Annotated in this window: 48 protein-coding genes and 3 pseudogenes (2 of these 51 only partly in view); 27 read left to right on the plus strand and 24 right to left on the minus strand. The window is 71.7% G+C overall.

The window, feature by feature from the left end:
* Nucleotides 1-683, plus strand: partial view of a class I SAM-dependent methyltransferase gene (locus tag K7862_RS06725; protein ID WP_222961482.1) — the 3' portion only. It extends 364 nt beyond the left edge of the window; 683 of the gene's 1,047 nt are visible here — the last part of the coding sequence; its start codon lies off the left edge, out of view; the stop codon is at nt 681-683.
* A gap of 149 nt (nt 684-832) precedes the next feature.
* Here K7862_RS06725 and K7862_RS06730 read toward each other — a convergent pair whose 3' ends face one another.
* The 3 genes from K7862_RS06730 to K7862_RS06740 form a co-directional block, all read right to left on the minus strand.
* On the minus strand, nt 833-1,711 hold the full coding sequence (locus K7862_RS06730) for a TIGR03619 family F420-dependent LLM class oxidoreductase (RefSeq protein WP_222961483.1): 879 nt from the start codon (nt 1,709-1,711) through the stop codon (nt 833-835).
* On the minus strand, nt 1,708-2,112 hold the full coding sequence (locus tag K7862_RS06735) for a MerR family transcriptional regulator (RefSeq protein WP_222961484.1): 405 nt from the start codon (nt 2,110-2,112) through the stop codon (nt 1,708-1,710). The genes K7862_RS06730 and K7862_RS06735 overlap by 4 nt, the downstream gene beginning before the upstream one ends.
* Before the next feature lie 107 nt (nt 2,113-2,219).
* Nucleotides 2,220-2,645, minus strand: coding sequence for a winged helix-turn-helix transcriptional regulator (locus tag K7862_RS06740; RefSeq protein WP_222961568.1), 426 nt, complete (start codon nt 2,643-2,645; stop codon nt 2,220-2,222).
* Nucleotides 2,646-2,789: 144 nt separating this feature from the next.
* On the opposite strand from K7862_RS06740, the pseudogene K7862_RS06745 reads away from it, so the two are divergent.
* The 3 genes and pseudogenes from K7862_RS06745 to K7862_RS06755 all read left to right on the plus strand — a co-directional run bounded on the left by K7862_RS06745 (nt 2,790) and on the right by K7862_RS06755 (nt 6,586).
* Nucleotides 2,790-3,669, plus strand: a pseudogene (locus tag K7862_RS06745) (aldo/keto reductase family oxidoreductase).
* Nucleotides 3,670-3,835: 166 nt separating this feature from the next.
* The gene (locus K7862_RS06750; protein WP_222961485.1) at nt 3,836-4,411 is read left to right on the plus strand and encodes a dihydrofolate reductase family protein; all 576 of its coding nucleotides are present in this window, start codon (nt 3,836-3,838) and stop codon (nt 4,409-4,411) included.
* Nucleotides 4,412-4,576: 165 nt separating this feature from the next.
* The gene (locus K7862_RS06755) at nt 4,577-6,586 is read left to right on the plus strand and encodes a serine/threonine-protein kinase (protein WP_222961486.1); all 2,010 of its coding nucleotides are present in this window, start codon (nt 4,577-4,579) and stop codon (nt 6,584-6,586) included.
* 24 nt (nt 6,587-6,610) lie between these two features.
* On the opposite strand, the gene K7862_RS06760 is transcribed toward K7862_RS06755, so the two are convergent.
* Nucleotides 6,611-7,522 carry a helix-turn-helix domain-containing protein gene (locus K7862_RS06760; protein WP_222961487.1) on the minus strand — a complete coding sequence of 304 codons (912 nt, stop codon included), beginning with the start codon at nt 7,520-7,522 and terminating at the stop codon, nt 6,611-6,613.
* Nucleotides 7,523-7,641: 119 nt separating this feature from the next.
* Between K7862_RS06760 and K7862_RS06765 the strand changes: the two genes are divergently transcribed.
* The 3 genes from K7862_RS06765 (at nt 7,642) to K7862_RS06775 (ending at nt 10,693) form a co-directional block, all read left to right on the plus strand.
* Nucleotides 7,642-8,838 carry a Gfo/Idh/MocA family protein gene (locus K7862_RS06765; RefSeq protein WP_308011883.1) on the plus strand — a complete coding sequence of 399 codons (1,197 nt, stop codon included), beginning with the start codon at nt 7,642-7,644 and terminating at the stop codon, nt 8,836-8,838.
* A 148-nt stretch (nt 8,839-8,986) separates the two neighbouring features.
* Nucleotides 8,987-9,631 carry a dihydrofolate reductase family protein gene (locus tag K7862_RS06770; protein ID WP_222961489.1) on the plus strand — a complete coding sequence of 215 codons (645 nt, stop codon included), beginning with the start codon at nt 8,987-8,989 and terminating at the stop codon, nt 9,629-9,631.
* Nucleotides 9,632-9,814: 183 nt separating this feature from the next.
* A complete protein-coding gene (locus K7862_RS06775) occupies nt 9,815-10,693 on the plus strand; it encodes a GNAT family N-acetyltransferase (protein WP_222961490.1) in 879 nt (292 codons plus the stop codon).
* On the opposite strand, the gene K7862_RS06780 is transcribed toward K7862_RS06775, so the two are convergent.
* Entirely contained in the window at nt 10,690-11,601 is a 912-nt protein-coding gene (locus tag K7862_RS06780; RefSeq protein WP_262412760.1) for a dienelactone hydrolase family protein, read from the minus strand. The genes K7862_RS06775 and K7862_RS06780 overlap by 4 nt on opposite strands.
* Nucleotides 11,602-11,747: 146 nt before the next feature.
* Here K7862_RS06780 and K7862_RS06785 point away from each other — a divergent pair, with 146 nt between their 5' ends.
* A complete protein-coding gene (locus K7862_RS06785) occupies nt 11,748-12,443 on the plus strand; it encodes a DJ-1/PfpI family protein (protein WP_262412761.1) in 696 nt (231 codons plus the stop codon).
* 87 nt (nt 12,444-12,530) lie between these two features.
* Here the strand turns inward: K7862_RS06785 and K7862_RS06790 are convergent, their stop codons facing one another.
* A complete protein-coding gene (locus tag K7862_RS06790) occupies nt 12,531-13,220 on the minus strand; it encodes a hypothetical protein (RefSeq protein WP_222961491.1) in 690 nt (229 codons plus the stop codon).
* A 258-nt stretch (nt 13,221-13,478) separates the two neighbouring features.
* Here K7862_RS06790 and K7862_RS06795 point away from each other — a divergent pair, with 258 nt between their 5' ends.
* Both K7862_RS06795 and K7862_RS06800 read left to right on the plus strand, forming a co-directional pair.
* Nucleotides 13,479-14,126 (plus strand): RNA polymerase sigma factor, encoded by a 648-nt coding sequence (locus K7862_RS06795; protein WP_222961492.1) that lies wholly within the window; start codon nt 13,479-13,481, stop codon nt 14,124-14,126.
* A gap of 77 nt (nt 14,127-14,203) precedes the next feature.
* Nucleotides 14,204-15,031: a RodZ family helix-turn-helix domain-containing protein gene (locus tag K7862_RS06800; RefSeq protein ID WP_222961493.1), complete on the plus strand. Its 828-nt coding sequence runs from the start codon at nt 14,204-14,206 to the stop codon at nt 15,029-15,031.
* A 97-nt stretch (nt 15,032-15,128) separates the two neighbouring features.
* Here the strand turns inward: K7862_RS06800 and K7862_RS06805 are convergent, their stop codons facing one another.
* The gene (locus K7862_RS06805; protein WP_222961494.1) at nt 15,129-15,755 is read right to left on the minus strand and encodes an O-methyltransferase; all 627 of its coding nucleotides are present in this window, start codon (nt 15,753-15,755) and stop codon (nt 15,129-15,131) included.
* A gap of 89 nt (nt 15,756-15,844) precedes the next feature.
* Between K7862_RS06805 and K7862_RS06810 the strand changes: the two genes are divergently transcribed.
* Nucleotides 15,845-17,233 (plus strand): serine hydrolase domain-containing protein, encoded by a 1,389-nt coding sequence (locus K7862_RS06810; RefSeq protein ID WP_222961495.1) that lies wholly within the window; start codon nt 15,845-15,847, stop codon nt 17,231-17,233.
* A 19-nt stretch (nt 17,234-17,252) separates the two neighbouring features.
* Here the strand turns inward: K7862_RS06810 and K7862_RS06815 are convergent, their stop codons facing one another.
* From K7862_RS06815 to K7862_RS06835, 5 genes are all read right to left on the minus strand, one after another.
* On the minus strand, nt 17,253-18,926 hold the full coding sequence (locus tag K7862_RS06815) for a hypothetical protein (protein ID WP_222961496.1): 1,674 nt from the start codon (nt 18,924-18,926) through the stop codon (nt 17,253-17,255).
* A gap of 85 nt (nt 18,927-19,011) precedes the next feature.
* Nucleotides 19,012-23,703, minus strand: a complete 4,692-nt coding sequence (locus K7862_RS06820) for a hypothetical protein (protein ID WP_222961497.1) — start codon at nt 23,701-23,703, stop codon at nt 19,012-19,014.
* Nucleotides 23,700-26,396, minus strand: a complete 2,697-nt coding sequence (locus K7862_RS06825; protein ID WP_222961498.1) for a hypothetical protein — start codon at nt 26,394-26,396, stop codon at nt 23,700-23,702. The genes K7862_RS06820 and K7862_RS06825 overlap by 4 nt, the downstream gene beginning before the upstream one ends.
* Nucleotides 26,397-26,418: 22 nt before the next feature.
* Entirely contained in the window at nt 26,419-29,775 is a 3,357-nt protein-coding gene (locus K7862_RS06830) for a DUF6603 domain-containing protein (protein ID WP_222961499.1), read from the minus strand.
* Nucleotides 29,772-31,172: a hypothetical protein gene (locus tag K7862_RS06835; RefSeq protein WP_222961500.1), complete on the minus strand. Its 1,401-nt coding sequence runs from the start codon at nt 31,170-31,172 to the stop codon at nt 29,772-29,774. Before K7862_RS06835 ends, K7862_RS06830 begins: the two co-directional genes overlap by 4 nt.
* A 487-nt stretch (nt 31,173-31,659) precedes the next feature.
* On the opposite strand from K7862_RS06835, the gene K7862_RS06840 reads away from it, so the two are divergent.
* Together K7862_RS06840 and K7862_RS37325 are read left to right on the plus strand one after the other, a co-directional pair.
* Nucleotides 31,660-32,445, plus strand: a complete 786-nt coding sequence (locus K7862_RS06840; RefSeq protein WP_262412762.1) for a transglycosylase SLT domain-containing protein — start codon at nt 31,660-31,662, stop codon at nt 32,443-32,445.
* A gap of 107 nt (nt 32,446-32,552) precedes the next feature.
* Nucleotides 32,553-32,774, plus strand: a pseudogene (locus tag K7862_RS37325) (PIN domain-containing protein); the annotation flags it as partial.
* Between the two features lie 35 nt (nt 32,775-32,809).
* On the opposite strand, the gene K7862_RS06845 reads toward K7862_RS37325, so the two are convergent.
* The gene (locus K7862_RS06845) at nt 32,810-33,460 is read right to left on the minus strand and encodes a winged helix-turn-helix transcriptional regulator (protein WP_222961501.1); all 651 of its coding nucleotides are present in this window, start codon (nt 33,458-33,460) and stop codon (nt 32,810-32,812) included.
* A 164-nt stretch (nt 33,461-33,624) separates the two neighbouring features.
* Between K7862_RS06845 and K7862_RS06850 the strand changes: the two genes are divergently transcribed.
* The gene (locus K7862_RS06850) at nt 33,625-34,407 is read left to right on the plus strand and encodes an SAM-dependent methyltransferase (protein ID WP_222961502.1); all 783 of its coding nucleotides are present in this window, start codon (nt 33,625-33,627) and stop codon (nt 34,405-34,407) included.
* A 258-nt stretch (nt 34,408-34,665) separates the two neighbouring features.
* Here K7862_RS06850 and K7862_RS06855 read toward each other — a convergent pair whose 3' ends face one another.
* Complete coding sequence (locus K7862_RS06855; protein ID WP_222961503.1) at nt 34,666-35,406, minus strand: dienelactone hydrolase family protein; 741 nt, start codon at nt 35,404-35,406, stop codon at nt 34,666-34,668.
* A gap of 309 nt (nt 35,407-35,715) precedes the next feature.
* On the opposite strand from K7862_RS06855, the gene K7862_RS06860 reads away from it, so the two are divergent.
* A complete protein-coding gene (locus K7862_RS06860; protein ID WP_222961504.1) occupies nt 35,716-36,867 on the plus strand; it encodes a site-2 protease family protein in 1,152 nt (383 codons plus the stop codon).
* Nucleotides 36,868-37,221: 354 nt separating this feature from the next.
* Here K7862_RS06860 and K7862_RS06865 read toward each other — a convergent pair whose 3' ends face one another.
* The 3 genes from K7862_RS06865 to K7862_RS06875 are packed head-to-tail and all read right to left on the minus strand — an operon-like array spanning nt 37,222 to nt 39,072.
* Complete coding sequence (locus K7862_RS06865) at nt 37,222-37,689, minus strand: GNAT family N-acetyltransferase (protein ID WP_222961505.1); 468 nt, start codon at nt 37,687-37,689, stop codon at nt 37,222-37,224.
* 33 nt (nt 37,690-37,722) lie between these two features.
* Nucleotides 37,723-38,115: a GNAT family N-acetyltransferase gene (locus K7862_RS06870; RefSeq protein WP_222961506.1), complete on the minus strand. Its 393-nt coding sequence runs from the start codon at nt 38,113-38,115 to the stop codon at nt 37,723-37,725.
* A 45-nt stretch (nt 38,116-38,160) separates the two neighbouring features.
* Nucleotides 38,161-39,072 (minus strand): NADP-dependent oxidoreductase, encoded by a 912-nt coding sequence (locus tag K7862_RS06875; RefSeq protein WP_222961507.1) that lies wholly within the window; start codon nt 39,070-39,072, stop codon nt 38,161-38,163.
* A 509-nt stretch (nt 39,073-39,581) separates the two neighbouring features.
* On the opposite strand from K7862_RS06875, the gene K7862_RS06880 reads away from it, so the two are divergent.
* The 5 genes and pseudogenes from K7862_RS06880 to K7862_RS06895 all read left to right on the plus strand — a co-directional run bounded on the left by K7862_RS06880 (nt 39,582) and on the right by K7862_RS06895 (nt 42,657).
* A complete protein-coding gene (locus K7862_RS06880) occupies nt 39,582-39,842 on the plus strand; it encodes a hypothetical protein (protein WP_222961508.1) in 261 nt (86 codons plus the stop codon).
* 104 nt (nt 39,843-39,946) lie between these two features.
* Nucleotides 39,947-40,582 (plus strand): annotated as a pseudogene (locus tag K7862_RS38170) (MFS transporter); the annotation flags it as partial.
* Between the two features lie 104 nt (nt 40,583-40,686).
* A complete protein-coding gene (locus K7862_RS38175) occupies nt 40,687-41,181 on the plus strand; it encodes a hypothetical protein (RefSeq protein ID WP_308011888.1) in 495 nt (164 codons plus the stop codon).
* A gap of 83 nt (nt 41,182-41,264) precedes the next feature.
* Complete coding sequence (locus tag K7862_RS06890) at nt 41,265-42,188, plus strand: NADP-dependent oxidoreductase (RefSeq protein WP_222961509.1); 924 nt, start codon at nt 41,265-41,267, stop codon at nt 42,186-42,188.
* Between the two features lie 85 nt (nt 42,189-42,273).
* Complete coding sequence (locus K7862_RS06895; protein ID WP_222961510.1) at nt 42,274-42,657, plus strand: MmcQ/YjbR family DNA-binding protein; 384 nt, start codon at nt 42,274-42,276, stop codon at nt 42,655-42,657.
* A 3-nt stretch (nt 42,658-42,660) separates the two neighbouring features.
* On the opposite strand, the gene K7862_RS06900 is transcribed toward K7862_RS06895, so the two are convergent.
* Complete coding sequence (locus K7862_RS06900; protein ID WP_222961511.1) at nt 42,661-43,287, minus strand: TetR/AcrR family transcriptional regulator; 627 nt, start codon at nt 43,285-43,287, stop codon at nt 42,661-42,663.
* Nucleotides 43,288-43,695: 408 nt separating this feature from the next.
* Nucleotides 43,696-44,721, minus strand: coding sequence for an alpha/beta fold hydrolase (locus tag K7862_RS06905; protein WP_222961512.1), 1,026 nt, complete (start codon nt 44,719-44,721; stop codon nt 43,696-43,698).
* Nucleotides 44,722-45,152: 431 nt separating this feature from the next.
* Here K7862_RS06905 and K7862_RS06910 point away from each other — a divergent pair, with 431 nt between their 5' ends.
* Together K7862_RS06910 and K7862_RS06915 are read left to right on the plus strand one after the other, a co-directional pair.
* Nucleotides 45,153-46,097 carry an NADP-dependent oxidoreductase gene (locus K7862_RS06910; protein WP_222961513.1) on the plus strand — a complete coding sequence of 315 codons (945 nt, stop codon included), beginning with the start codon at nt 45,153-45,155 and terminating at the stop codon, nt 46,095-46,097.
* Nucleotides 46,098-46,210: 113 nt separating this feature from the next.
* A complete protein-coding gene (locus K7862_RS06915) occupies nt 46,211-47,032 on the plus strand; it encodes a class I SAM-dependent methyltransferase (protein WP_222961514.1) in 822 nt (273 codons plus the stop codon).
* A gap of 48 nt (nt 47,033-47,080) precedes the next feature.
* Here the strand turns inward: K7862_RS06915 and K7862_RS06920 are convergent, their stop codons facing one another.
* Nucleotides 47,081-47,995 carry a DNA-3-methyladenine glycosylase family protein gene (locus K7862_RS06920; RefSeq protein ID WP_222961515.1) on the minus strand — a complete coding sequence of 305 codons (915 nt, stop codon included), beginning with the start codon at nt 47,993-47,995 and terminating at the stop codon, nt 47,081-47,083.
* 503 nt (nt 47,996-48,498) lie between these two features.
* Here K7862_RS06920 and K7862_RS06925 point away from each other — a divergent pair.
* From K7862_RS06925 to K7862_RS06935, 3 genes are all read left to right on the plus strand, one after another.
* Entirely contained in the window at nt 48,499-49,047 is a 549-nt protein-coding gene (locus tag K7862_RS06925) for a carboxymuconolactone decarboxylase family protein (protein ID WP_222961516.1), read from the plus strand.
* Nucleotides 49,048-49,159: 112 nt separating this feature from the next.
* Nucleotides 49,160-49,954, plus strand: a complete 795-nt coding sequence (locus tag K7862_RS06930) for an isocitrate lyase/PEP mutase family protein (RefSeq protein WP_262412763.1) — start codon at nt 49,160-49,162, stop codon at nt 49,952-49,954.
* A 55-nt stretch (nt 49,955-50,009) separates the two neighbouring features.
* Complete coding sequence (locus tag K7862_RS06935) at nt 50,010-50,657, plus strand: nitroreductase family protein (protein ID WP_222961518.1); 648 nt, start codon at nt 50,010-50,012, stop codon at nt 50,655-50,657.
* 613 nt (nt 50,658-51,270) lie between these two features.
* Here the strand turns inward: K7862_RS06935 and K7862_RS06940 are convergent.
* Nucleotides 51,271-52,578 carry an MFS transporter gene (locus K7862_RS06940; protein WP_222961519.1) on the minus strand — a complete coding sequence of 436 codons (1,308 nt, stop codon included), beginning with the start codon at nt 52,576-52,578 and terminating at the stop codon, nt 51,271-51,273.
* The gene (locus K7862_RS06945) at nt 52,575-53,180 is read right to left on the minus strand and encodes an ArsR/SmtB family transcription factor (protein WP_222961520.1); all 606 of its coding nucleotides are present in this window, start codon (nt 53,178-53,180) and stop codon (nt 52,575-52,577) included. The genes K7862_RS06940 and K7862_RS06945 overlap by 4 nt, the downstream gene beginning before the upstream one ends.
* Before the next feature lie 380 nt (nt 53,181-53,560).
* On the opposite strand from K7862_RS06945, the gene K7862_RS06950 reads away from it, so the two are divergent.
* On the plus strand, nt 53,561-53,920 hold the full coding sequence (locus K7862_RS06950) for a hypothetical protein (RefSeq protein ID WP_222961521.1): 360 nt from the start codon (nt 53,561-53,563) through the stop codon (nt 53,918-53,920).
* A 392-nt stretch (nt 53,921-54,312) separates the two neighbouring features.
* Nucleotides 54,313-55,062, plus strand: a complete 750-nt coding sequence (locus tag K7862_RS06955) for a D-Ala-D-Ala carboxypeptidase family metallohydrolase (RefSeq protein WP_222961522.1) — start codon at nt 54,313-54,315, stop codon at nt 55,060-55,062.
* A gap of 451 nt (nt 55,063-55,513) precedes the next feature.
* Here K7862_RS06955 and K7862_RS06960 read toward each other — a convergent pair whose 3' ends face one another.
* Together K7862_RS06960 and K7862_RS06965 are read right to left on the minus strand one after the other, a co-directional pair.
* Entirely contained in the window at nt 55,514-56,395 is an 882-nt protein-coding gene (locus K7862_RS06960; protein ID WP_308011884.1) for an FRG domain-containing protein, read from the minus strand.
* Nucleotides 56,392-56,687: the 3' portion of a glycosyltransferase family 2 protein gene (locus K7862_RS06965; RefSeq protein ID WP_308011885.1), read on the minus strand. It continues 838 nt past the right edge of the window; 296 of the gene's 1,134 nt are visible here — the last part of the coding sequence; its start codon lies off the right edge, out of view — the gene reads right to left on this strand; its stop codon occupies nt 56,392-56,394. The genes K7862_RS06960 and K7862_RS06965 overlap by 4 nt, the downstream gene beginning before the upstream one ends.

Consider the following 56,687-nt stretch of genomic DNA (forward strand, 5'->3'; position numbering starts at 1 on the left):
CGGAGGTCCTCGCACCGCGGCTGACCGATCCGGTGGAGCGGGCGGCGGTGCCGGACGCCGCCCGGTCACGGCGGGCGCAGACCGACGCGTCGTACTTCGCGGACAGCGTCCGGCAGATCGAGCTGACGTATCTGCGCGCGGGCAACCCGCCGGAGATGGGCTCGGGCTTCGGCGCCGGTCCCGAACAGTGGCGGGCACAGCGGCGGATGGTGGTCGCGGGGCTGCACCGCGACGGCACCTTTCTGGACGTGGGGTGCGCCAACGGGCTGCTGATGGAGTCGGTTGCGGCGTGGGCCGCCGAGGACGGCATCGCCGTCGAGCCGTACGGGGTGGATCTGGCGCCGGGCCTGGTGGCGGAGGCGCGGCGGCGCCTGCCGCGGTGGGCCGAGCGGATCGCCGTGGGCAACGCGCTGGACTGGACACCGGCCGACGGCCGCCGCTTCACCTTCGTGCACGTCCTGGCGGACTGCGTGCCTGCCCAGCGCTTTCCCGAGGTCGTACGGCACGCGCTGGACCGGCTGGTGGCGCCGGGCGGCCGGCTGCTGGTGAGCGTGTACCAGCCGGTGGGCGGCACCGCGCCGCGTGCCGCCGACCGGCTGGCGGCGGCGGGGGTCCGGGTCGGCGGAAGCAGTGCGGGTGACGGGGCCCCGGGGACGGCGACGACGGCCTGGTGCGACGCCTAGGCTCGATCACCGGGGCAGGTGTTCATGGCCGAGCCGGCCGGGCCCGGGACTGCCGCATCCGGAGCCGGAGCGTCCTCGGGATGGCGTCCGTGCGTCCCCCCGTCCACGCCGACGCATCGTGACAGGAAGGGGTGGACCCTGCGCGGGTCCTACCCGACGGAGGTGGCGACGCCGTCGCGCAACCCGAACCGCTGGGCGAACGCACTCAGTTCCGCCCGCTGCCCGGCCGGCTCCGCGGTCGTTGCCGCCACCACGATGCGGGTGACGCCCTGCGCGGCGAACGCCTCGACCCGCTCGGCAGGCATGTCGATCGAGCCCCACCGCGTGTACTCCAGTGCGCCGGGATCGCGTCCCGCCGCGCGGGCCTCCGCCCTGACGGCGTCCCACTGTGCCGCGCGCTCCGCGGGGACCAGCGCACCACCGGGAAAGTAGCCGTCCCCGTACCGGCCGGCGCGGCGGGCGGCCGCCCGGCTCGAACCGCCGACGTGGATCGGGAGGCCGCCCGGGGCCAGCGGCTTGGGGAAGCTGCACACCTCGGCGAAGGAGTAGAACTCCCCGTCGAGACCGACGCCTTCCTCACCTCCGGCCCACAGCAGGCGCAGCACCTGCAGAGCCTCGTCGGCGCGCCGCCCCCGGGACCGGAAGTCGACGCCCATCGCCTGCGCCTCCCCCGGCAACGCGCCGATCCCCACCGTCAGCAGCCGCATCCGCCCCCGTGACAGCACGTCCAGGGTCGCCAGGTGCTTCGCCAGGGTGACGGGGTGGTGATACGGAAGCAGCAGCACGCCCGTTCCCAGGAGGATCCGCTCCGTGTGCGCGGCGACGAACGCCAGGCAGCCCAGCGGATCGGCGAACGGCAGCGACGGCGGCAACTCCATGGTGCCCACGGTCGCGCCAGGGTGGAGGGCGACGTGCTCGGGCAGGTACAGGGCCTCGAACCCGCACTCCTCGGCGTGCCGGGCGTAGCCGGTCAGGCGGTCCGGATCGACGCCGTGGAAGGGCGTGCTGTAGCTGACGGCGAATCTCACCGCGGTACTCCTCCGGAGTGCGGCGGCCGCTCGACGGACAGGGGTGCGCATCCGCCGCACGACCGCGCCAGCTGACCGGTGATCTCGGCACGCCGGGCGAGCAGGGTACGGATCTCCGCGTCCACCTCGCCGAGTCGGCGCCGGGCGACCGTCACCGACTCGGGGCACACGGCACCGCTGTCGTGGCCCGACCGCAGGCACGCCACGAAGGGTCGGGTGTCCTCCAGCGTGAAGCCCGCCGCCAGCAGGGTGCGGATCTCGACGGCCAGGCGCAGGTCCGACTCGTCGTACGCCCGGTAGCCGTTGGCCTCCCGCCGGGCCGGCAGCAGCCCCTGCTGCTCGTAGTAGCGCAGCGCGCGGGGGCTCACACCCGCGCGCAGCGCGAACTCGCCGATCCGCATCCGCCCCTCCAGGTCCGTGATGTCGTCACGCTAACCCCTGACACCGGCGTCAAGGTCAAGTCGCGACGCCCGGCGGGACGGGAGGCGGGGCGCGCCGGCGCCCATGCTCAAGCCGAGTTCTCGCGGTTGGCGAGCACCTCGGCCATGTGTGTCTGCGCCCAGTTCCTGAGCCCGCGCGTCATGTGGTGCAGCGAGCGGCCGAGATCGGTCAGCTCGTAGGAGACGGTGACGGGGACGGTCGGCGTCACGGTGCGGGTGAGCAGCCCATCGTGTTCCAGCGATCGCAGTGTCTGGGTCAGCATCTTCTGGCTGGCACCGGCCAGAACACGAGCGATCTCGGAGTAGCGCATCGCCTTCGGAGCATGCGCGGGTGCCGCACCGAGGGGGCCGGGCCCGTTGTCGCCGCTGAGCGCGCACAGGATCAGGACGACCCACTTGTCCGAGATCCGGTCGAGCAGTTGCCGGCTCGGGCATTCGGCGAGGAAGGCGTTGTACTCCACCTTGGCCTGAGCCCTCTTCTGAGCCGCCTTCATCGTCGTCACTGATCGCACCTCTCACCGATGGGTGGCTTAGGCACTCCGAAGTGCCTACTTCCCGACAGGAAGTGTCCCTCCGATGCTGATGCGGGGAGGCAGCAGGCGGCCTCCCCGCACAAGGGCGCTACGAAAGGCGACATGATGAGCACGACCTCCCCCTCCCTCCCCGGCGGCACCTGGACTCTGGGTGACCTGATCGTCACCCGGTTCGGCTACGGCGCCATGCAACTGGCCGGCCCGTGGGTGATGGGGCCTCCGGCCGATCGCGAGGGTGCCCTGGCGGTTCTGCGCGCGGCGGTCGATCTCGGTGTCACCCACATCGACACCAGCGAGGCCTATGGGCCGCGCATCACCAACGAGTTGATCCGCGCGGCACTGCACCCCTACCCCGAGTCGCTGCACATCGTGACCAAGGTGGGCGCGACCCGCGACCCGCGACGCGCAGGGCGGCTGGCCCACGGCCCGGCGCCCCGAAGACCTGCGCCGCCAGGTCCACGAGAATCTGGAATCCCTCGGGCTCGACGTACTCGACCTGGTCAACCTGCGGCTGGGCAACGCCGAAGGCCCGCAGCCCGGCTCGCTCGCCGAGGCCTTCGAGACGCTCGCCGAACTCCGGCAGCAGGGCCTGATCCGCCATCTCGGGGTCAGCAACGCCACCGAGGAGCAGGTCACCGAGGCGCGGAGCATCGCGCCGATCGTGTGCGTGCAGAACATGTACAACCTCGCCCACCGCCACGACGACAAGCTCATCGACCGGCTTGCCGCCGATGGAGTCGCCTACGTGCCCTTCTTCCCTCTCGGCGGCTTCACCCCCCTCCAGTCCTCGGCACTTTCGGCGGTCGCCGCTCGGCTGGGGACGGCCCCCATGTCTGTCGCACTGGCCTGGCTGCTGCAGCGGTCACCGAACATCCTGCCCATTCCCGGCACGTCGTCGGTGGCGCACCTGCGCGAGAACATCACCGGGGCCGGACTCGCCCTGTCCCACGAGGACGTGACCGAGCTGGACGCCATCGGCCGCTGAATCTCCCCTTGTTCTCGCCCCACGGACCTCTCCCAACCACGCAGGGCGGTGCCGGGTCGCACCGGAGGCATGGACTACCGCGCCGCAGCGATGAGTTCGGCGGGCGCGCCGAGTCGTACCCAGCACACGCCGTGAATCCGTAGCACCGACCGAGGGAGAGCCCCCCATGGCACGAGTGATCTGCGACATGTCCATCTCGCTCGATGGATACGTCACCGGGCCGAACGACAGCCGCGAGAACCCGTTCGGCGACGGTGCCGGGATGCTGCACCAGTGGATGTCCGACCAGGCGACCGACGAGGACCGGGCCATCCTGGAGCAGGTGGTCGAGGACTGGGCCGCGGTGGTGATGGGCCGCACGTCCTTTGAGAAGAACGAGGGAGAGGGCGGTTGGGGTCAGGGCGGCCCGATGGGCGACGTCCCGTGTTTCGTGGTCACCCACCAGGCGCCGGCCAGGCCGTACCCACCTGTGTTCGCCTTCGTCACCGACGGGGTGGTCGGCGCGATCGAGCAGGCGAAGAAGGCGGCGGGCGACAAGGTCGTCGGGCTGCACGGCGCCACCGTCATGCAGCAGGCGCTGCCGCTCGGCCTGGTCGACGAGATCCGCGTGCACGTGATCCCGGTCCTGATCGGCGGCGGTACGCCGTTGTTCGGCGTGCTCGACTCCTCGGTCACCCTCGAACGCACCCAGGTGACAGCGACCCCGGCGGCGACCCACCTCTCCTACCGCGTCGTTCGGTGACCGCGACGGGCGATGTGATGTGGGGGTGCGATAGACCACGAAGGCGGAGGAAAAGGGCGCTGCCGGCTCGTGCTCCGGCGGACTGTGTGCGAGTGTCGTAACAAGTCCGGTGGGGCGGCAGGTACGCGATGGATGGCCCCGGGCCGACTCGGATAGCGTGCACGCATGGTTGTGCACGGGGGGCAGGACGGGAACCACGACGTCGACCTGGACGGGAGCGGAGCGACGCCGCTGACCGTGGAGGACCCGCGGCAGATCGGACCGTACCCCCTCGTCGGGCTGCTCGGCGCGGGCGGAATGGGCCGGGTCTACCTCGGGGTCGCGGAGGGCCGCTACGCCGCGGTCAAGCGGGTCCTTCCGGTGCTCGCCCAAGACCCCGACTTCCTGCGGCACTTCAACCACGAGCTCGACAACCTGGCCCGGCTTCCGGCGGGTGTGAGCGTCCCGCTGCTGGAGACCGGCCGCACCGAGAACCCGCCGTGGTTCGCCACCGAGTACATCCCCGGCCTCACCCTGACCGAGGCCGTCCGTCTGCAGGACAGGCCGTTGCCCACAGCGGCGTTGTGGTACCTGCTGCGCGAACTGGCCGGTCGGCTGCGGGCCTTGCACGCCCTGGACATGCTGCACCGGGACGTCAAGCCGTCCAACGTGATGATCACGCTGGACGGGCTCGCCCTCATCGACTTCGGCATCGCGCGGGCCGCCGACCAGAGCCGGCTCACCAGGACCGGCATGGTGCTGGGCACGCCCGAGTACATGGCGCCGGAACAGGCCCAGGGGCAGAAGGAGTTGAGTGCCGCTGCGGACGTGTTCGCGCTCGGCAGCCTGCTCTTCTTCGCGGCGACCGGCGCATCGCCCTTCGGCTCGGGCTCCGGCCTCGACGTGCTCTACCGGATCGTGCACAGCGAGCCCGACTTCGACGGACTGCGCGAGTTCGACCCGGACCTGGCCGCCATCGTCGCCGCCTGCCTCGACAAGTCCCCCTCCGCCCGGCCCACCGCGGCGGAACTGCTCGAACGCTGCGCCGAAGGCCCCGAGGCCGCCGGTGCGGTCTGGCCGACGACGGTCGCCGAACAACTGGGGCGGCGGGCCGCGTTCGCCGCAGAGGTGCCCGCGCTCGACGAACTCCGTCCTTCCACCGTCGCGTTGCGGTCTCCCGCCCCTGTCGCGGCGGGCCTTGCGGCGGGCGAAGGCGCGGCGGCCGGGCAGTCCGGCGGCGCGGTGGCCGGGGAGGCGGGCGGGGCCAAGGAGCCGCCTGGCGCCGAAGCCGCGGCAGGCGGGGGCGAGTCCGCGAAGAGCGGGCGCCGCCCTGAGGAGCGCAGGCGGCGCGTCCTCAGGTTCCCCGTCATCGTGCCGATCGTCCTGGCGGCGGGCGGGATGACCGTCGTCGCCCTCCTGCCGGACACGTCCTCGTCCACCGACGGGAAAGCGTCCGACACCCCCTCGGTCGTGCTGTCGACCTCGCCGTCCTCCGGCAAATCGGCGTCGCCGGCGCGGTCGAGCCACCCGGTGTCCGCGTCCGCCTCGGCGCACTCCGCCGGGAAAGGGGCGAAGCCGGATTCGGGCGCGAAGCAGCCGGTTGCGGGGCCGGCGGGCGGCGGCGGTTCAGCGTCCGGGGGGTCCGGCGGCTCCGGCGGTTCGAGCCGCACGAGCGGGGGGACCTCCGGAGGCGGGACGTCGTCCACCGGGGGGTCGTCCTCGTCCTCGGGCGGCTCGTCCTCGGGCGGGTCGAGCGGTGGGAGCGGCAGCACGACAAGGATCGGTTCCGCGGGGACGTACCGGATCAGGGACGCGTCCGACGGCAGCTGTCTCGAACAGGACACCAGCAGTGGCAGTCCCGGCTCGTACGCCGTGAACAGGTCGTGTTCCGCGACGAACGGCTCCTACGCGCAGTGGACCTTCTCGCCCGGGCCGAACGGCACGTTCAGGGTGATCAACAAGGGCAGCGGCAGCTGCCTCACCGCGTTCATGGCGAGCGGCTGGATCAACATGGACGCGTGCGGATCGAACTCCGGCCAGTACTGGCGGATCGGCAGCACGAAGTCCTCGGGCAGCACGCTGGAGAGCACCACGTACTCCCAGTGCATGGAGGTGGTCCCGACGAGCTCCGCGAAGGTGACCGCCTGCGACCCCGCCGACTCCGCACAGCTGTGGGGCTACGCGGGCAAGGGGTGACAGCCGGGTGCGGGACGACGGACGTCAACGTCCGTCCGGCTCCCGCCCTCGGTCGAGGTCCGGGCGTGCCTGTCCCCGGTACTCACGGCGGAAGGTGGCCGGGGGCATGCCACAGACCGGAGTGAAGGCCGTGTAGAACCGGCTGACCGAGCCGAAACCGGCCGCCGCGGCGACATCGTTGACGGGGAGGTCGGTGGTGACCAGCAGCCGGCGTGCCTCGGCGAGGCGGAACTGCGTCAGGTAGTCGACGACCGTCGTGCACACGACCTTGCGGAACTGGGCCATCGCGTAGTTCGGGTGCAGTTGTACGGCGTCGGCGATGTCGGCGACGGTGAGGGGCTCGCGGAAGTGCTCGGCGATGTGCCGCACCATGCCAAGGACCCGACGCAGAGCGGGGTCGTCCCCGGTGTACCGGTGGGCCGGTTCGCCCAGCTGCGTCAGGGCGAGCCGGCGGATTCTGGCTTCGACTTCCAGCATCGCGATCTGATGACGTTCCGGCTGGTCGCTGGCGAAGTCGGCGGCCCACTGGACGAAGTTCCCGGGGTCGGTTGCCAGGGCGGCCGACGGGGCGGAGACCAGAGGTGTGCCGGACAGGAGACGGCTGACCAGCGAGTCCGGCAGCCCCCACCCCAGAAACGTCGCGAAGGGCACGTACACCCAGTGCACGCGGGTCGCGGAGTTGGCCGCGAGCTGATGCGGCACCGCGGCCCAGAACGCGGCCACGCTCCCCGGCCCGACTTCGAGGGGTTCGCCACCGAACAGGTAGAGCATGGTGCCGCCCTCGGCCACCAGGTTGATCTCCAGATCGTCGTGCTGATGCGGGGCACCCATGAGCTCGGGTCTCCCCGACCAGCCCACGAGGCTCGACGGTTCCAGCCGAGGAAGCTGAGGATCCACGAAGTTCTCGCTCTGTTCGATGAAGACTTGCCAGATCATAGGCTCCTATCGTCGGTGAGGTCCACGCACGCCGCCCGCAGCCGATGCCGGCCGCGGCGGCCACCTGTCCGCGGGGTGGGGCCGGTTCGTCCCTCCGCGCCCACGATGAGGAGTTCTCCGTGTTTTCTCTCGGCATAGTGGGGGCCGGTCAGTTCGCCGGTCAGTTCGCCAAGCTCTGGCGCCTGCACCCGGGGGTCGGTGACATCCTGGTCACCGACCTGCTGCCGGACCGCGCGGCGCGGCTCGCCACCGAGTACGACCTCGCCGGAACCCTGCCGTCCTACGAGGCCATGCTCGCATCGGACGTCGACGCGGTCGCCGTCTTCACGCAGCGCTGGACGCACGGCCCGCTCGTCGTCCGGGCCCTGCGGGCCGGGAAGCACGTCTACTCGGCGGTGCCGATGGCGGTCAGCCAGGAGGAGATCGACGCCATCATCACCGCCGTACGGGAAACCGGTCTGACGTACATGATGGGCGAGACCAGTCACTACAACCCGGCCACCGTCTACGCCCGCGACCGCATCGCCGAAGGGGCCTTCGGCCGCCTCTTCTACGCCGAGGGCGACTACGTGCACGACATGGACCTCGGCTTCTACGACGCGTACCGCTACAGCGGCGGAGAGAACTGGAAGGCCACCGCCAGCTACCCGCCGCTGCTCTACCCGACGCACTCCGTGGGCGGCGTTCTCGGCGCGTGGGACACCCACGCGGTGAGCGTCTCCGCGATCGGCGTCACCGACACCCGCGGAGACGGGGTGTTCGACAAGGAGATCAGCCAGTTCGGCAACGACTTCTCGAACGCCACCGCACTGTTCGAGGTGGCGGGCGGCGGATCGTTCCGCACGAACGAGTTCCGGCGGGTCGGATATCCCTCGCACATCCGCGAGTCCCGGTTCCGTTACTTCGGGACCGACGGGAGCCTGGAACAACTCGCGACCGTCAGTCTCTGGCAGGACAGGAAGGGGGTCGAGGACGTCAGCGAACTGCTGCGGCCGCGTCCCACGCTCTCCGCGGACGACCCGTCGCTCACCCATGTCGCCCCGGCCCTGCGGGACGCCTTCACCTCCGGGTCGGCGCCCGTGCACGACCGGACGCGCCTGCCGAGGGAGTTCGCGAACGTGTCCAACGGGCACGAGGGCAGCCACCACTTCCTGGCGGACGACTTCGTGACCGCGGTCGCCACTGGTTCCGTACCGCCGGTCAACGCCTGGGTCGCGGCGCGCTACACCCTGCCCGGGATCATCGCGCACGAGTCCGCACTGCACGGTGGGACGCGGCTCGCCATCCCCGACTTCGGCGACGCTCCGACGACGTGAACGCGAGGAGCAGGGCACCCGGGCGAACCACCTGACGCGCCGTGGAAGAAATCTGCGGGCCGCTGTCGATCCGGCCGTGTCCCGTTCGACGTCTTGCTGTGCGGCGCCTCGCCGCACGATGACGCGACAGGATTTGGCGAGGAAACACGTGGATCAGCTGCTGAGAGTCATGAATTTCAACGTCTCGAGTGACGGAATGGGCGCCGGCGAGCACCAGAGTCTCGAGAGGCCGTTCGGCTACGAGCATCCCGAGAGGCTGTTCGCCTGGGCCGGGGCCACGGCGAGTTGGCCCATGCGCACGGATCCCGGCGGGAGCCGGGGCCTCGACGACTACTTCACACGGGACTTCGCGCGCGACATCGGTGCCGAGATCATGGGCCGCAACAAGTTCGGGCCCCAGCGCGGGCCCTGGCAGGACCACGAGTGGCGCGGCTGGTGGGGCCAGGAGCCCCCCTTCCGCACCCCGGTGTTCGTCATCACCCACCACCCGCGTCCGTCGTTCACGCTCGCCGACACCACGTTCCACTTCGTCGACGGGGACCCGGCCACGGTCCTCCGACAGGCGCGGGAAGCGGCGCAGGGCAAGGACGTCCGGCTCGGCGGCGGGGTCACCACCATCCGGCAGTTCCTCGACGCCGACCTCGTCGACACCCTGCATGTGGCGGTCTCGCCGGTGAAGCTCGGGGCAGGACGACGGCTGTGGGACTCCCCCGACGAGCTGCTCGACCGGTTCCACCTGGAGGTCGTGCCCAGCCCGAGCGGCGTGACCCACCACCTGTTATGGCGAAGGTGACGCTGGACCACACGGCGATGGCATTAACCCGTTGCCCGGGAGCCGATCGGCCCACTAGGTTCACCGGGCCGCCTGCAGTGCAGGCCGGCGCCGTCGACGAGGAGGTGTGGAGCACATGCGCAGGAGTGCCCAGGAGTTGAGCTCGCGTACTGACCCATGCCACCTCCTCACGACGGAGACACCTTGTCCCTTCGCATCACCCCACTGACCGACCCCGCTCACGGGCCGCGCGGCCGACGTCTCGCCTGGTTGGCGTCGGACGCGGATTCCATCCCTGTCGGGACGGCCTTTCTGCGCCTGTTCGACGGCGGACAGGAGCACCTGGCCGAGCTCGACCTCCGTGTTCATCCCGCGGAGCGCCGCAAGGGCGTCGGCTCCCGGCTCCTCGACAGCGCCGTGGCCACCGCCCGGGACAACGCGAGACGCTGCGTCGTCGCGCAGGCAGAAGCCGGATCGCCGGGCGACCACTTCCTGGCGGCGCGCGGTTTCCGGAAGGTCCTCACCTTGAGGTTCACCCGCTTGCCACTGGCTGAGGTGGACACCGCCGGCCTCGCCGAGATCATCGAGCGTCCGCATCCCGGCTACCGGCTGATGTCCTGGCGCGGAACCGCCCCCGACGACCTCGCCGAGACGTTCGCCGCCTCGCGCCGCGCCATGGACGACATGCCCATGGACGACACGGACTACGGCACCGTGACCTGGGACGTGGACCGCATGCGGGCCGCGGCGAAGGCCGTCGAACAGCGCGGCGACCACCTGCACACCGTCGTCGCCGTCGACGCCTCCGACGGCTCGATCGCCGGGTTCACCGAACTCGTCGTCCCCGGCAACGGCGAAGGTGACGGCCAGCACTACGGCACCGGTGTACTGCCCGAGCACCGTGGACACGGCCTCGGCCGATGGATGAAGGCCGAGTCGATCCGGCAGGCCCATCGGGACTATCCGGATCTCGGCGGCCTCCTGACCGACACCGCCGACAGCAACACACACATGAGACAGATCAACGACGGTCTCGGCTACGCACCCACGCACACGGCCCACGAGCATCAGCTCGACCTTTAGCGGAGCGCGGACGGGCCGGACCGGGGCATCACGCCGCCCGGCCCGTCCGTGCTTTCAGCACACGTCCTGGTCGCCGGTCGGTTCCGGTGCGGCTGCAGGCGGTCGGTGAGGAAGGCGAGGATCTCGTCGCGGGCGCGGACCGTGGGGTGGCCGGCCTCGTCGACGAAGTGGGCGGTGACGACGCTGTGCGGGGTGCCGACCACGTCGGCGAAGAAGGGTGGCGGGGCCGCATTTGCGGCGCTGTCGGGGAGGACCCGCCCGTCGAAGGCGTCGCCGAGCAGCGCACGGTAGGCGGCGAAGCGCTGCCCGGTGCACCAGCGGTCGCCCTCGAATCGGTAGGCCAGGACGGTGAGTCCGTCGCGGTCGAGCCGGTCGCGCACGGCTCGGGCGTCCGCCGGGTCGAGTTCCAGTCCGCCGGGATCGTCGAGCGGCAGTGACGGGTGGTTGACCACCGGGGCGATCACCGCCGGCTCCAGGGCCATGGTGAGGGCGAAGTTCCCGGTGAAGCACAGGCCGATCACGCCCACTCCGGGACCGCCGCACGCGGCGTGGGCCTGTCGCGCCAGGCCGCGCAGCCACACTGTCACCGGGCTGGTCCCGCCCCCGGCGAAGGCGCGGAACTCCGCGCTGACGCAGGCGCGGCGGACGACCTCACGGCCGCCCTCCGCCGTGGGGAAGAGGCCGTCGGTGCCGAACAGTGACGGCACATGCACCGTGAAGCCCGCGTCCCGCACCCAGCGCGCGAGCCGCAGCACGTCGGGACTGATGCCCGGCATCTCGGGCAGCACCACGACCGCGGGCCCGGTCCCGGCCACATGCACCGTCTTCTCCACGCCGCCCACGTCTACGCCGCGGCGGGCGAAGTCGGAGATCGGATCGTCGGCGGAGATCGGATCGTCGTTCCTCATGGGCCCAGCCTCGTCGCGTGGCAGGCCGCCGGGCGAGGGGCGGGAGCGCCAGGGAGAGGGGTAATCTCGCCACACGTACGCGATCCAGGTGAGCGCTACGCGGACCGACGACCCGGGGGGCCGAGGACGCCAGGGGGTGCGGAGTGATGACGGCGGCGCGGCAGGCGGAGCACGCGGCGGCCGAGCCGGACGCGCTGCGGGTGGGGGTCCTGGCGTACCCGGGCTGTTTCGCGTCCGAAGTGTTCGGTGTCCCCGATCTGTTGACGATGGCCGGGCATGTCGCCGGACCGGACGCGCCGACGGGGTACCAGGTGTCGATCGTCTCGCCCCGCCGACGGGTCACCGCCTCGGGCGGCACGCGTCTGGACGTGCGTCCGGTGCGCGAGGTGGACGTCCTCGTCGTGCCCGGCTTCGAACTCGCCCCCGACACCGACCTCGACGCTCAACTCGCCCGGCTCGCGCCCGAGATCGCGGCGATCCGGGCACAGGCGGCCACCGGCACCGCTGTCGTCTCCCTCTGCGTCGGCTCCTTCCTGCTCGCCCAGGCGGGTCTCCTCGACCGGCGCCGGGCCACCACCTCCTGGCTGCACGCCGCGGAACTGGCCAGACGATGCCCGAACACCGACGTGCGGCCCGAGCATCTCGTCGTCACCGACACGGGGGTGACGACGACCGCCGCGTTCAGCGCCATGTACGACTTCGCCCTGGACCTGATCCGCCGGCACAACGGGGCCGGGGTCGCCCGCGCCACCGCACGGCTGGCGCTCGTCGACGACGCGCGGACCTCCCATACCGGAAGCCGCCCGAGCGCCTATCGGGGCGCGTTCCGCCGCACGACCTGAGGGTCCGGGCCGCCCCGGCCGGAGCTGGGGCGGGGCGGTGTCGCCGCTTCCGGTAGCAGACCACCTGGGAGTCCGGTGAGGGTTCCCCTACCCGTGGGGCGGAAGGAGCTGACGGGTCAGGGTGAAGGCGGTCGTGGCCGTGGAGAGCAGGGCGTTGATCCTTCCGAGGATGCGGGATGTCCTGTCGGCGTTCTGCTCCTCGACGGCCGAGCTCAGATCGTCGGCGTAGTCCTGGGCCCGTGCCGCCTCATGAGGCGTTGCGGTGGCCGCGTCCGTGCGCAGGGCATCGATCAGCCGCTGGTGGGAGACGTCCGCGCGATTGCCGTATCCGCCATGAGCGCTCCCGTGGTCACTGTTCACGACGGCCACGACGAAGCCGCCTCTGTCCGCGGAGATACGCACTGCTCCGTCTCCCTTCATCCAGATGAACCTGCTTCGGTATTCGTCCCAGCCCCGGGGAGTCACGCTGTAGCTGCCGAACCGCCAGCCTCTGACCTTGATCAGTTCGTGCTTGAGCGGTTCTCTCATGATGTGCATGACGTCCGCCCTGTTCCATCCCTGCTGAGCGAAGTACTCCGTCATGACCACGCGCGTTCCCTGGACCGCGGACCGTCGGCAGATCTCCCGGAACGCCTGCCCTTGAAACATCTCCAGCTGTTCCGCCGTGACCGAGAGCTCCGGTAGCCGTCGCCGGTGCACAACTCGGCGGACGTTCACGAAGAGGCCCCAGGCCAACCAACAGAACAAGGCAACGAGCACGACCCAGTTCGCGACCATCCGCCCCCCTCGTCGAACTCACAGAATTTTAGGCTGAGTTGGGGACTGCGAACAGTGTGTGCCGCCGTCGCGCAGAGCGAACCGCTGGACGAACGGGCTCAGTTCCCCGCGCTGCCAGGCCGGACAAGGGGCCGCATCGGCCGGCGGCTTGGAGGCCGGCGAGCGCGAGCAACGGCCACCGCAGGGCCCACCGGACCAGCCATGAAAGAGCGCGTGCCGAGCGGGAACCTTCGGCCGGGTGCCGGACACATACTGGGCATGGAAGTGAACGACGTTGGTTCCGCGGCGGCCGTGGGAGCGATATCCGACCGGGTGTTGTGGACGCGGGCGGTGAATGGCGATCGGGAGGCGTTCGGCCGGATCTTCGACCGTCATGCGAGGACCGTCTACAACCACCTGTTCCGGCGGACGGCCGACTGGTCGGAGGCCGAGGATCTCACGTCGGCGGTGTTCCTTCACGCGTGGCGTCGGCGGTCGGAGATCGTGCTGGACCGCGACTCGGCCCTGCCATGGCTGCTGGGGATCGCCCAGGGCCTGTTGTCGAACACCAGACGGCGGCTGCGACGGGCCGAGGCGCTGCTGTACCGGCTGATCTCGCATGACGAGCCGGTGGGCGACCACGCCGACCGGGTCGCGGCCCTGGTCGACGACGAGCGCCGCATGTCGCAGATCCACCTGGCACTGGCCCGTCTGCCGCGCCACGAACGCGAGGTCGTCGAGTTGTGCATGTGGTCGGGCCTGGATCAGCAGGCGGCCGCGACGGCGCTGGGGGTGGCGGTGGGAACCGTGAAGTCCCGGCTGCACCGGGCACGACGCAGGCTCGGGGCCGACCTCGCCCGCGGAACAGCGGTCGCAACGTCGTCCAGTTCGAACCATCCCGTCACCACGGAGGAGGTCGCACGATGAAGGACCCGCAAGGTACTCCCGCGCCTCCTCTCGACCGGGATCTGCCGCATCACCGGCGGATCCGAGAGGACCTACTGATGAAGATCGATCCAGCGGACAAGCAGCCCTCTCTCGTGCGCACGTGGGGGCTGCCGTTGAGCATCGCCGCCGGCGTCGCGGCGGCCAGCGTCGCGGCTGTGACCGTCTTCGGCGGGCAGGGGGCCGCCGAGTCCGCCCAGGCCGGCAACGGCGGAGGTGTGACCAACGCCGCCGCGTCCCCGAGCCCGAGCCGGGTCGCTCCCTCGGCCGGGGCGGGGCCGACGCCGTCCTCAGCCCCTAGGGCCTCCGCTCCCGGCGCGTTCACCGTCACCAGCGCGACCACCAGCCCGATCGGGCCCGGGGCCGTCGCCAGGATCCTGGCCTCCTGCCTGGGATCGGACGCCTCGGGATTCCACGCGGTGATCGCCGTTCGTACACCGGTCGCCTCCCAGGACTGGGACGGCGCGGTCATCGCCGTCGACCCGGCCGGCCAGTACGTGCAATGCCAGACCAAGGGCGAGCGGGGCAGCAGCCAGGACCACCCGCCGACATTCATCAACGACCGCCTGTGGGGCACCGGTCACGTCGTGGAGTACTTCGACTCCGTCGGCCAGCCGGCCGGCCAGGGGCACTACCTCTCGCTCGGCGCCGGGCACTATACCTCGCAGGTCGCCAAGATCACCGTCAGCTACGGCGAGGACCCGAAGCAGTACCCGGCGGTCATGGCCGGGGGCGCGTTCTTCGCAACGGCGGCCTTCTCCACCGGGTCGCCCACCCCGCAGTTCTTCTCCGCGATGTCGACCCCGTACGTCCACGCCTACAACGCAGCCGGCAAGGAGATCTACAACCAGAAGAAGGACCCGCAGTTCACCGGCGACTCCCGGTAGAGCGGCCCGGAGCGCGCCGTCGCTGCCGACCCGGCCCGGTCGGCAGCGACAGCGACCTGTTTGGAGATCGCGGGTTGGGATGCGGTTCGCTCGGCGATCAAGGGGCACTTAACTCCCCCGGCCGATCCGTGCGGCGGACGGCGACGAGCGTGCTCAGGTCTCCGGCGAGGGGGAGATCCACCGTCCGCAGGGCGGGATGGTTCAGCCAGTGCAGGCGGGCGGTGTCGGGGCGGCCCTCATAGGCGGGCGGCCACGTCCGCGAGGGAGTGAAGTCGTCGATGACCAGCACCCCGCCCGGAATCAGGAGCCGTTCGGGATCGGCTGCGCCGCCTCCTTTCGCCTGGCCGCCGCCGTCGAGCACGAGCAGGTCGTACGGTCCGTGGGCGGAGATCTCCGTCCAGTCCGCGCACATCACGTGTACCCGGGGCACGTCGCGGAAGACGTGGGCGGCTGCGCCGGCCCGCGCCGGGTCCCGCTCCACGCTGAACAACTCCACTTCCGGTGCCGCCCCACTGGCCAGCCAGGCAAGGCCCACCCCGCATCCGGTGCCGGTCTCACCGATGCGTCGCCGGGCGCCACCGGCGAGGGCCTGAAGCAACCTGCCCTGCTCGGGGCGGCAGGAATGACCGAATGCGTGACGCTGAGCCGACGCCAGGGCCCGCTCGACAAGCGGAGGCATGAACCCACCGTGCAGGCCGTGGGCAGCGGTGCCGTTCATCGACATGACCGCAAGTATGGAGGTACGCCGACCCCGTCTCACAGCTCCGAGCAAGGGGAAGCGATATGTCACAGACGCCCACTAGGGTGCCCGCCATGGTTTCCGACACCGTGTTGCGCGACACCGTGGAGTGGCTCTTGTCGGCACTTGGCGGGCAGGTGAGCGACAGTGACCTGCGCGCTGCGTTCGCTCCCCGGCTCACCGCGCGCGGTGACCTGGCCACGATGATCGCCGCCGACCCGCGGCTGGCCGGCTTCGGCGAACACCCACGGCGTGTCGTCGAGTGCCGGCGCCACGGCCGGTTCGCGGCCCGGGCCGTGGTGCGGGCCGGCGAGCACCTGTGGGAGCTGGATGTTGCGGTGGAGGAGGAGCCCCCGCACCGTATCCGGAGCTTCACACCCCGCCGGGCCGCGTCCGGCGCTGTCCCCTGGGACCAACTCGCCGACCGGCTGCGCGGCCTCGACCGACGGGAATCCGACCTGCCCGGCACGCTGGCCGAGCGGGTGCACCACCGGCTGCGGGAGGCCGTGGACAGCGGCCGGATCGTCGGCTTGGCCTGTGCGATCAACGTGCGCGGCGCCACCGCGCACCGTGAGTTCTTCGGCACCGGCGACCTGGGCACGTTCCAGCCCCTGGACCCCACCTCGGTGTTCCGCGTGGGGTCGGTCGCCAAAACGGTCACCGGCCTGGCCGTCCTTCAGCTCGCCGAGGCCGGGGTGATCGACCTGCGGGCGCCGCTGACGGACTACCTGACGGTCCCCGAGCTGGTCCCCGCCGACCCGGGCGACCGTCCGCCGACCGTCGCCGAGCTCCTGCTGCACCGCGCCGGCCTGAGCAAGGACCTTGCCGTGCGCCGCAGCGTGCTGCAGCAGGCCGGGTCGCTGGCCGAGGCCGCCCCGCGTATCACCCTCGCCTGGGCGCCCGGTTCCCGCCCGGCGTACTCCAACGTCGGCTACGAACTGCTCGGGCTGCTGGTCGAACAGTGCACCGGTGAGCCGTTCGCCGACCATGCCGCCCGCGAGGTCCTCGCCCGCCATCACATCCACGGCGCCGTGCTGTCCAGACCGACACCGACGGCGACGGCGACGGCGACGGCGACGCTCAACGGACACGAGCTGGTGGCCGACCGGCTCGCCCCCGTCACACAGACGGTGGATCCGTACCGCGCGGCCGGCGGCATGACCGCCGACCTGGCGAGCGCCGTGGCCTTGGCCGACCTGCTCGGGCAGGGAGTCGGTCCGCTCGGCGCGCTGTCGGCCCATGCGGCCCCGGCGGGGCCGGGACGCCGCTTCGTCCCGGGAGCTGTGCTGCTGGACCGGCCCGAGGGCGCCCTCGTCTGGCGTGGCGGCAGCACCCGGGGATTCACGGCCGAACTGCTGGCGGCCGCCGGCGGCGCGGTCTCGGTCGCCCTGCTCGCCACCACCAGCCCGGCGGAGGGCCTGCGCGAGGCGGCCGCGGATGTCCTACGGGACGTCAGCGGGTAGAGACGATGGCTGAACGGCTTCACCTCCAGGCGCGGCCACCCTGGAACGTGGCCGGGGGCGTCGGTGCCGGGACGCGGCCCTCGGCCAGGACGTCGAAGCGCATTGTGGTGCCAGGCGGGTTGAGGGAGGGGGTGCGGCGGCGGGAGCGCCACAGCAGCGGGCGGCCGAGGGCGTCGCGGGCGAAGTGGTAGCGGCGTTCCAGGACGACGCCGATGGACGGCAGGGTGGCCGGCTCGATCTGGTGGACGACCTCGGTGGCGCCCTGGCGCACCCGCAGCAGTTCGGCGGTGGGCGCGGGCAGCAACTCCGGCCGGGTGCGCGACAGATCGGCCATCCTGCGCTGGACGAAACGACGCCGCGGAACGCCGTCGGTCCCCGGCACGTCGTCGATCTCGTACGGATGCCAGTACGCGGTCTGCCCGCGGCCCGGCACATACGTGAACCACTGGCGCTCACCGGGTTCGCCGCCCCGGTCGGCCAGCGCGAACGTCGGGTTGGCGGCCTCCTCGGCCGGGGTGCGGTCGGGGCTCGCGAGGGTGTGCCCGGCGACCTGCTGTTCAACGGCCCACAGAACGTCGCTGTACTCGTCCAGGCCGAGCAGGACGTGCTCGATGACCGGTCCTTCCAAGGGCGTGAGGGTGCGTAGCCAGACCACCAGCGAGTCGTCGTCGAGACCGGTGCTGCGGAACAGCGACCAGTCGTCGGGAGGGGCCAGCGGGTACGTGCGCCCGAACCCGTCAGTGACGGTGGGCTGGTGGACGGTGAGCAGGTGCCCGGCCTTGGCGGGGACGGGGAGGACGAACCAGTCGTCGCTGTGCGAGGCGATCAGGTCGATCAGCAGGGCGGTGGCGAAGTGGCTGGTGTCGGGCGGGTATCCGCCGATGTCGACGGCCGCGTCCTCGATCTCCCACCAGCGGGGCAACGGCGCACCCGGGTACTGGAGCTGGGTCGGGTAGCAGGTGATCGCCTGGGACACCGTGTCGGCCGCGTCCGCGGCCGTGACGGAAGCCCCAGCGCCACCCGCGGGCGGGGCGGTCTCGGCGTCGGCGGCGAACCAGTCGACCTGGCCGCCCCGGTGGCGGTGCAGCCGCAACTGCCGGCCGACGGTCGGGTCGCCGACCGGAAATCCGGCTTCGTGGACCAGTTCGTCGCTCTGCCAGTGGTCCGCGGGCCGGGCGGCGGGGATGCCGAGCCCGGAGAAGTCGGCGTCGGTGAGGCCGAGTTGCGCACGGTCGCGCCAGAGGGCCCAGCCGTCGAAGCCGCCCGCGAGACGGCCGTACGGCGGGGGGAGCCTGCGGCCGTAGTCGGCGTACGGGGGCGGCGGACCGGCCAGCCGGTACTCGGTGCCGACGCCGGCGAGGATCGCCGCGGCCCGCGCGGCGAGCACCGCGCCCACGCGGATGCGGCGGCCGACCGTCCACCACTCGTCGGGTTCGGCCTCCACGATGGCCTCGGCCGGGACCACCGTCGGGTCGCGGTCGGGGCTGCCGGGGTCGGGCCGGATCGGCGTGTGGACGGCCGTCAGGTCCACCGCCACGGGGGTACTGGCGTTCTCCCCCTGGTGCTCGCCGAGTTGCCACTGCCGGGCGAGGAACCAGAGCGGGTCGTGCAGCGTCGCGGCGAAGCCGGCGGCGAACGTCCGCGCTCGCGGGTCCGGTTCCAGGCGCCGGTAGGCGTCGAAGCGCTGGGTCATGGGCCGTTCCTCTCGGTCGGCGGAGTGCGGCGGGAAGGGGACAGGGAGGGGACAGGAAGGGACAGGAAAGGAGCGGTGCGCGGGTCTAGGCGGGGAACGAGATGCCGGTGTCGAGCGGGACGGCGGTACCGCCGGTGGCCGAGAGGGTGATCGTGGGGACGACCGCCAGGTGGGCGCCGAGCGTGTCGGGTTCGACGGCCCGGGCGTGCGCCGCCTCCCGTGTCCCGGCGAGTGCGTCGACGAGCTCCGGGGTGTCCAGGGCGGCGCCGTACCCGCTGCCGAGATCGGCCGGGACGGCCAGCAGGATGGCCTGCGGAGCACGGGCGGCGGGCCCGTTGAAGCCGAAGGCCGCGGTGGTGACCTGGTCCGGGTCGGGCGCGGTGTCGCTCCAGGCGTCGATCAGCGCGGCGGCGACCCGTTGGCCGGCCTGCCAGCCGGGCGTCGCGGCGGTGTAGGCGGCGACGAAGCGCGGCATGGGCAGGCGTTGCCGGCCCGGCTGCCGGCGAAGGTCCCGGAGGCCGGCCAGCGCGGCGGTCTGCCAGGGGTCGGCCGGCGCGCTGCTCCAGGCGGTGAACCCGGGGAACCCGGGTGACTCGGGTGGCTCGGCTGACTCGGGGAGCGCGGCCTCGGGACTGCCGGTTTCGGGTCCGCGGACCGCGGCGGCCAGTTGGAGGGCTTCGACGGCGGCCAGCCGCGGGCGCACCGAGGCGACCACGGTGAGCCACTCGGTGTCCAGGCCAGGTTCGGGAGCCGCGGTGTTCAGGCCCGCGATCCGTGCGAGGACCGCCGCGTCGATCCCGGTGAGGACGGCCAACCGTCCGCCGGGGGCGGCGAGTTCGGCGATCGCCTGGCCCAGGGGCTGGCCCGTGTCCGGCGGCGGGACGGCCGCGAGGCGGGCGCGCAGCGCCTCCTCGGCCCGCTGGGCCAGGGCGGCGGCCTGCGGCTCGGGCCCGACGGCACCTGGTGTACTGGCCAGCAACCTGAGCAGGGCCCGCGGATCGTCGTCGGCGGCGACCGGGATGACGCCCCAGCGCAGTGCCCGGAACAGTGCCTGGCGCAGCTGCTGGGGGTCGGCGGCCGTCCTGGCCGCGGCGAGTTCGTCGATCATCCGCTGTGCGCTGCCGCGCAGGGTGGCGTAGCGGGTGCGGAGTTCGGCGAGGATCTGCTCGTCCAGGGTGCGGACCTCGTCGGCCTGTGCCGGCGTCAGCGTGGTGGGTGCCACGTCGCGCAGGAACAGCGGCGTGCCGCCGAGCGCCTGCACGATGTCGCGGGCCAGGTCGTGGCGCCGGCTGCCGGTGCCGGTCAGCGGTGTGCCCGGGGATGCGCCGAGCGCGGCGCGGGCCAGGTCCGCCAGCAGGTCGGTGGAGAGCGACAGGGTGTCCGCGGGTTCCAGGCCGAGGCGGTCGAGCGTGACGGCCGTGCCGTCGGGCGCCTGCCAGGTCCAGTCCGCGGCCGCGCCGGCCAGCGCGGGCAGGGCTTCGGCCACCGAGGTGTCGGCGATGCGGGCCGGCGGGACGGCCGGATCGGGTCCGGTCGGGGCCGGGCGGTAGGGGATCACCGTCACGGCGGCCGTGGTGAACGCCTCGCCGGACAACGGGGTTTCGGTGAAGGCGAGCGTGGGCGGCGTGGCCAGTCCGGCGGCAGCGTCCATGGCGGCGCCGGCCCGGTCGGCCTGGCCGCTGACGACCTGGTGCACGGCCTCGGCGACGAGCAGGTCGCCGTAGGCGTCCAGCACCGGCTGCAGTTCTCCGAGCCGGTCCCGCTGGGCGGGTGTCACGATGACCGGCGGCGCGGACCCGAGCAGCCCGGCCAGCGCGTCGGGCCCGTGGCAGACCCGGCCCCGGTCGTATCGTCCGCTGGTCATCGGGTAGGTGCGCCGCAGGGTGTCGATCCGGCTGCCGGCCTCCTGCGCCACCGCCCCCTGCACGGTGCGGACGCCGATGATCTGCTCGACGCGCCGGCCGAGAGCCTCGAAGACGTGGCTGCCCAGCCGCACTTCCTCAGCCAGTTCCGCCGCGAGGCGGACGCGCTGGGACTCCAGCCGGATCGACCACCGGTCGGAGGTGCCGGCGGTCTCGGCGCTCTCGGTGACGTACTTGTCCCGCAGGATCGCGGCGGTCAGCGCCTGCGGATGCGACGGCGCGTGCAGCAGCCCGCCCTCGGTGGGGCCGGGCCGGCCGAGCAGCGGACCGTCGAGCCAGCCGTAGACGCCGAGGCGGAAGCGGCTCTCGGGCTGCCCGCGCAGGTACTCCAGGCGCCGGGCGGCGATGCCGGTCAGCCAGGGGTCGAGCCGGTGGGCGGCGGTGTCCAGCGTTGCCCGGAGCGCCCGTTCGACGTCGGTGAGGATCCGCGGTCCGGGCGGTGTGCCGGTGCCGGACGGTGCTCCGGACCCGGCTGCGGGCTGAGCCTCGGCCGCCGCCTCGGCGATCGTCTTCCAGAGGTGGTTCACCCCTTCGAGAACCGACGCGCGGACGACGCCGGCCGGGTGGTCGTGCGAGGAGTTCGGGTCGTACTGGCTGCTCAGGGACTCCAGCACGGTCGGCTGGGTGTCGTCGCCGACCAGGGGCTCGCGGATCGGTTCCGCCGATCCCGCGTCGACCTGTGCGACGGCGGCCGCGCTCAGCGTCGCCGAGTGCAGCGCCAGGCGGACCAGCAGGCTGTCGGGCAGCACCTCGCGCCACTCCTCGTGGAGCCGGCGAGGCCATTGACCGTACTGCTCCACGTCGGTGAGCAGCCTGACGAGTCCGGCCTCGGGGGTCATCACCGGAACGGGGTTGCCGCTCGGGTCGGTGGTCACGCTGCCATCGGGGTTCTCGTAGTACCAGATGGGCCACGTGGTGGGGACGACCAGCGGGATCGCGAGACGCTCGACGCCGCCTCCGGTGACGAGCTGCCGGATGCCGGGCGGGTCGTCGGGGCCGCGCCCCAGCAGGTCGTACAGCGGGGTGAAGGTCGCGTGCACCCAGTCGTCGACGCGTTGCTGGTCCAGCGGCTGCATGCTGCCGTACAGCGCCGCCCACACCTCGACGGCCAGGAACGGGCGATGCGCGTAGCCGGCGGAAACGCCGTCGCGGGCGACGAGTTCGACGAGGCGCTCGGTGCTCGCGCCGACCGAGGTGCCGGAGTTGCGGGCGGCCGCCGCCCACAGCGCGCGCATCGGCAGCAGGGCCGAGCACAGCCGCCCCTCCTGGCCGGCGTCCGGGCCCTCGTCGGGGGCGGTCCCCCACTGGTCCAGCGCGGCCGTCGGCAGCAGTCCGTACGGCTGCGCGGCGATCCGCAGCGGCGGCAGCGGGCCTTCGGGGCGCAGATGACGGGTGGCCCACGCGCCGAGCACGTCCGCGTCCTCGACACAGCCCCACAGGTCGCGCATCGTGTGCCCCCACAGCGCGGGCCACAGGGCCCGGACCAGCGTCTGGTCGAGGTCCTCGGGCCCGGCGGCACGGGGCAGGGGCGGCAGGTCGGCGCCGTCCCCGGCGAGCGACCGGGTGAGGGCGTCCTCCTCGGGGAGCGGGTTGCCCAGGGCGCGCAGTCTGGCCTGGGCGATGGGCAGCCAGGTTCCGGGGTCGTCGCCGAGCGGGGCGGCCTGCCGGCCGTCCACGGCGTTGGTGGGGGTGCCGAGCGCCAGGGTGGCGACCTCGCCGGCGTCGATCTGGGCCCGGAAGAGCGCCTCGGGGGCCTCGTCGCTGATTCCAATGAGGTAGAGCGTGCGCAGGTCGTCCGGGGAGCGGCCGGCGGGGAACGGGATCTCGACTCCGAGGCCGGCGTTCTTGGCGGCGGCCCAGTCGGCCCACCAGCGGGTGCGCTCGTCACCGCCGGCCGTGGCCTCGTGGCCGGCGGTCGGGCCGGCGCCGATCACGTCGAAGACCAGTGCGCCCGCGTCGGGCCGGGTGGACGTGGCGAGTTCGGGGGCGTCGTCGCCGAAGGCCCACCACACGTCGAGCCGGGCGGGCAGTCCGCCCACGCGGTTGGCGGCCGGCGGCGTGTCGGCGACGCGACTGGTGTCGATGGTGACCGTGCCGGTGGCAGCGGCGGTGGGTGGGCAGGCGGTGGTGAGCCAGGCCGCCCGGGCGGCGCCGACGTGCGAGCAGAGCGTCGCGAAGGCCTGGCGGCCGGCCGGCTTGTCGAGCCACTCGTCGAAGCCGAGGGCCTGTTCGGCCGGGGTGAGGGCGGCGGCGGTCTCCTGCCACATCGCGGCGAGCCGCGACGCTTCCGCCGGCTTGGGGACGGGGTCGTCGCGCAGGATCGACGCTTCGTCCGGGACGATCCGCAGCCACAGCGTCCGGTCGTCCTCCGGCGGGATCATGGTCTCCAGCCGAACGGGGAGCAGGACCGCCACATCGCGTTCCAGGGAGGGGCGTCGGGGTGCGGGGACGGCGAGCCACAGGCCGTGCACGACGCCGGCGAGCTCGTCGAAGGCGTCGCCGCCCGCCACGGCCCGCAGGGTGGTGACGTCCGCCAGCCCGATCCGGCCGCCGGCTGCCGCTCTCTCACGTGCGGTGGTGACCAGTGCGGTGGCCGCCTGCGGGGTGAGCTGGGGTGCGCGGCCCAGGGCGGTCAGTGCCGGGTCGGCGGCGAGCAGGTCGAGGAGCTGGGAGCCGGAGACGACGTCGGGGCGCGCGAGGTGCGCGAGCAGCGCGAGGCAGCACGCGCGGTCGGTGACGTCGCGCGGGGCGGCCTCGGCCAGCCGCTCGGCCTCCGCGAGGGCCTGCTGCGCGGCGGGTCCGTTCGTGTGGATGGCCTGGTCCAGCAGTGCCTTGCGGCGCTCCGCGATCGTCATGGCCGCAGCCCCAGCTCCTGGAGGTAGGGACCCGAGATGGCCACCCGGGTCTTCTGGTCGATGGTGGCGATGGCGTACTGGGCGGCGCTGGCGGCGTTGCCGCCGAGCGGCAGGCCGGTCTGTCCGTCGCGGGCCCGGAAACGCAGTTCGGAGGGCGGCTCGTCCAGCACCAGCCAGAACTGGGCGAGCTCGGCGGGGTCGAGGTCGAACGCGAAGAAGACCACGTCGCGGCCGATGGCGCCCTGGAAGGTGGGGCCGATGAACACCCGGGCGTCGCGGCCCCCGGCGGGGAGGGCGAAGTCCGGGGTGGCGGAGAGCGTCGCGTCGTCGGCCGGGTCGGTGGCCTGGGCGCGGACCAGGTAGACCTGGGTCGCGGGGTAGCGCCAGAACAGGTCGGACCGGAAGACGATGACGAGGTCGTCCTGGCCGGTGGTGTCGCCCGGGTGGAGCACCTGGTGCTGCACGTCGCCGAGCTGCGTGGCCGCGTCCCACGCGGCGACGGGCTGGATCTCGGCGGTGCGGCTGCCCGTGGCGAAGTCGACGTGGCCCCAGAACATCAGCAGCGGCGTACCGGTGCGGTCCACGGGGACGTCGCGCCAGTGGAGTTCGCCGAGGAGCTGCTGGTTGAGGCCGGTGAGGTAGGCGTCGACGAAGCGGGGGTTGGTGCGCAGCGCGACGACGCTGTCGCGGGGCAGCCTCTCGGCTCCGGGCAGCAGCCACTCCTGGGCCCGGTCGCGCAGCAGGGTCCAGGTGGGGAAGTCCAGCCCCAGCGGCACCTCGGGCGGCCGCAGGTCGCCGATGGCGATCCCGCTGATCCGGGACCCGACGCGGCGTCGCGCCGGTGTGCCGGTCCCGTGCGGGTCCACGGCTTGGGTGACCACCCCCGCCACCCCGTCGATGCCGACCGGCCGGCACGGGTCGGGCGGGGGCGACGGCAGCATGCCGCCGACGGCCCCGCGCAGTCCGCCGATGTCCACCGGGTTCCCGTCGACGGGCGGCGGGTCGGTGTGCGGCTCCCAGCCGGTGGCGTAGAGGCAGGCGCGGGTGGCGGCGACCAGGAGCTCGCGGGTCGCCGTCTCGCCCATGTGGTCGCGGAGCAGCTGGGCGTGCAGCCCGCAGCGGCCGTGCTCGTCCTCGATGGCGGCGGTGAGTTCGGCGAGGTCGATGAAGAAGTCCTCGTCGATGGTGCGGCCGGTCAGGTCCTCGACGGCGCGTTCGGTTTCCCGGCCGAGTCGGGGCAGGTCGAGCACGGACGGGTCCTCGACGGGACCCTGGCCGAGTGCGTGGCCGAGCAGGTCGGCGTGCGGGAGTCCGTGCGGGGTCCGGCGCGGCGGTGGCGGGCAGCGGTTGGCGGCGGCGAGCAGTTCGTCGCGGCCGACGACACCGGACGCGCTGTGCCGGGCGGCGGCGCGGCCGCGGTGCAGGGCGCGACGGGCCGCGGAGGAGAAGAGGGCGGGGTCGAGGGGGCTGTCCGGGCCGGTGACGGCGCCCATCGCGGTGCCGCCGGCGGTCCGCATCCGGCGCATCAGCGGGGCGAGCAGGTGCACCTGGCGGGCGGGGTCGGCCGGCAGCCGGCGGGTCCACAGCGACTGCGCGGCCAGCAGTCCGCAGGCCAGTCCCTCGATCAGGTGCGCGGCCGCGCGGACGGCGCCGAGCTGCGCGGTGGCCGCTTCGAGCAGGTCCTGCTGTCCTTCGATGCCCATCCAGGTGCCGACGCCGGCCGTGCCGCGCAGGCGGGGGTCGGCGTTGAGTTCGCCGCCCCAGCCGGTGGCTTCGGGGTCGGCGGTCCAGGGCCTGCCGTACCGGGGCGGCAGGACGACTGCGCGGTGCAGCGGATCGGTGGCCGCGAGTGCCTGCACTGCCGCCTCGTAGGCGATCAGGTCGGCGCGGGCGGCTGCCTCGGCGGGACCGTCGGGGGCGCCGCCGAGTCCGGTGAGGGCGCCGGGGACCTCCAGGTCCACGGCGAGCGCGCCACGGCGGTAGGCGAGCGGCGCCCGGCCCAGACCGGGCACGGCGGCGGGGGTGAGGGCGAAGGCGAGCGTCTCGAAGTCCCCGGCCGGTCCGGTCCAGAACCGCCAGGTGCGGAAGGCGGGGAGGGCGGCCGGGATCCGGCTCGCCGCGGGATCCCAGGCGAACTGGCCGTTCTCGTCGAAGGCGGGCACCAGGGCGGCCACGTACGCCGTGTCCGGTTGGAGTTCGCGCGGCGAGACGAGACGGGACAGCGGCTCGGGCCGCTTCCCGTCGTCGTGCACGTGGGCCCACCGGTAGGCGTCGCGCGGCGGGTAGGCGTCGAACACGCCGGGGGTGCCGACGCGCAGGAGGGGCCCGTCGACGCGCACCTCGTCGATGGTGCCGACGAGGAGCGCCAGCCAGGGCGCCAGCCGGTCGCCGGCGGCCAGTTGCGGCGTGTAGCGCCAGGGCAGGTCCGGTTCGGCGAAGTCGACGTGCACCAGCTTGGTGGCCTCGACCTCGTGCGCCAGATCGCCGGGGACGGTGCGCAGCACGGCATCGCGCACCAGGCCGCCCACGTCGTGCGGCGCCATCAGGTGGAAGTCGACGCCGCCGGTGGCGGTCTCGCCCGTGACGTCGTCGGCCAGCGTCAGCGGGAGGTGGCCCACCAGCCGACCGTCGGTGAGCGCCGGGCCCGGTACCAGGTCGAACACCGACGAGCGCTGCCAGCTCAGGAACCGCATGGCCGCACCCTCCCGTCCCGGCTCACAGCGCGACCTCCGGGTCGGCGGAGGGAAAGGCGGTGCCGCCTCCCGACCGGGCCAGCTGGAAGGCCTGGAAGGGCGTTCGGCCCAGCCCGCTCGGCGATCCGTCCGCGGCGTACACGTCGGCGGTCTCGGCCGCCACCGTGACCTTCGGCGGGCCGGGGTCCATCCACGGCGTCACGGTGCGGTCCTCCAGCGCGGAGTGCAGTGCCCCGGTGAGATAGGGCTCGGCGAAGAACAGCGGCAGCCGCACGAGGGCCGGGCGCTTCACGAGGTCGATCGCCTCGGTGTAGCTCTCGGCGGTGGACGTCCGGTCGGCCGCCCCGCCGAGCCGCAGTCCGGACGGCAGCTCCTCGAAGGCGGCGTTGTTGAGGGTCTGCGAGGACCGCAGGTCCAGCTCCGCGAAGGAGCCGGGGCTGAACCAGTCCGTCGCGTCGCTCGCCTGCCAGCCGGCCGGCGGCAGGAGCCGCACCTGATGGGTGCCGTCCAGCGGCACGCCGCCGAGCCGCTGGATCAGGGTGTTCAGCGGGGCGCGCTTCTGCTCCCAGACGAGGCGGCCCTTGGGCGCGAGCAGGACCCCGGCCACCGCCGGCCGGTCCGGCGCCGGCAGCGCCGACGGATCGCCGCCCTCGGCACGCAGGTTCCGCACCTCCCCCAGTTCGGGCGCCAGCTCCTGGACAGGGCTGGCGATCGGGGGCGGGTGGTCGGCGTCGTGGCCGCCGAGTTCGAAGGTGGCGCTGCCGGAGACCTTGATGCCGAGCCGCCGGACGCTGCCCTGGGCGTGCACCACCACCGGACCCGGCCCGCTGATGGTGCCCTTGACGCTGACACTGGCGAAGGAGACGCCGAAGGCCTCGACGGAGAACCCCGCGCTGAAGTCCGCCTGGAAGTGGAACGGCCGGAACTGCAGCAGCGCGTCGAAGACGAAGTGGCCGCTCGCGCTGAGCGGTCCCAGTTCCAGCCCGGCCTCCACCCGGGCGCCGGTCTGCAGGGTGTTGGAGGTGAACGCGAGGTAGAACTCCAGCCGCACGTAGGCGTGGACGACGACGTGGACGTCGAGTGCGGCGCCGACCCGGTCCAGCCGCGGCAGGTCCAGCGGCCCGGGGTCGAAGCGCGGGTGGAAGCCGCCGACGGTGAACAGCACGTACGGGTTGTCGCCGTAGGCGAGCCGGAAGGCCATGGAGCCCGACAGGCGGAAGACGCCGAGGGCGTGCGAGCCGACGAGTGCGGCGTCCAGGGAGATCCGCCGGCCCGGCAGGTCGACGATGCCGAGGACGTCCATCCGCAGGTAGAGCAGCGCCGCGGTCTCGTCGGTGCCGATGAGCGCCCGGATCGAGCCGAGGATCACCACTCTGGACGGTCCGGGCAGCTCGATGATCAGGCCGAGGTCGATCCGGACGATCGGGGCCAGCCAGCCGATCTGCACAGTGGGGCCCACCAGCAAGCCGCCGTCGGCCGCCGGGAAGAGCGCGCCCAAGTCGCCGAGCAGGGCGGGCGCGTTGCGCACCGGGTCCTCGCAGAACAGCACGTTGCCCGCGGTGCCGCCGGCCAGCCGCTCGCGCAGCAGGTCCACCTGCGCGCGGCGGTTCATGCCGATCAGTCCGCCGACACCGGTGAGTGCGAAGCCGAACCCGAGCTGGATGCCCGGGGTGAACCGGATGCCCAGTACCGCGACGAACGACGGCTGGTCGCCGGCCTGTTCGTAGATGCCGTAGCCGGTGGCCTCCAGGAACGCCAGGTGGAAACGCAGCGCGCCGCCGAAGCGGTCGGCGGCCGGGTCGAACAGCAGGTAGCCGCCACCGGTGACCGGGTCCGCGTCCAGGTCGGCGCCGATTCCGGTCGGAGCCTTGAAACCGTAGGCGACGTCGAGCGGGCCGGCGTTGCCGCCGCCTGCCGGGAAGGACAACGCGGCGGTGAGGCCGATGCGTTCGACGAGCAGGGCGAGGGGGCCGACCTTCGCCAGCAGGGTGGCGGACACTTCCACCGGCAGGTCGGCGCCCGCGCCCGGCGTGAGGGCGAGGGTGATCGTCTGGACGTCCACCGGGCCGAGCGAGAGGTGCACGGGCAGGTCGGCCTTCAGCCCGGCGCCGCCCCGGACGTAGAGGCGTCCGTCGGACCAGCCGACGGCGAGGTCCAGGCGGGCCTCGACGACGTCCTTCTGGATCAGCGTCTTCAGCAGGCCGCTCGCGCCGCCGAGCTGGAGCACGAACCGCCCTCCCTGGACGGCGAGTTCCATGGCCGGCTCGGCGTGGGCGGTGCCGCCGGCCTGGTCCGTCAGCAGGTCGGCGCGGGCGGACGCCGACAGGGACGCGGCTTCCAGCCGGGTCTGCCCGTCCTCTCCGAGCAGGACCACGGAGGTCTGCGGCGGTGCGGCGCCGATCACCGCCTCCGCGCTGACCGCGCCTGCCGCGATCGGCGGGGCGCCGGCCGGCGGTGTGAGCACCAGCCGCCCCGGGGCGACGAGTCGCACGTCCAGCCCCGCGGGCAGTTCCGGCCCGGCCACCAGCCGAACGCGGCCGCCCGGCAACTGAAGTGGCAGCTCGTAGGCCGTCCCCGCAGGCACGGCGAAGCGCAGGACGGCCTGGAGTCCCGGTGGGTTCGTCGTCGGGTCGACGGTGACCGTGCCGCCGAGGAGGTCGAGCAGCGGACCGGTCGGGCCGTCCGTGAGCACGGCGGGAAGCGCGGCCAGCCGGCCGGCCGCCGCGAGCGCCGTCAGAAGGGCGCGGCCGTCGAACGCGGCGGTGTTCCACCCGTAAAGGGTCGTCAGATAAGCCCCCGGCGAACCGAGCAGGGGGCCCAGCCGGTCGAGCCGCAGGCGCCGCACGACGAACGCCGGCCGGGCGGGGTTGCCGGGATCCCCCGGCTCGTCGTGCCGGTCGACCAGGCCGGAGAGCGCCAGCGCGTTGAGCACGGCCGGGTGCGCGCGTTCCAGCCGGCTGATCGCCATCAGCTCCAGGACGCGCGTGGGCAGTTGCGCGGCCAGGGCGGTCACCTCGCCGGGTGGCACGCCCGGGATCAGCGGGGCGAGCGCCGCGAGGCGGTCGCCGACGGCGGTCAGCCGGTCGCGGAGCACGGTCAACCGCTCGACCAGCGCCGCGACACCCAGGACAGTCCCGGCCGAGTCGCCGGTTTCGATCGCGGCGCTCAACCGGGCGACCAGGGCGGGCAGTTCGGCGGCCGTGTCCCGCGCGCCGCCGACCGCGGCCTGCCAGGCCGCGTCGTCGAGCACCTGCTGCGGAAGCCCCAGGCCGAGGTCGGCGAAGAGCACTCCGGCCTGCTCCGGATGGAGAGCGTTCCGCAGTGGCGCCAGCGCGCTGCCCAGACCCCGGCAGAGCAGCGCGAGCGCCGTCGCGCTCACGGCGCCGCCTCCAGGTCCGGTTCGAGCCCCGCGACGAGCTCCAGTGCCTGCTCGTACCCGCGGCCACCGAGCCCGGCCAGGATCGGCGTGACCCGGTCGAGGTCGTGGACGAGTGCCGGGCTGCCAAGTCCGCGCACCGCTCCCGAGAGCTCCGCGACCCGGTCGGCCCAGGACCGCCCCGCGATCTCGGCGGGCAGCGCCTCGGTCCGCCGCTCGGCCAGCGCGGTCAGGGCCGCGACGAGTTCCGGGCCGCGGCCGCGGTGCCAGGCCACGACGAACGGCCGGCTGTCCCGCAGCAGGGCCCGGACCTCGGGCTCGTGCCGCCCGTACATGTCGAGGATCGCCCGCCCGGACTCCGTGCCCGCCAGCGCGTGGTGCGGTCCGCCGGGCGGTGCCGGGGTGACGATCGCACCCCAGACGGCCGGTGAGGTGGCGGCGACGCGGATCTTCAGCCGCCGCTCGACTTCCTGGATGGGGACGGCGTAGGTGAGTCCGATGCCGTCCGCGGTGGACGAGCCTCCCCAGAGCAGGCCGATCACCCGCTGCCGCCCGTCGATGACCACGGAGCCCGAGTCGCCGTGCTGCGAGAACGCCGTCGCGTCCTTGCCCGTCGACGAGATGAGGATGGACGGCACCTGCACCTGGTTGTTCTCGGGGAACAGGGCGAAGTCGACACAGCCGACGAGACCCTTCGTCCAGCCGGTCTCGGCACCGCACTTGGCGACGCCGTACGTGAAGTTCCGCAGGGCGGGCAGGACGTCAGGAGTCAGCGAGGACCAGCTGCCCAGGGGGGTGACGGAGGCGAGGCCCGCCAGCTTCACCCCGTCGATCCTCCCCTCCTCCACCTCCCAGTCGCCGTTGATGCTCGCGATCGCCGCGTCCGCGGCCTGGTCGTCGAGCACGACCCGCCCCACAGCGGGTTCGCAGCACTGCGAGCAGCTGAACTCCACGACGCGGCCGCCCGGCTGGGCGCCCAGCACATGACGGCACGAGAGCAGCACGTCGGGCCGCTTGTCGTCCGGCGTGCCCTCGGTGCGGGCGGCGATGCCCAGCGTGCCTGTGCCCACCACCGTGTCCGGATGGCCGGGCGCGGACGCGTACCCGCGCACCCAGCTGCCGCCGGCCGCCCGTTTGCCCTGGAACTCGGGCGCGTCCTTCGTCACCTCGATGAGATGCGTCCTGACCCCGTCGAGCACGGGCGGGACGACATCTCTGATCGGCGGCAACCCGGGGGCCGGATTCGCGTAGGTCACCACCCAGATGGCGAGTTCCCCGGTGGGGTGGCCGGTGGCGTCCAGGTTGCCGCCCAGGCCGACCCCGAGCACCCGGCGGTCCGCCGCGAAGAGGGACACCTGCCGGTTCCGCTTGATGTGCAACGTGTCGTCGTCGCTGGGCACCGCAGCCGCACCTCCCGCCGGCGATCAAGGTGCACTCAGAGTAATTGACGGTGTTTGTCCGGTTACGCGCGTCGCGGAGGAATTCACCCGATGGAGCCGGGGAGCACGGTCCGCACCGCGATCCCGATCGGGGCTCGCGGCCGTCATCGCCTCGATACGCACCGTGCTGCGACTCGGCTGCGCGCCGAACCGGAACCCCCTCAGAGGCGCGGTCGGCGGCCCGGTTTTCCGCTGACACGCGGTGACATTCGATTGCCTTTCCGTGAGAGCGGAGAGTGCCCCTTGTGATCCCGTCTACGTAACGCGGCTCACATACGAACGGAATTAGTAGCCAAGGCCGTCTTCTTCCCGCTCAACGGCGCGGTCAGGGCGATCAGGAACTTTTCTCCGGGCTTCATCTACGTGCTGATTCGTAGGTGGGCTCTTTGACCGGTGAATTCGCAACCTCTAACAATTCACGAGTCCCCAACGGAGAAGGAAAATCCTGATGCAGCTCCCCGCGATCCCGAAGAAGCTCCCCACGCTCGCCACGTTCAACCGCATGACCAAGAAGCAGAAGATCACCTCGGCCGGCGCAGCCGCCAGTGTGGCGGTCGTCCTGACGGTCACGGGGCTGACGGCGACCGCCGGAGCCGGCACGGCGACCGCGGCGGACGCACCCACCGTGCACAAGGTCGCGCAGAGCGCCCCGCACGCCCCGGCCGCGAAGCCGGCCGCCAAGGCCCAGGCCCCCGCCAAGAAGGCCGCCGCCAAGGCCCCCGCGAAGAAGGCCGCCGCCGCGCCCGCACAAAGCAAGGGCAAGGCCGCCTCGCACGCCGCCACGCACGCCCCGGCCCACCACGCCGCCGCCAAGCCCGCGGCTGTGAAGCACGCCGCGAAGCCGGCCGTGAAGCACGCGGCCGCACCGAAGGCCGCTCCCAAGGCTGCGCCCAGGGCAGCCGTGAAGCACTACACGAACAACCTGGACGGCTGGATTCGCCAGTCGCTGGACATCCTGCACGCCAAGCACATCCCGGCGAGCTACGAGGGCATTCACCGCAATGTGATCCGTGAGTCCAGCGGTAACCCGCAGGCGATCAACCTCTGGGACATCAACGCGCGCAACGGCATTCCCTCGAAGGGTCTGCTGCAGGTGATCGACCCGACCTTCAAGCGGTTCCACGTCGCCGGCACTTCGTGGAACATCTACAACCCGGTCGCCAACATCACCGCCGCGTGCAACTACGCCGCGGACCGGTACGGCTCCATGGACAACGTCAACTCCGCCTACTGATCGCAATCGGCCGGAATGACACACCAAGTGGTGGGCCCGCCCCTCGACACGAGGAGGCGGGCCCACCACTTTTCGGCACCAGGCAGTCCCTGCGCACCCTGGAACATCACTCCAGCCCCGAGCGCCCGGCCCTGGAGTGGACCCTCTCGCGCCTCGCCGTCGAACCCATCACCGAGGCAACCGGCCGCCACGCCGCCGCCCTCCTGGCCGACGCCGGACTGCACGGGCACAAGCACGCCATCGACGCCATGCTCGCCGCCACCGCACTCGCCGCACCCAGCCCCGTCACCATCCTGACCTCGGACCCGGAACACCTGAGCGCCCTGTGCCCCTTGCACCGCGCCCGGGTGGAGAGACTCGGGAGCTACGCGGTGGTGTCGGCGGCCGCGCCGACGAGAGTGGGCAGGACGTTCCGGGGGTCGTCGACCCGCAGGCCCCTGCCGACCGCCTCCTGCGGGGTGAGCAGGCCGGACAGCACCGCGCCGACGAGCATCGCGGTGCCGGTGAGCGTGACGTCCGCGGCCGGGGCGGCGCCGCGGCCGATCGCGAACGCCCCCGGCCGCAGGGTCATGTGCAGCGTCTCGTCCTCGGACTCGATGCCCACGACGACCTCGGCACCGGGGCCGAGGCGGCCGGGCAGCAGCAGGGCTCCGGCGAGCGCCGTCCAGTGCGGCTGCACCGCGTCCGCCGGGTCGGGTCCTGGCGCCATGAGGTCCAGGCCCCAACGGGCCAACGCCCCGATCACGTCCTGCAGTTCGCGCCCGCGGTCGGTGAGCCGGAAGAGCGTGGTGCCCACAGGCGGCGGTGCCTCGTATCGCTCGACCAGCCCGCTCGCCTCCATCGACCGGAGCCGGTCGGCCAGCAGGTTGGTCGCGATCCCGGGCAGCCCGCCCTTGAGGTCGGTGTACCGGCTGGGACCCAGTGCCAGCAGTTCGCGGACGATGAGCAGCACCCATCGGTCACCCACGACGTCCAGCGCACGGGCCACCGAGCAGTACTGGTGGTAGCTCTTCACCTCTCCACGGTACGGGCCGGGGCTTGCATGACTCAAGTCTTCGATTGACTTCCGCTACTGGTCGCTTTATTTTTTCAACCATAGCCCTCCAGGGGACCGACCGCTCCCGCGCGACCGGCGGCCGGCCCTGAGCGAGGCCCGTCCGACCGGGAGAGGTGACACCGATGACCTACGGCGAGTCCGACATCATCGACACCATCGAGCGACTGGCTCGCACGGACGTGGCGGCCCTCACCCAGGAGCAACTCGACGGCGTCGACCAGTTCCACGTCGGCGGCCCCGAGGCGGTCGCCCGGCTGCTGCCCGGGCTGCGCCTCGGCCCCGGGGCGAGGGTGCTCGACGTCGGTTCGGGCCTCGGCGGCCCCGCCCGCCAGGTCGCCCGCGCCACCGGCTGCGAGGTCGTCGGCGTCGACATCACGGCCGCCTACGTCGAGGCCGCCCGCCGGCTCACCGCGGGCGCGGGCCTGACGGAACAGGTCCGCTTCCTCCACACCCCGGTCGCCGGCCTCCCGCTGCGCGGCTTCGACGCCGCGTACACCATGCACGTCCAGATGAACGTCCAGGACAAGCACACCTTCTACGCGGACATCGCCCGGCGGCTGCGCCCCGGGGCCCGGCTGGCGGTCTACGAGGTCTGCCGCAACGGCGACGTGCACCCGCCGCTTCCGCTGCCGTGGTCGCTGGACGGCGGCGACAGCTTCCTGGCCACCGGCGACGAGCTGTGCCGGACGATCCAGGACGCGGGTCTCGCGGTCGTCGAGTGGGTGGACGACAGCGCGTGGGCCGCGCAGTGGTTCGCCGACCTGGGCCGCCGCCTCTCCGCCACGCCGGCTCCCCTCGCCCTCCCCGCCCTCCTCGCCGACGGCCCGGCCCGCATGCTCAACTTCGCGATCGCCGTCACCGACGGGACCCTCACGGTCCAGCGCGGCACGTTCACCGCGGCGTGAACCGCCTGGCCGCACACCGGGTCCCGGGGTTCGCCACTTCCACCTCCTGCTCTGCGACCGCGTAGCGGTCGGGGCCGTGACGGGCGGCCGGCACGGCCAGGGCCCACCGGTCCGAGTGTGTCGGCCCATTCCTCGCGAGGACCACCTGCGTCGGTCCACCCGGTGGAGTGGGTCGCGGAGGGCCGGGACCGGTCGTCGATGAGCGGTCCCGGCCCTGCGGCATCAACTACCGTCTGCTGCCGGTTTGATGGCCCGGCCTCATTTCAGGTGCCGTGTGAAGAACCGGGCGGCGGCCTCGCCCGCGAACGGGGGGACGCCGGTGTGGCCGCCCATGTTGGCTTCCAGGGTCTTCTCCTTGGAGCCGAAGGCGTCGAACAGGTCCAGGGCGGCCTGCCGGTCGTTGCCTTCGTCGTCCCACTGCAGCAGGACGTGCAGCGGAATGGTGATCTGCCGGGCCTCCTGGAACGTGGTTCGCGGCACGTAGCTGCCGGCGAACAGACCTGCGGCCGCGATCCGAGGGTCGACCGCCGCCAGCCGGATGCCGATGGAGATCACGCCTCCCGAGTACCCGACCGGTCCCCCGACCTCGGGCAGCGCGAGAAGCGTGTCCAGGGCGGCCTGCCATTCAGGGACCGCCGTGTCGACCAGCGGGAGGATGAGGGCGTCGACGAGCTCGTCGCCGACCGGTTCACCGGCCTGCAGGGTTCGGCGCAGCTCGGCGCGGGTCTGCTCCATGGCGGGCCAGCGGGGGCGCTCCCCGCAGCCGGGGAGTTCGATGGTGGCCGTGGCGAAGCCCTGCGCCGCGGAGTGCCGGGCCCGGTCCACCAGTCGCGAATACATCCTCGCCAGCCCGAGGGTGGGATGGCCGAGCAGGATCAGCGGGACCGGTGCGGATGCGGATGCGGATTCGGGCGTCCAGAGGAAGCCGGGGATGTCGCCAAGGGTGAAGGCGCGCTCGCGGACGCCGTCGTCGAGACGCTGTTCAGAGGTGACCTGCATGGTCGTGCCTTTCGGGAGTGCACTGGGACGGCGCTCCCGGACGACCTGCCTATCGCCCGACCGTGACCCCGGAGGAGAGCACCCACGTCGATACGTTCACGGGTACCACCTCCTCGATCTTTCGCACGGCCGCCGCGAATTTATCAGGGGGCGATCCCGGTCCGCCAAGCGGTTTTCGCCCCGCCGAATCTGCGGCCACCTCCGTGAGGGGCTGATGGCCCGCGATCGGGGCCGCCTGACCCTGCCGGTCAGCGCTCCGGAGGCGGAAGATCAATACCAGGACCGCCCGGCGGTCGTGGAGGTGGCGCGATGAACGGTTCGGTTTCCATCGGGCGAATCGGCGGAGTGCCGCTGCGTCTGCGCTGGAGCGCCCCTCTCCTGGTGATCGTTCTCAGCATCGGGCTGGGCAGCGGGACGCTGCCCGCCTGGGCGCCGGGACACTCCGGTACCGCATACCGGATCTGGGCGATCGCAGGCGCCCTGCTGCTGACCGCGAGCCTGCTCGCACATGAGGCGGCGCACGCCCTCGCCGCGCACCACGCCAAGATCGACGTCAAGGACGTGACCATCTTCGCTCTCGGCGGAGTGACGCGGATGGCACTCCCGGCATCCGCCCGCTCCCAGGGCCGCATCGCCGCAGCCGGTCCCGCAACCAGCCTGCTCCTGGGCGGAATCTGCCTGGGCGGCGCTGCTTTGACCCGTGACGCTCTGCACTGGCCTCTGCCCGGCGCGGTCCTGGCATGGGGCGGTTTCGCCAACATCCTGCTCGCGGCATTCAACCTGCTGCCGGCCGCCCCGTTGGACGGCGGCCGCGTGCTGCAAGCCGTGATCTGGCGGATACGGGGCGACCGCGAGGGCGCAGCCCGCGTCTCCGGGCGGTGCGGTCAGGTCGCCGGCGCGTTGATGATCGCCGTCGGCTGGCTGGAGTTCCTCGCCAGGGCCGGCTCCGGCCTGTGGTTGGCCCTGATCGGAGCGTTCGTGACCGTGGCGGCCACAGCCGAGGTCCGGCGCGCCGAACTGTTCCAACGACTACGCGGTATGTCTGTCGCCGACGTCATGCGGCCCGCGGTGACCGGACAGGACTGGCAGAGTGTGGAGCGCTTCCTTGCCGAGACAGCGCCTCGGGCGGGCGACCAGCCGGTCGTCCCGCTGACCGACCTCGACGGCCGCCTCACCGGTTGCGTGACCATGCCAGGGCTGCGCGCCATGCCGGCCTCTCGCAGAGCGGTCACGAGGGTCCGGGACGTCGCGGCGCCCCTCGACAGGTGCGTGATCGCCCGGCCCGACGAGCCGGTGACCGAGGTCCTGAACCGGGCCGGACTGTCGTCCGGCGGCCCCGTCCTGGTCCTGGACCATGAACATGTGGTGGGCATCATCACCGCAGCGGACCTTGTCCTGCGTTCTGGTTCTGATCGGCGGACATCGCCTCCGCCAGCCCGTCACGCCGACCACCGAAGGTGAGTCGGCCGAAGCCCAGGGGCATGGCGGCCGAAAACCGCGGACCCCGGCGCGTCCGACCTGCCGCAACGACACGCACGGCGAGTTCGACGACCGCAGACACCGGCTGTCCGCCGCCGCTTCAGCCCGACTCGCCTGCTGCGGCGGTGAAGGTCTGAGCGGTCCCACGGCGGGCCAAACGCTCAGCGCTGCCCCGGGGTTGCCTGATTGTCGGCGTCCGGCCGCACCCCACGCTGACGGGCGGTGCGAGGCGCCCGGCGACGGCTGACCGATCGCGGGATCATCACGGTCGACACCAAGGCCGACGGACTGCCTTGCCGTCCGCGCGCCTGCCGGGCGGCCAGAGGCGCCGGACGGCTACGTCAGATCGTTCTCGAACACGGCGACCTCGTCCGTGCTGCTCGTGCGTCCGTGCCAGGGGTAGGCACCGGAACCCGGATGGACCGTGTCGATGAGATCCAGGTACTGCGGGTTGCGGGCGATGAACTCGCCCACGACCGGGCAGATGACGGTGATCTTCTTTCCGGTGGGGCGGATCTCGTCCAACGCGCGGGCGATGAGTTCCGGGGCGACCCGGTGGTGCCGGTAGGCGGGGTCGACCCAGGTCGTCAGCAGCACGACGCGGCCGCCGACGAACCGGTACGAGAGTTCCGCGATCGCCTCGGCCCCGATGGCCGCGAACCATCGGCTGCGCTCCGCGTCGTTGACGACATCGAGCTCCCAGCTCGACTCCACCTCGCTGGGACCTGTCCGGTCCAGTGCGGCGATGAGCGCCGCGTTGTTCTCTTCCCGGGTGGCCGCCTCGGCCTCGACGTTCGTCGTCACGGTCGTACCTTCTGTCGGGGTGAGTGAGGGTGTTCAGGACCCGTGTACGCCTGTGCCGGCTCCCGGGTGGTCATGGTCGACGAGGTCGGCGTACGCCGGGTGGTGCTCGATGAAGGTGCGCACGATCGGGCACGTGATGGTGACCGTCTTCCCTTGTGCGCGCACGTCGTCCAGGACGCGCCGGATCAGTTCGGTGGCGATGCCCTGGTGGCGGAACTCGGGGAGCACCGCGGTCGCCAGCAGCACGATCCGGTTCGCGCCGGCGGCCTGGTAGGTCAGGCCGGCCACCTCGGTGCCGCCGGTCCTGGCCTCGTAGACGCCCGTCTTCTGGTCGTTGACGAGATCGAAGTCGAAGGCGGGCGCACCGGGCCGGTTCCTCGCGGGGAAGTCGGCGGTGGGGTGGTTCGGCTCGGTCGGGCCGGTCATGCGGGTGTCCCTCTGCTGGTGGTGTTTCGGGTGTGTGCGGTGGCCTCAGGGACGGACGACGGTCTTGCCCTTGATCCGCTCGGTGGAGTTGAAAGCCGACACGGCGTCGTCGAGGTTTACGACCCGGCCGATGTTCGTGCGCAGGCGTCCCTCCCGGACGCGCCGGACGATCTCACCCAGCTGTGCCCGGTCGGCTTCGACGACGAAGTCGACCGCCAGGCCGTCCTTGGGCTGCGTCTCGGGCGGGCCGGCGATGGTGACCAGCATCCCTCCCGGCCGCACCAGGGCCGCGGACCGCTTCCCGATGTCGCCTCCGATGACGTCGAAGACCAGGTCGATGCCGCCGACGTCTTCGAGGGTGTCGTTGTCCAGGTCCACGAACTCCTGCGCGCCGAAGCCGACTGCGGCCTCCCGGTCGGCGGCGCGTCCGGTTCCGATCACGTACGCGCCGGCCTGGCCGGCGAGCTGCGTCACCATCGAGCCGACGCCACCGGCCGCGCCGTGGACGAGCACGCTCTGACCTTGCTGGAAGCGGCCGTGCACGAACAGTCCCTGCCAGGCCGTCAGACCGGAGATCGGCAGGCTCGCGCCCACCGTGAAGTCGACGTCGCCCGGCAGCGGCGCGAGGTTGCGCGCCTCGATGGCCACGTACTGCGCCAGGGTGCCGTCGCGCGTCCAGTCGGCCAGGCCGAACACCCGCTGTCCTACCGACAGCCCCCTCGTGCCGTAACCGAGCGCGCTGACCACTCCCGCGACCTCGTGGCCCGGGATCGACGGCGTCCGGTCGCGGCCGAGACGGTCGACCCAGGTGGAGGGCCACTCCAGCTCGCCCGGGGTGAATCCCGATGCGTGAACCTCGACGAGGACGTCGTTGCCCGCGGCCTTCGGCTCCGAACGCTCGGTCAGCGTCATTCCGGCCGGTCCCGCCTCCTGATCCGTCACCACAATCGCCTTCATCAGGCGCCTCCCTGTATCCCGCCCACTGCCTGCACGACACGGGCCGTCCGACTGAGGCCGGCCGATCCAGTGGTCCGCTGCGATCTCGGCTCGGCCCTCGATCACTGCCTCCAGTCTAACCTCAAAGTGGACGCAATCGTCCAATAAGATGGAACAGGACCCTCGCCGCGAGGGCGACCGGATGATCGCACCTACCGGCACCCCAGACCGTCACAGACCTCTTCCACATGGGTCAGCATGCGGATTACGGCCCGGCCACGCGACGCGACCACAGGATCGCGCGAGCTCGTTTGCAGGACCGGATGGCACGCTCTAGCCTGAACGTCACTGGACTAAATCGTCCCGTTACCTCATGATCGACCGGTCAGGCGACTCACGATGCGGGCCGTCAGCCGCGCCCCGAAGACGGAACTCGCGGGGCCGGCAGTGGCGAAGCCGACGGTGACCACCCACGACAGAGGCCGACAGGCTCGCGGGATGTGGACCGGCGCGCCGACAAGGAGCGGAAAGTGAACAACACCGAGCGGCCCGCCGAGTACCGGACGATCCCCGAGCAGCTCGACAACGACGGCGTCCACTCCGGCCGGTTCAGCGGTGTGGAGCGCGTCGGCGAGTTCGTTGCCCCGGATTTCATCGTGCGGCTTGCGGGGATCAGCCGCAACCGCGCGGAGTTCCTCGGGCACATCGCCATTCCGCGGCCCTCCGAGGACCTCCTTGTGCACGCGCTCGCGAGGCGACCGGGCCCGTCGGCGGCCTGGCCCCGGCACTGACCGCGGACGGCCAGAGCTATAGCCGGCCCTGGTCCAGAACGAGAGAAGGACTCCGCTCGATGCACAATGTGGCCCCAGCCCTGAAGCAGGTTCGTCGGGGCAGAATGCTCCGGCTGGCCTTCGTGTCCGCGGTGTTCTCCCTGGCGGCCGCGTTCGCCGCGGTGGGCTCGACCATCCCCCTGTTCAACGTCTACCGGGCCGAGGACGGGTTCACCAACGCGGGCATCTCGATGACCGTCGTCGCCTACTCCGCCGCCACCATCGGCACGCTGGTGGTGCTGGGACGGCTGTCCAGCCATGTGGGCCGGCGGCCCACGGCGCTCGCCAGCCTCGGCCTGCTCGTGCTGGGCTGCCTGGTGCTGTTGCACGTGCACCACATCGGCGTCCTGATCGCCGGCCGGCTCCTGATGGGCCTGGGCGCCGGCCTGGCCAGCAGCAGCCTCACCGCCTACATCGTCGACGCCGCACCCACCAGGCCCGCCTGGCTGGCCTCCGTCGCGTCCAGCCAGACCGTCATGCTGGGCCTGGCCATGGGCGCCGTCGCCTCCGGCGCCCTGGTCCAGTTCGCACCCTGGCCGCGCGACCTCATCTACCTCGTGGCCGTCGGCCCGCTCCTGCTGTCCGCCGGCCTCATCACCATCAGCCCGGAAACGGTGACCCCGACACCCGGCGCCTGGCGATCGCTGAGACCCACGATCCACGTACCGGTCCGGGTCAGGCATCTGCTCGGCGTCACGGCCGCGGTGCTCCTGCCCACCTGGGCCACCGGGGCGTTCTACCAGGCCTTCGTGCCCGCACTGGTCGAGGATCAGTCCGCACCCACAGCTCACTCGTCCTGGGGCTGGTGTTCGCCGCCTACATGGCCCCCAGCGCGCTGGGCGCTCCCCTCGGCGGCCGGTTCACGCCGGCACGAGCTCAACGCATCGGCATGGCGGCCTTCCTCGCCGGATGGATCGGCATCATCACGGCGATCGCCACCGGCGCGCTGCCGGTGTTCATCGCCGCGACTCTCGTCGCGGGAGCCGGGCAGGGCATCGCCATCAGTGCCGCCACCCGCGGCATGCTGTACGGCAGCGGCCGGGCCGACCGGGCACCGATCTTCGCCGTGGTGTACCTCCTCAGCTACAGCGGCGCGACCATTCCCAGCCTCATCTCCGGCCGGCTCTCCACCACCTTCTCGGTACCGAAGATCGCCGCCGGGTACGGCGCACTGGCCCTCGTCGCCACCCTCTTCACCGTCATCGCGGCACGCGACCCGGGCACCGACACGACCACCCCGACGAGTGACACGGAAGGGCCCACCGCTCGGAAAACGACCATCGGCGCCACAGAGGAGTGAACGGTGGGGCGACCGGCCGCCGTACCGATGGCGCATCCGGGCCTGCACCGCCACATCAGCGCCGAACCGATGAAAGGACGATCATGAAGGCATGCGGAGTTCACGGAGTGGGCGCGGACGTCACCCTGCTGCACCTGCCGGAGCCGCCGGCTCCTGAGGCCGGCCAGCTTCTGCTCGAGGTGGACGCCGCCGGCGTCGGCCCGTGGGACCGGCTGCTGAACGGCACCGGCTGGGACGTAGGACTGCGGACGCCGGCCGCGCTCGGCGTGGAGGGAGCAGGCCGGGTGGCGGCGGTCGGTCCGGGCGTCGAGGGCTTTTCCGTCGGTGACCGGGTGCTCGCGCACGAGGCCCCGCTGCCGGGCGGCAGCGGCTTCTGGGCCGAGCGGGTGCTGATCACGGCGGCCAGTGCCGCACCCTGCCCGCCGGAGCTGGATGCCGCGCGGGCGGCGGCATTGCCGGTTGCCGGGCTCACGGCCTACCAGGCGCTGGAAGAGCTGGCGCTGACCGGCGGACAGCGCCTCCTGATCACCAACGGAGGAGGAGCCACCGGCGCGCTGGCGTTGCAGATCGCTGCCGCGCGCGGCATCGAGGTGACGGTCACGGCGTCCGCGGCAGCCGCCGAGCGGTTGTCGGCGCTGGGCGCGGCCGAGGTCGTCGACTACCGCAGTCCGGGGTGGGCGGACCGGGTTCCCGGTGGGTTCCACGGCGCGCTCGTCGCCGCTGCCGGCACGGCACACGAGGCCATGTCCCTGCTGCGCGACGACGGGCGATTGATCTCGCTCACCTCGGACGCACCCGCGGGCGACCGCGGCATCACCAGCAAGGACCTCTACGTCAGCCCGGATGCCGCGCAGCTGGCCCACCTGGCCCAGATGGTCGCCGCGGGGAAGCTGCGGCAGAACGTGAAGGTGCTTCCGTCGAGCGAGGGGCCGGCGGCCTTCGCCTCGGTTGCCGCCGGGCAGGCCGGCGGAAGCAAGGTCGTACTGACCTGGACGCGGCCCGAATGAGGCACCACCCGCGCCTGACCGGCGTGTCACCAAGTCCACCCCATCAGTGCACAACGCACCCGGATCGACAGAGGAGTTGATCACCATGAACGGACAGGAACTGCAGAAGATCGCCGGCGACCGCGCCGCGGAACTGCCGGGCGCCGAAGTGGAGCATCGTGTCGGCCCCGACTGGGAGGTCTACAAGGTGCGCGGCAAGGTGTTCATGCTCATGACCAGCATGCCGGGACATCCCGTCGTGATCCTCAAAGCCGATCCGGACGACGCCGCGGCGCTACGTGAGCAGCACGCACACATCACCGCCGGGTACCACATGGACAAGAGGCACTGGATCACAGTGGCAGGCGGCGGCACCGCCGACGAGACGCTGGTGAAGGAGCTCGTGATCGACTCCTACCGTCTCGTGGTCGGCGGTCTGCCCAAGTCCCAGCAGCCCGTAAATCCGCACACCTACGACCGCCGCGCCTGACCTTCAGCTCGAGGAGAGGCTCTCGATATGCGCCAGGGCCATGTCGATGGACGTTGCCATCGGTGCGACATCGCGCGCCGTCTGGGCCAGCATGTACCCGCCCTGGAGGGCGCCCATGAGCCCGGTCGCGAGCTGGTCGACCGACGCCTCCGGCGGAAGCGCGCCGCTGTCCTGAAGCCTGCGCAACACGCCCACCAGGAGGCCCTGCCACTCGGCGAAGAGTTCGGACAGGGCTCGGCGGGCGATCTCGTCGTGATCGGAGACCTCGGAGGCCAGCGAGCCGAGCGCACAGCCGTAGGCACCGTGCCGCAGGGCGTTGTTCTGCACCAACGCGTCCCGCCAGCGTCGCAGCCCGGCCATCGTCGAGACATGGCCGAGAGCATCCCGCTCACGCTGGATGACGTGCGCTCCGAAATGCTCGACGACGGCCCGTACGAGCGCGTCCTTGCCCGCGAAGTGGTGGTACAACTGCGACTTGCTCACACCGCTCGCCGCGATGACGTCGTCGAGCGTGGTGGACCCGACTCCCTTGACGTACATCAGCTCGGCCGCCGCGGTGACGATCCTTGCCCGCGTCTTCGCGCCGCGCGTCGTCAGGCGCCTGCCGTTGGGCGATTCAGTGGTCGTCATCACGAGTCCAAGCGTTTCTTGTCGGGGTGCTTGTTCCTGTCTCTGCGAGGTGAAGCGCTGTGAGGATCAGCACTGCAGCCTTCCGCGGCTCGGCCTCCCGAGCCTGCGCGGAAGCATACGGCGCTCGGGTGGTCGTGGGCTCATCCGCCATGCGGCGGCACCGATCGAGAGCCGCGCCCCGTTGACGACTCCAGCCAGTTGCCACCTTCCTCGCATGTTATCACATGACTTGGACTACATAGTCCATTTCGTGAGCTTCACACCCAGGCTGCCGGTGATCCCCTCTCCGTTGAGCAACCGGCCCGCCCACTGAACCCTTCCCGCCGGCGGCGTCTGCGCATGCGCGCCCCCGCGCCCGCCGCGCCCGCGTCGACGACAGCGAGCGGGACCGGGCCCACCGGCAGACGCCTACCTCTGCAGGAAGGACTGCAGCAGTTCCGTCACTTCCTGCGGCTTCTCCTCCGTCACGAAGTGCCCCGAATCCTTCAGGATCCGTCCTTGGACGTTCTCCGCGTAGTCCCGCCACTGGCTTTCGACCATTTCACCGAAGGCACCATCGGCGCCGATCGCGAGGATGGGCATCCTCAGTTTTCCCCGCGCCCGGAATTCCTTGTTCTGTTGAATGTTCGCGCGAAGCCCGCGATATACGTTCATCCAAGCAGTCGTGCGGCCGGGCTCCTTCAGGTAGTGCGCGTAGAATTCATAGTCCGACGCCGTGAACGGCGACTTGTTCCCTGCCAGGTACGAGGCCATCATTTCCTGGATGAAGACACGCTCGTGACCGGCGATGAGATGTTCGGCCAGGGGCAACTGGAACATGCCGAAGTGCCACGCCGCCGGCCTGCCCGGGTCAGCGTTGAGAACGGGGAAGCAGTAGATGGACTCATTGGGGAGAGGGGCTTCCATCACGGCCATGCGCCGCACCTCTGACGGCCACTGCGCCGCGTAGTCATAGGCGACCCACATGCCGACGTCGTGGGCGACTATCTGGACGCCCTCGTTGAGCCCCAGCTGCTTCAGCAGCTCATGCACGTCCTCCGCCAACTGTGCCGCCTGGTAACCGCCCTCGGTGACCTGGGAGTTGCCGGTGCCACGCAGGTCGACGGCGATCACCGTGTGATCCCTGGAGAGCGGTCCCATCTGCCTCCGCCACTCGGCCCAGCAGTGGGGGAACCCGTGGATCAGCACCACAGGTGATCCTGAGCCACCCCGCAGGTAGTGCATGCGGAAGCCATTCACCTCCGCATACTCGGAGTGAAATCCATCGGGCGGCTGCGCCTGCGGGTAATGCGACGGCGCAGGGGCCGCATCGGCGTCGGGATCGCTCCCTTCAGACCCTGATCGGGAGGCCGGAGCAGCCGAAACCGCAAGCCGGGTGGCCAAAGCCGCGATGAGAAGGAAGAGCTTGTTTCCCTTGCCTGTTCGGATGCTCATTATTCCCCTACCTGGAGTCGGTGTCTCGGTATGTGTCACCGGACCGTCGCGTACGGTGAAGCGACCCACTCGGTATTGATGGCAAGACTAGCCGCCCCTTTGGCGAGGTGTCCTGTTCAGCCTCTCAACAAATAGCGCGGCGAGCGCTGCCGACCTGCGACGACGAGACGTGCCCCGGGTGCGGTCCTGGGGTTTGCAGGGGTGGGTGGAGGGCGCGACAGTGGCAGTGTCGAAGGTGGGTGCGACCCTCTGCCCCACCGGGACGATGCCGTCTCGACCGGCCGACCGTCGAATGCGCCCGGAGGTGATCCAGCGCCCCTCGCGTGCGTTCACGCCCGCCAAGAACTGGGGGCAGAGTTAGGCTGGACGAAATCGTCCAATTATCGTCGAGTCACGCCGCACAGACGAAGGCTCGGTGCAGGAGGTACCTGATGAAGGCGATCGTGGTGACGGACCGGGACGCCGGAACGGCAGGGATGACGCTCACGGAGCTCCCGGGTCCGGACACGGCGTGGCTCGCCAGTCTCGACGGCGCGAACTACGGCGATGTCGTCGTGGATGTTCACGCGTCGGGTTTCACCGGGAACGAGCTGGAGTGGCCCTCGACCTGGGTGGACCGCCTCGGCCGTGACCGGACGCCGTCGATCCCCGGTCATGAGCTGGCGGGAGTGGTCAGCGCTCTCAGCTACGGAACTGCGGGGCTGTCGGTGGGACAGCGGGTGTTCGGCCTCACCGACTGGACTCGTGACGGCACTCTGGCCGAACACGTCGTCGTCGAGGCGCGGAACCTCGCACCGCTGCCGGGCGGCGTCGACTTCACGGTCGGCGCGGGCATCGCGATGACCGGCCTGACCGCGTGGCAGGGCCTGTTCGAGCACGGCCGTCTCGTGCCGGGCCAGAGCGTCCTGGTGCACGGCGCGGCCGGCGCGGTCGGTTCAGCGGTGGTCCAGCTCGCGCGTGAGCACGGTGCGTACGTCATCGGTACCGGACGCGCCGCCCACCGTTCGGCGGCGCTCGCATTCGGGGCGCAGGAGTTCGTGGACCTCGGTGACGACGCGCTGGAGGATGTCGGCGCGGTGGATCTGGTGTTCGACGTCTTCGGCGGTGACATCGGAAAGCGGTCCGCGGGTCTGGTCCGAGCCGGCGGAACCCTGGTCAGCGTCGCCGGCCCGCCCGAGGCGCGGCCGGCCGAGGGCCTGGCGGTCGACTTCGTCGTCGTGTCCGACCGCGCACAACTGGGTGAGATCGCCCGGCGGGTGGCGGACGGACGGCTGCGGACGCACATCGGCCAGGTCGCGACCCTCGACGACGCCGTCGCCGCCTTCAATCCGGCCGAACGGATCGACGGGAAGACCGTCATCCGCGTTCGCGGGTGAAGAGACCCCGGGGTGACGCCCCAGCGTGAGGCGCGGCTCGATCCAGATCTGGCCGGACCCGAAGCTCGTCCGATGTGGCCGGGCCCCAAGCCCGTTCATGTGATGGTGGCTGGATGAACGACGCAGTGAGGTTCGCGCCCGACCTGTACCAGGGGACCGCCGGTTACTACGACCGGTTCCGGCTCCCCTATCCCGACGCGATGATCGACGATCTGCTCCGCCGCGCAGCACCGTCCGGGGAAGGACGCCTGCTCGACCTCGCTTGCGGCACCGGCCAGCTCGCCTTCCCGCTCGGCGGCCGGTTCGCGGACGTCTGGGCCGTGGACGCCGAAGCCGACATGACCCGGGTGGTCCGCGCCAAGGCGATCGCCACCGATGCCGGCCACGTCCGAACGGTGACCGTCACCGCCGAGGATCTGCAGGCCGAACCGGCCGGCTTCGAGCTGATCGTCATCGGCAACGCCTTCCACCGGCTCCGCCGCACCGTGGTCGCCGAGCGCACCCGCGCCTGGCTCAAGCCCGGCGGCTGCCTGGCCCTGTGCTGGTCGACCTCCCCGTGGGCAGGCCCCAGGGACTGGCAGCACGCACTCGCCGGCCTGCTCCGCACCTGGCAGGACGCCCTCGGCGTGGGCAGTCGCGTCCCGCCCGGCTGGGAGCAGCCACGCCGGCAGGACCCTGACCACGAGGTCCTGTCCCGCGCCGGGTTCGCGCCCGTCGAACGCCACGAGTTCGCTGCCGAGCACCGCTGGACGATTCCTGAACTCGCCGGCCACATCCGGTCGACGTCATTCCTGTCGCCCTCGGCGCTCGGGGACCGCTCCGCCGAGTTCGACACCGCGCTCTCCGCCGAGCTCGCCCCCTACGCAGGCGACGGCTCGCTTACCGACCCGGTCAGCTTCGCCTACGAACTGGCCCGCAGGCCCGGGCGGGCGTGACGCTGGGCGCCGTGCGGAGCCACGCCGAGGCCCCGCTTGAGCGGAACGCTAGGCCAGGCGCGGGGCGCGGGGGGCGCGGTGGTTGCGTCGCGGTGCCAGGCGGGACGTGAGCTCGATGATGCGGATCACCCGGTAACGGTGCGGTCGCCACGGCAGGTAGAACGACTCGATCTCCTCGTCGGCCAGCGGGCGGCCGAGCAGGGCCATGCCGGTCATACGGCCGAGGTGGAAGTCGCCGAGCGGAAGCGCGTCGGCATCGCCCAGGGCGCGGTGCCCGACCTGTGCGGCGGTCCACACACCGACGCCCGGCAGCGCGGACATCAGGTCATACGCACGGGCGGGGTCGACCGCGGCGCGATCGAGCTTGGCGGCATGCCGGGCCGCGGTGATGAGGGTCTTCGAACGGTGCAGGTCGACGCCGGCTCGTCGCCAGTCCCAGCTCGGGATCTTCGCCCACGCCGCGGGTGAGGGTGCGACCCGCATGGTCTCGGGCGCCGGACCTGGTGGCTGGGTGCCGTGAGCGCCTACCAGGCGGGTCCAGGCCGCCTGGGCATCCAGCCCGACCACGCGTTGTTCGAGAATCGCGGGGGCCAGGGCCTCGAAGAGTCGCCCGGTGCGCGGGACACGCAGGCCGGGCAGTCGGCGCCAGGCCCGTTCCAGAACAGGATGTCCCGGCCGGAAGTCCTCGGGACGGTCGTGCTCGCCGAGTTCGGTGCGGATGTTCGCGATGAGCTCGTCGGAGCCCGGCCCCCAGGCGTCGATGTCCAGATCGTCGAGGCCCTGTTGCCTAATCCGATAGGTGACCGGCCCAGTCGAGGTCAGGGCCGTCCGCCACAGGGTCCCGTCGGGTTCCTGGCGGTGGGTGGGATCACGGCGGCCGCGCTGAAGACTCTTGAGCGTCAGCGTCGCGTCCACGGGGAATCCGGGCTGCCAGTGCAGCGAGCGGTCCGGCGGCATGTCCATGTGTCCCCTCCCTCGGGGGTTCAGGAGAAGGTCCGGCAAGCGGCCGGCGCAGGGAGCTCGCCGACCGCCAAAAAACTGGACTACTTCGTCCATGCTAAACCTTCGCGAACATGACTGGTCCAGCCTACGCCCCGAAGGTGCGGATCTACCCGTTCAAGCAGGTCAACGCGCCACCTCAATAGGCTTTGACCTGCAGGTTTGCCAACCGCAACGAACCACCGACGCCCTGCGGGGTCCAGCCCGGTGGAGGCGGGGTACCCAGCGGACTCTTGGGGTGGCAAGTTTTGGACTGTATAGTCTCATTGCAGCATCCGGTTGCGGAGCGATCCGAGGCTCGGCGCCGACGGAGTCCCCGTCCGGATGCGAGCCACCAGGCCCGGAAAAATCCAGGCCGACGTGCGAACCACGCCCAGCGCGACAAGGCCTGTGGAGGGCCTCCCGAGCGCCAAGGGCCCGGCCTGGGCCCGACAACCGGCCACTCCCCCACCGGAGGTTGATCCGCCGTGTCACGACTGAAAACTCCAGCCCTGGAGGATCTCCCCGACGGAGCGACCCAGGTCCTGGACAAGCTGGGCGCGCAGCTCGGGTTCGTCCCGAACATGTTCAAGACCATCGCGTCGAACCCGGCCGTTCTCGAGGCCGTCGTGAATCTGCAGGGCACCATGAGTCGCGTGCTGGACGCCAAGACGCGGCACACCATCGCGCTGGCAGTCTCGGAGGCCAACGGCTGCGCCTACTGCCTGGCGATTCACACGTACGTCTCGTCCGGACTCGGCGGGATGTCGAGCCGGGACATCGAGCTGGCCCGCGCCGGGAGTTCCGTCGACCGCAAGCGCGCCGCGGCGGCCCGTTTCGCGCAGCAGCTGGTCGTCAGCCGCGGGCGCGTCGGGGACGAGGACCTCTCGGCTGTCCGCGACGCCGGCTACACCGACCCGGAGATCCTGGCGATCGTCACGGTCGCGGTGCAGGCCCTGCTGACGAACTTCCTCAACAACGTCAATCAGACGGACCTCGACATCCCCGCCGTCGGTGCGGCCAGTGAGTCCGCTTGAGCGCGGGAACCCCGTCGAGGGTACGGGCGTAGCCGGCCGGCTCCGCTGTTGCCGCACAACGATCACTCAGGAAAGGTGCGACATGCCAGGCTCAGAGATCTACGAGAAGTTCATGACGCTGCACACCCGCGCGGGTGGCGTAGTCATGCCGAACGCCTGGGACGGCCTGTCGGCGCTGGTCCTGGCCGACGCCGGCTTTGAGGCGATCGGAACGTCGTCTGCCGCACTGGCCGCCACGCTCGGCCGCTTCGACGGACGTCACCGCATCACCCGCGAGGAACATCTCGAACACGCGCGTCTGCTCGGCCGAGTCACCGGACTTCCCGTCAACGGGGACTTCGAGGACGGGTACGGCCTCACCTCCGAGGACGTCGCCACGACCGTGGAAGCCGCCGTAGCATCCGGCCTGGCCGGGATCGGCATCGAAGACACCTCGGGCGATCCCGATCAGCCGATCCGTGACTTCGACGAAGCCGTCAGCCGCGTACGCAGTGCCGTCGACGCGGCCAAGGGTCGCATCGTCATCACCGGCCGCACCGACAACTTCCTCCAAGGCCGGCCCGACCTCGGGGACACCATCCGCCGCCTGTCGGCCTTCGCGGAGGCGGGCGCCGACGTGCTGTACGCGCCCCTCCTGCCGGACCTCGACGCACTCGTGGCGGTCGTCACCGCGGTCGCGCCGACACCGGTCAACGTCCTCATCTCACCGTCGGACAACGTCTTGACCGTCCCCGAGCTGCAGAAGGCCGGGGTCAAACGCATCAGTCTGGGGCCGGCGCTCTACACCCATGCCGCGGAAGCGCTCGAGACGGCCGCCCGGGCCCTCGTCGCGGGCGATCTCGCCTCCGCGACGACAGGTATGAGCTTCGGCCGCGTCAACGAACTGCTCAGCCGCACGGCGAACTAGCCGGACCGGCGATTCACCACTCTCCCCACGGAATCAACGAACAGGACAGGTCGACATGGATCTCGACAAGCTCATGAGCAAGCACCTCTCCCGGTACTTCGACGGCGGAAGGACCATCCCGGACGAGCAGCTCCAGCAGCTGCTGACGTTCCTCCGTTCGACGCCGTCGTCGACGAACATCCAGCCCAACCACTTCTACGTCCTCGCCACGCCCGAGGGTAAGGAGCGGCTGGCTGCCAACCTCGGCGAACGGTTCCAGGACAACAGCGAGAAGATCCTCAACGCCTCACACACCGTCATCCTCACCACGAGGGCGGACCTTCCCGACAGCCACCTCGACGCGGTGTTCGCCAAGGAACGAGCCGACGGCCGGTTCCCGGACCCGGCCAAGCACGAGCTGTGGGAATCGATGACCCGCGACTTCCTCAACCTGCGCAACTACCAGTACAAGGACGTCCATCACTGGATGGAGAAGCAGACCTACCTGGCCCTGGGCCTGACCATGATGGCCGCCGCCGAGCTCGGCATCGAAGCCATGCCGCTCGAAGGGTTCGACCCGACCAGCGTCGACAAGGCCTTCAAGATCCGCGAGACCGGCCACACCACGACCGTGCTCCTTGCCCTCGGCTACCCCGACCCCGCGAAGGTGTACACCAGCCCGGTCTCACGGTTCGATTCCGACCAGCTCTTCACCTACATGTAGGACAGGACCGAAGGTCAGCTGTCGGATCCGGCAGCCCCGCGGCCGGGTGTCCCGTCGAGCCTCGCGCCGAGGAAGCCCACGGGGCTGGCGCGTCCACGATGCCGACGAGGATGGTGTCCTCACGACAGGGGGCGCGGTAACCCCTTCGCGTGACGTGCTCCGGCCGCGTACGTTCCCGCGTATGACCAGGACGACGCCGGCCAGACCGGTTGCGGTGGAGGCCGTGTTCCCGGAGCTGGCGGCGTACCGGGGGCGAACGACCCGCCTGCATCCGCGGCCGGGGCGGCCGGGGCGATAACGACAGCCATGTCGGCGGGCCGTTCCTGTGGCCGGGCGACGAGCCGTGGCCTGCCTGCCGTGACCCGCACGAGGCCGAGACCGAGGGGTACGCACCAGAAAATGGGTGCTCTCCTGATGCGTCTCAGCGGCGACGGATTCGGGCGGCGCGGCGCCGCTGCGAGCCGACCTCGCCCGGCACGCCCACAACACTGTTCCTGCTTCTCGCCCACATCTTCGGCAGCAAAGAGGCGCGGCCGTGAACAGGACGTCCGTATCGGTCAACACGGCCTTGTCCCCGTGCGGCCGCCGCTCCGGGAACGACGGCGTCGGTGCGCTACGAAGGCCGCGCCACCAGCGGGTGGTCGGCCTCGGCCCGGTCCGGTTCCAGCAGCCGCCGCCGGGCCAGCACCACGCATCCCCCGGCCAGGTAGCCGAGCGCCTGGAAGACCAGCATCGGGATGATGCCGACCACGGTGCCGAGGACACCCGCGGCGGTGATGCCGACGAGGACCGCGCCGCCCTCCACCGCGCCGAGCGCGCCCAGGACCCGCCCGCGCGAGCCGTCGCGCGTCAGGCGCTGCAGCACCGTCATGGAGCCGGCGACGGTGAACGCGCCGGGGACGCCCACGAGGATCATGCACACGAAGGCCGGGACCAGACTGTCCGACGCCAGTGGCGAGCAGAACAGCGTCAGGTCGACCAGGCCGAACAGCACCGAGCCCACACCCCACATGGTGGCCGCGGGCAGCCACGAGCCGGCCGCCGCAGCGACCAGGCCGCCCGCGACGCCGCCGACTGCCTGCGACGACACGATCAGCCCGTACGCCTGTGCGCTGCCGCCGAGTTCGGTCCTCACGAACGGGGCGAACAGCGTGCTCATCACGCCCTCACCGATCTGTGTCACCAGCCCGAAGACGAAGAGCACCCGCATCGCCCGGCCTGACGAGCACAGCCGCAGGCCGTCCTTCCACTCCGCCGCCAGCCGCCCGACGGCCCCCCTCAACCCGGCCGTTCGCGCGCCGGTTGCCGCCGCCGGTCCCCCAAGTGCCGCCGGATCAGGCCCCGCCCGGTGCCGAATGCACCAGATGAGGGCCAGCGCCGCCAGGAACGTCGCGGCGTCCGCCGTCGCGAGCAGCGGTATGCCGCCGGCAGCGGCGAGGACGCCGCCCAGGGCGGCCCCTAGCAGTCGTGCGACGTCCCGCGTCTGGCTGTTCAGGGCGTTCGCTGTCAGCAAGTGGCGCGGCTCGGTCAGCGCGGGAACCAGCGACTGCTCGGCCGGAACGAAGAACTGCTGCAGGCAGCTCTGCGCCAGCACCACCCCGTACACGATCCAGATCGTCTGCCGGTCGTGGACCACGAGCAGCGGAAGGAGAGCGACGACGTGCAGGAGGTTGAGGACGATCATGGCCCGCCGCCGGTCCCAGCGGTCGACGAACACGCCTGCGAGTGAACCGAGGACGACCGACGGCACGAACGACGCCAGCAGCAGACTCCCCGACGTGAGTGTCGAACCGGTCACCTCGTACACGCGGAAGGCCAGACCGGTCCGGAGGATCCAGTCGCCGGTGAGCGATATCAGCCCCGCGCTGAGCAGCAACCGGTAGTCGCGCTGCCGCGTCAGCACCGCCCACACTGCCTTCATCCCTCCTCGCCGCCCTCGGGCGGGGAGACGGTGACGATCTGGGTGAACTGCACGTGCCTGCTGCCCGGCGGGCGGGCGGCCTTGTCGTCGATCGGCCGCTCGTCGACGTACCGCTGCAGCAACTCCCGCATCTGTCCCACGACTTCGGCGAATTCCTCGGCGGTGAGATAGATGCCGGTGTTGTCGATCCCGGCGTTGTCCCGCCAGACCGCCTCCTCCCCCGGCCGCTGCCGCTGCCACCGGTCGAGCCTGTCCAGGGCACGCTCGGCCAGGAGTTGCTCCAGGACACCCACCGCGGCCTCGCCCTCCGGCGTCAGCTCCGTCCTCGGCCACGACTGCGACGTCGAGATCACCCGCCACGGGCGCTCGCGGTTGTCCTTGCCCGGCGCCGGCTCGACGAAGTCGTACTTCGCCAGTTGCCGCAGGTGATGCGAGGCCAGCGCCTGGCTGATCCCGAGCCGGCGTGCCGCTTCGGTCGCGGTCAGCGGCCCTTCCTGGCCGAGCAGCGCCTGCAGTTCCAGCCGGATCGGATGCGCCATCGCCCGGATCGCCAGCGGATCGTCGAGGAACCGGACGCGACGCCCGTCATTTTCCAAGGACATGCTTGGAATATGGAGCGACGCCGCCACGATGTCAAGCAGTTGCTTTGAATGTGGACGCTGCGGCGCCTCCAGATCCGCCGGACAGCCCCGAGACGCCTGGGATGAGGCGAGGGCCTCACGGCCGACGTTTTGAGCACGGTCGAATCGTTGTTCAGCCGGTCGGGCCGGCAGCTAGGTTCGGCCCGACCGGCAGGGCGTCGCGGGAAGCGCGTCCGTCGAACAGCAGCCTCGACCAAGGGGGATTCGTCATGCTCGGTATCCGGACGCGGGCGGTTGTGGTGACCGCGGTTGCCGCCGTTGCGGTGGCAGGGGTCACCGTTCCCGTCTCCTCAGCCTCCGCCGCTACTCCTGACCCCTGCAAGCATGTGCTGGGGAACTCCGTGGAGGGTTACGTCCACGGCACGCACGTCGGCACGTTCTACGAGGCGTGGAACTCGTGCACCAGCCAGGTCTACGCCGAGTTCCACTTCGCGAGCACGACCCAGGCCAGGGCGTTCGACGGCAGCAGCGTCATCGGAATCATGCACTCGGGCCATGATTACCCGTGGGCGCTGAACAAGAACGGCGGGTCGGTGTGGTGGGAATCGCAGTTCCCGTCGATCTACAGCGACCCGCGGAGTGACAGGCGCTACGACGCGTACATCACCATCACGAACAACGGCATTACGGTCTGCACGGGCTGGGCCGGCTGGGACTTCTCCGGCCACCAGATCGCCCCCACCTGGATCTCCTGCGGCTAGGGCCACCGCGCGTCCGAACGCGGCCTCTCTACCTGATGCGGTAGGGGGGCCGTTGCCGTGCGCCCCGGGGCGTGGTCACCTGCGGCGGTCTCCGCGGTTGGTGGCTGAGAGCTGAAACGGTCAGTTCCCGTCCCGGGCGGAGGCAGTCGCGCCGCTCGTGGACCAGCAGGTGAACCCCAGCGTGGCAGAAGGCCGGGGCCGGTCGTTGACGACGGTGGCACGCGAGCCGTGCTGCGGGCGGTTCTCGAACACGGAGGCCGCGGGAACACGGCCATAGGGCTCCCAATGCCCCAATTGCCACTGCCTCTTGAGCCACTTCGGTCCCGTCGGCATGCTGGGGTGTCCATGACATGGCCGCACCTTCGGCCCGAACGGTCACCGAAAGGACAACGATGGCTTCGTCCTCCTCTCCCCTGAACCGTCGCACCCTGCTGCGGGGCACCCTCGCCGCGGGCGTCGGCGTCGCGCTCGGGCCGGTCCTGCTGTCCGGCACGGCGTCCGCCTATTCCTGGTCGCGGACCCTCTCGCAGGGGATGACCGGCGCCGACGTCACCGAGCTGCAGATCCGGGTGGCAGGCTGGGCCACGAGCAGCCCGGGACAGACGCGGGTGTCGATCGACGGGGACTTCGGCCCCGGCACGGCGACCGCGGTCCGGCTGTTCCAGTCCGCCTACGGCCTGTCCTCGGACGCCGTCGTCGGCCCGGCGACCCAGGCGCAGCTCAACGCCCTGCAGCAGTCGGACGGTTCGACCGTGCACTTCGACTTCAGCGAGTTCACCGACCGGGTGAGCGGGACGTTCGACGGCGGGAAGGTCAGCGCCGCCACCGCCAAGGAGAACGTCCGCCGGGCGATGTACAAGCTCGAAGCGCTGCGCAAGAAGCTCGGCAACGTGCCGATCACCGTCAACTCCGGGTTCCGCAGCATCTCGCACAACGCGGCGGTCGGCGGCGCCAGCGACAGCATGCACCTGTACGGCACCGCGGCCGACCTCGACGTCCCCGGCGTCTCCAACAAGACCGTCTACCAGAAGGCCGAGACCTGCGGTTTCTCCGGCCTGGAGACCTGGACCGAGGACCACCAGCACGTCGACAGCCGCGCCGATCTCGGCCGTGCGTGGTGGTGGCAGGACGGCACCATCTGAGCATCGTCTGACGGCACGCTCACGTCCGTGGCCCGCGCCCACTGCCGCCGCGGGCGCGGGCCACGGGCGCGGGCTGTCACCCTCGACGGCCCGCGCCGCCCACGAGTGGGGGTCGCCGTCGCGCCGGCCCGCCACTCCAGCGCCTCGGGCTCCTCCTCGGCCTTGTAGGGGCTGTGATCGGCACTGCCTGCACCGCTTACGAGTTCCTGTCCGTAGGTCCGATGTGAACGACCGGACGGTGCTGCCCGGCTCAGCCAGTCCTGCGCCACCGCCTGGGGCACTCCGGCCTGCTCGGCGACGCGATGCGTCGTGGCTCGGTCCAGGCCTTCATCCTCGGTCTGTTCCTACGTGAGCATGGCGATCTCGACAGCGGGGAGCCCGATGTGTCGCCCGACCCGATCGGCATGCACGCCGTCCACCGTGCCGACCAGCGGGGACGGCACGCGGTGGATCACCCCACGTACCGGCGGAAGATCTCACGCGATATGCCCGAGAGTTCAGGGAAGACCGTACTGTCGGTGATCCCGGCGAACCTGAGTTCGGTGAGGATTTCATGCCTGCTGTCAGCGGGGATGCGCAGCTTGGCCGCCTGCATGCCCTTGGTCGCGGTCCCGTGGAGCTCCTCCAGGATGACATCGAGCGGCCGTTGGTCGGCGCCGTGCACCGTGAAGGTGCCTCGCTGCGCGACGATCCGGGCGCTGGTCCGCACCGGGCGGAACGCCGCCGGCCGCGAGGCTCGGACCGTACGGATGCGCGTTTCCGGGTCGGGCAGGACATGGTCCCGCAACCGGGAGTCGCCCTCGGGCGGGATCGAGTGCTCCCCGAGCGTCTCGCGATTGAGGTAGGCCGGCCGCATCGCCCATAGGGCAGCGTCACCGCCGTGGCCGGGGCCCTCCACGGCGAACCACAACGCCACCAGGTAGCTCTCCGTCCAGTCCAGCAGCCGCGTGGGCATCCCGTAGTGCTGCATGACGGCCAGCCGCCCCAGTCCGCTGGCCGGCGCGTGGTCGAGGAAGCGCGGGGAGTGGATGGCGAAGTCCCTGACCAACTCCCTCTCGTGATAGGCGCCTTTGGGCCAGCGATGGAGCCCTGGAGTCAGACCCCAGGTGAAGTCGCTGTGTCCCCGGAACCACAGGGACTTCTCCCCTGTGATGTTCCAAGCGTCGATGAGACCTCGCACCTGCTCGGCGCACTGCGTGAGGGACGTGACGACGCGGTCACCTGTGAAGTCGACGAACTGGCTGCTGGACGTGGTCCTGTCTCCTTTCTCTCCGAGCCCCGGAATGGCTTTGGAGTGGCCGGCGCGAACTCCTCCTTGACAAAGGGGTGTCACCGTCGTTCAGGCGTCCCGCCGGCCGCCAGACGTGCGCACTCGGCCAGCCGCACGATCTCCACCAGGACGAAGAGCGCGACCAGACCGCACCATCGCGCCGGCCGTGTGGGGTGGCGGTCCACCCACAGCCTCCTCCAGCGCGACCGAACGCGGAGCAACTCCGCCCCGAAGCAGGCGGCCACCGTCGGGCCGGGCGCGCGGGCCCACTTCTGGAAAGGGGATCCGCACCCCCTGCGGTTCTTGGTGACCACGCTGCTCAGGGTCCGCCGCGCCGGGTGCCGCACCAGTGCCG

This window comes from Actinacidiphila acidipaludis (assembly GCF_019890725.1).
Lineage (GTDB): Bacteria > Actinomycetota > Actinomycetes > Streptomycetales > Streptomycetaceae > Actinacidiphila > Actinacidiphila acidipaludis.

What these genes read in the sequence shown, in the direction of transcription:
- K7862_RS06735 (WP_222961484.1), bottom strand. Translation starts at nt 2,112, where the DNA reads ATGCGGATCGGCGAGTTCGCGCTGCGCGCGGGTGTGAGCCCCCGCGCG.
- K7862_RS06740 (WP_222961568.1), bottom strand. Translation starts at nt 2,645, where the DNA reads ATGAAGGCGGCTCAGAAGAGGGCTCAGGCCAAGGTGGAGTACAACGCC.
- K7862_RS06750 (WP_222961485.1), top strand. Translation starts at nt 3,836, where the DNA reads ATGGCACGAGTGATCTGCGACATGTCCATCTCGCTCGATGGATACGTC.
- K7862_RS06755 (WP_222961486.1), top strand. Translation starts at nt 4,577, where the DNA reads ATGGTTGTGCACGGGGGGCAGGACGGGAACCACGACGTCGACCTGGAC.
- K7862_RS06760 (WP_222961487.1), bottom strand. Translation starts at nt 7,522, where the DNA reads ATGATCTGGCAAGTCTTCATCGAACAGAGCGAGAACTTCGTGGATCCT.
- K7862_RS06780 (WP_262412760.1), bottom strand. Translation starts at nt 11,601, where the DNA reads ATGAGGAACGACGATCCGATCTCCGCCGACGATCCGATCTCCGACTTC.
- K7862_RS06785 (WP_262412761.1), top strand. Translation starts at nt 11,748, where the DNA reads ATGACGGCGGCGCGGCAGGCGGAGCACGCGGCGGCCGAGCCGGACGCG.
- K7862_RS06790 (WP_222961491.1), bottom strand. Translation starts at nt 13,220, where the DNA reads ATGGTCGCGAACTGGGTCGTGCTCGTTGCCTTGTTCTGTTGGTTGGCC.
- K7862_RS06795 (WP_222961492.1), top strand. Translation starts at nt 13,479, where the DNA reads ATGGAAGTGAACGACGTTGGTTCCGCGGCGGCCGTGGGAGCGATATCC.
- K7862_RS06800 (WP_222961493.1), top strand. Translation starts at nt 14,204, where the DNA reads ATGAAGATCGATCCAGCGGACAAGCAGCCCTCTCTCGTGCGCACGTGG.
- K7862_RS06805 (WP_222961494.1), bottom strand. Translation starts at nt 15,755, where the DNA reads ATGTCGATGAACGGCACCGCTGCCCACGGCCTGCACGGTGGGTTCATG.
- K7862_RS06810 (WP_222961495.1), top strand. Translation starts at nt 15,845, where the DNA reads ATGGTTTCCGACACCGTGTTGCGCGACACCGTGGAGTGGCTCTTGTCG.
- K7862_RS06815 (WP_222961496.1), bottom strand. Translation starts at nt 18,926, where the DNA reads ATGACCCAGCGCTTCGACGCCTACCGGCGCCTGGAACCGGACCCGCGA.
- K7862_RS06820 (WP_222961497.1), bottom strand. Translation starts at nt 23,703, where the DNA reads ATGACGATCGCGGAGCGCCGCAAGGCACTGCTGGACCAGGCCATCCAC.
- K7862_RS06825 (WP_222961498.1), bottom strand. Translation starts at nt 26,396, where the DNA reads ATGCGGTTCCTGAGCTGGCAGCGCTCGTCGGTGTTCGACCTGGTACCG.
- K7862_RS06840 (WP_262412762.1), top strand. Translation starts at nt 31,660, where the DNA reads ATGCAGCTCCCCGCGATCCCGAAGAAGCTCCCCACGCTCGCCACGTTC.
- K7862_RS06850 (WP_222961502.1), top strand. Translation starts at nt 33,625, where the DNA reads ATGACCTACGGCGAGTCCGACATCATCGACACCATCGAGCGACTGGCT.
- K7862_RS06855 (WP_222961503.1), bottom strand. Translation starts at nt 35,406, where the DNA reads ATGCAGGTCACCTCTGAACAGCGTCTCGACGACGGCGTCCGCGAGCGC.
- K7862_RS06860 (WP_222961504.1), top strand. Translation starts at nt 35,716, where the DNA reads ATGAACGGTTCGGTTTCCATCGGGCGAATCGGCGGAGTGCCGCTGCGT.
- K7862_RS06870 (WP_222961506.1), bottom strand. Translation starts at nt 38,115, where the DNA reads ATGACCGGCCCGACCGAGCCGAACCACCCCACCGCCGACTTCCCCGCG.
- K7862_RS06875 (WP_222961507.1), bottom strand. Translation starts at nt 39,072, where the DNA reads ATGAAGGCGATTGTGGTGACGGATCAGGAGGCGGGACCGGCCGGAATG.
- K7862_RS06890 (WP_222961509.1), top strand. Translation starts at nt 41,265, where the DNA reads ATGAAGGCATGCGGAGTTCACGGAGTGGGCGCGGACGTCACCCTGCTG.
- K7862_RS06895 (WP_222961510.1), top strand. Translation starts at nt 42,274, where the DNA reads ATGAACGGACAGGAACTGCAGAAGATCGCCGGCGACCGCGCCGCGGAA.
- K7862_RS06900 (WP_222961511.1), bottom strand. Translation starts at nt 43,287, where the DNA reads ATGACGACCACTGAATCGCCCAACGGCAGGCGCCTGACGACGCGCGGC.
- K7862_RS06905 (WP_222961512.1), bottom strand. Translation starts at nt 44,721, where the DNA reads ATGAGCATCCGAACAGGCAAGGGAAACAAGCTCTTCCTTCTCATCGCG.
- K7862_RS06910 (WP_222961513.1), top strand. Translation starts at nt 45,153, where the DNA reads ATGAAGGCGATCGTGGTGACGGACCGGGACGCCGGAACGGCAGGGATG.
- K7862_RS06915 (WP_222961514.1), top strand. Translation starts at nt 46,211, where the DNA reads ATGAACGACGCAGTGAGGTTCGCGCCCGACCTGTACCAGGGGACCGCC.
- K7862_RS06920 (WP_222961515.1), bottom strand. Translation starts at nt 47,995, where the DNA reads ATGGACATGCCGCCGGACCGCTCGCTGCACTGGCAGCCCGGATTCCCC.
- K7862_RS06930 (WP_262412763.1), top strand. Translation starts at nt 49,160, where the DNA reads ATGACGCTGCACACCCGCGCGGGTGGCGTAGTCATGCCGAACGCCTGG.
- K7862_RS06935 (WP_222961518.1), top strand. Translation starts at nt 50,010, where the DNA reads ATGGATCTCGACAAGCTCATGAGCAAGCACCTCTCCCGGTACTTCGAC.
- K7862_RS06940 (WP_222961519.1), bottom strand. Translation starts at nt 52,578, where the DNA reads ATGAAGGCAGTGTGGGCGGTGCTGACGCGGCAGCGCGACTACCGGTTG.
- K7862_RS06945 (WP_222961520.1), bottom strand. Translation starts at nt 53,180, where the DNA reads ATGTCCTTGGAAAATGACGGGCGTCGCGTCCGGTTCCTCGACGATCCG.
- K7862_RS06955 (WP_222961522.1), top strand. Translation starts at nt 54,313, where the DNA reads ATGGCTTCGTCCTCCTCTCCCCTGAACCGTCGCACCCTGCTGCGGGGC.